This is a genomic window from Streptomyces sp. NPDC020379 (genome assembly GCF_044387105.1).
GTDB lineage: Bacteria > Actinomycetota > Actinomycetes > Streptomycetales > Streptomycetaceae > Streptomyces.
This window is the reverse complement of sequence record NZ_JBIRVR010000031.1, coordinates 1-55,045: the sequence shown is the minus strand read 5'-3', so window position 1 is coordinate 55,045 and position 55,045 is coordinate 1. Positions and strand designations below refer to the sequence as shown.

General features: G+C 70.3%; 56 protein-coding genes and 4 pseudogenes (1 of these 60 cut by a window edge). 35 read left to right on the top strand and 25 right to left on the bottom strand.

Annotation, left to right across the window (positions count from 1 at the left end):
• The 3 genes from ACH427_RS29700 to ACH427_RS29690 form a co-directional block, all read right to left on the bottom strand.
• On the bottom strand, positions 1–725 hold the 5' portion of the coding sequence (locus ACH427_RS29700) for a sensor histidine kinase (RefSeq protein WP_398874421.1). The gene continues 544 nt to the left of window position 1, outside the view; the window shows 725 of its 1,269 coding nt (coding positions 1–725); its start codon is at positions 723–725; its stop codon lies beyond the left edge, outside the window.
• A 180-nt stretch (positions 726–905) separates the two neighbouring features.
• Positions 906–1,376, bottom strand: coding sequence for a universal stress protein (locus ACH427_RS29695; protein ID WP_398874419.1), 471 nt, complete (start codon positions 1,374–1,376; stop codon positions 906–908).
• Between the two features lie 144 nt (positions 1,377–1,520).
• Complete coding sequence (locus tag ACH427_RS29690) at positions 1,521–2,774, bottom strand: MFS transporter (RefSeq protein WP_398874417.1); 1,254 nt, start codon at positions 2,772–2,774, stop codon at positions 1,521–1,523.
• A gap of 402 nt (positions 2,775–3,176) precedes the next feature.
• Here ACH427_RS29690 and ACH427_RS29685 point away from each other — a divergent pair, with 402 nt between their 5' ends.
• From ACH427_RS29685 to ACH427_RS29670, 4 genes are all read left to right on the top strand, one after another.
• Positions 3,177–3,740 carry a universal stress protein gene (locus tag ACH427_RS29685; RefSeq protein ID WP_398874414.1) on the top strand — a complete coding sequence of 188 codons (564 nt, stop codon included), beginning with the start codon at positions 3,177–3,179 and terminating at the stop codon, positions 3,738–3,740.
• Complete coding sequence (locus ACH427_RS29680; protein WP_398874412.1) at positions 3,740–4,393, top strand: class F sortase; 654 nt, start codon at positions 3,740–3,742, stop codon at positions 4,391–4,393. The genes ACH427_RS29685 and ACH427_RS29680 overlap by 1 nt, the downstream gene beginning before the upstream one ends.
• A 146-nt stretch (positions 4,394–4,539) precedes the next feature.
• Positions 4,540–5,169 (top strand): hypothetical protein, encoded by a 630-nt coding sequence (locus ACH427_RS29675; protein WP_398874409.1) that lies wholly within the window; start codon positions 4,540–4,542, stop codon positions 5,167–5,169.
• A gap of 132 nt (positions 5,170–5,301) precedes the next feature.
• Positions 5,302–7,524, top strand: coding sequence for an FUSC family protein (locus ACH427_RS29670; protein ID WP_398874407.1), 2,223 nt, complete (start codon positions 5,302–5,304; stop codon positions 7,522–7,524).
• Positions 7,525–7,534: 10 nt separating this feature from the next.
• Here the strand turns inward: ACH427_RS29670 and ACH427_RS29665 are convergent, their stop codons facing one another.
• Both ACH427_RS29665 and ACH427_RS29660 read right to left on the bottom strand, forming a co-directional pair.
• Entirely contained in the window at positions 7,535–8,722 is a 1,188-nt protein-coding gene (locus ACH427_RS29665; RefSeq protein WP_398874405.1) for a sensor histidine kinase, read from the bottom strand.
• 712 nt (positions 8,723–9,434) lie between these two features.
• Entirely contained in the window at positions 9,435–9,761 is a 327-nt protein-coding gene (locus ACH427_RS29660; RefSeq protein WP_398874403.1) for a TfoX/Sxy family protein, read from the bottom strand.
• A gap of 153 nt (positions 9,762–9,914) precedes the next feature.
• Between ACH427_RS29660 and ACH427_RS29655 the strand changes: the two genes are divergently transcribed.
• The 3 genes from ACH427_RS29655 (at position 9,915) to ACH427_RS29645 (ending at position 11,296) form a co-directional block, all read left to right on the top strand.
• Complete coding sequence (locus ACH427_RS29655; protein WP_398874401.1) at positions 9,915–10,316, top strand: VOC family protein; 402 nt, start codon at positions 9,915–9,917, stop codon at positions 10,314–10,316.
• 166 nt (positions 10,317–10,482) lie between these two features.
• Positions 10,483–10,890 carry a VOC family protein gene (locus tag ACH427_RS29650; RefSeq protein ID WP_398874399.1) on the top strand — a complete coding sequence of 136 codons (408 nt, stop codon included), beginning with the start codon at positions 10,483–10,485 and terminating at the stop codon, positions 10,888–10,890.
• A gap of 31 nt (positions 10,891–10,921) precedes the next feature.
• Complete coding sequence (locus ACH427_RS29645; protein ID WP_398874397.1) at positions 10,922–11,296, top strand: nuclear transport factor 2 family protein; 375 nt, start codon at positions 10,922–10,924, stop codon at positions 11,294–11,296.
• Positions 11,297–11,589: 293 nt separating this feature from the next.
• On the opposite strand, the gene ACH427_RS29640 is transcribed toward ACH427_RS29645, so the two are convergent.
• Both ACH427_RS29640 and ACH427_RS29635 read right to left on the bottom strand, forming a co-directional pair.
• On the bottom strand, positions 11,590–11,979 hold the full coding sequence (locus ACH427_RS29640; protein ID WP_398874395.1) for an MmcQ/YjbR family DNA-binding protein: 390 nt from the start codon (positions 11,977–11,979) through the stop codon (positions 11,590–11,592).
• A 123-nt stretch (positions 11,980–12,102) separates the two neighbouring features.
• Complete coding sequence (locus tag ACH427_RS29635; protein ID WP_398874393.1) at positions 12,103–13,047, bottom strand: SDR family oxidoreductase; 945 nt, start codon at positions 13,045–13,047, stop codon at positions 12,103–12,105.
• Positions 13,048–13,470: 423 nt separating this feature from the next.
• Here ACH427_RS29635 and ACH427_RS29630 point away from each other — a divergent pair.
• The 3 genes and pseudogenes from ACH427_RS29630 to ACH427_RS29620 form a co-directional block, all read left to right on the top strand.
• Positions 13,471–14,130, top strand: a pseudogene (locus tag ACH427_RS29630) (VTT domain-containing protein); the annotation flags it as partial.
• A gap of 66 nt (positions 14,131–14,196) precedes the next feature.
• A complete protein-coding gene (locus ACH427_RS29625) occupies positions 14,197–14,667 on the top strand; it encodes a winged helix-turn-helix domain-containing protein (RefSeq protein WP_398874464.1) in 471 nt (156 codons plus the stop codon).
• 342 nt (positions 14,668–15,009) lie between these two features.
• Positions 15,010–15,489: a flavodoxin family protein gene (locus tag ACH427_RS29620; RefSeq protein ID WP_398874462.1), complete on the top strand. Its 480-nt coding sequence runs from the start codon at positions 15,010–15,012 to the stop codon at positions 15,487–15,489.
• A gap of 504 nt (positions 15,490–15,993) precedes the next feature.
• Here the strand turns inward: ACH427_RS29620 and ACH427_RS29615 are convergent.
• The gene (locus ACH427_RS29615) at positions 15,994–16,623 is read right to left on the bottom strand and encodes a TetR/AcrR family transcriptional regulator (RefSeq protein WP_398874390.1); all 630 of its coding nucleotides are present in this window, start codon (positions 16,621–16,623) and stop codon (positions 15,994–15,996) included.
• Positions 16,624–16,727: 104 nt separating this feature from the next.
• On the opposite strand from ACH427_RS29615, the gene ACH427_RS29610 reads away from it, so the two are divergent.
• A complete protein-coding gene (locus ACH427_RS29610) occupies positions 16,728–17,780 on the top strand; it encodes an aldo/keto reductase (RefSeq protein ID WP_398874388.1) in 1,053 nt (350 codons plus the stop codon).
• A 114-nt stretch (positions 17,781–17,894) separates the two neighbouring features.
• On the top strand, positions 17,895–18,143 hold the full coding sequence (locus ACH427_RS29605; protein ID WP_398874386.1) for a hypothetical protein: 249 nt from the start codon (positions 17,895–17,897) through the stop codon (positions 18,141–18,143).
• 1,384 nt (positions 18,144–19,527) lie between these two features.
• Here the strand turns inward: ACH427_RS29605 and ACH427_RS29600 are convergent.
• Positions 19,528–20,697 carry a family 2 encapsulin nanocompartment cargo protein terpene cyclase gene (locus ACH427_RS29600; RefSeq protein ID WP_398874384.1) on the bottom strand — a complete coding sequence of 390 codons (1,170 nt, stop codon included), beginning with the start codon at positions 20,695–20,697 and terminating at the stop codon, positions 19,528–19,530.
• A gap of 526 nt (positions 20,698–21,223) precedes the next feature.
• Between ACH427_RS29600 and ACH427_RS29595 the strand changes: the two genes are divergently transcribed.
• Both ACH427_RS29595 and ACH427_RS29590 read left to right on the top strand, forming a co-directional pair.
• The gene (locus ACH427_RS29595; protein WP_398874382.1) at positions 21,224–22,654 is read left to right on the top strand and encodes a family 2B encapsulin nanocompartment shell protein; all 1,431 of its coding nucleotides are present in this window, start codon (positions 21,224–21,226) and stop codon (positions 22,652–22,654) included.
• A gap of 159 nt (positions 22,655–22,813) precedes the next feature.
• Complete coding sequence (locus ACH427_RS29590; protein WP_398874380.1) at positions 22,814–23,674, top strand: geranyl diphosphate 2-C-methyltransferase; 861 nt, start codon at positions 22,814–22,816, stop codon at positions 23,672–23,674.
• Between the two features lie 302 nt (positions 23,675–23,976).
• Here ACH427_RS29590 and ACH427_RS29585 read toward each other — a convergent pair whose 3' ends face one another.
• A complete protein-coding gene (locus ACH427_RS29585; RefSeq protein ID WP_398874378.1) occupies positions 23,977–24,348 on the bottom strand; it encodes a hypothetical protein in 372 nt (123 codons plus the stop codon).
• Between the two features lie 296 nt (positions 24,349–24,644).
• Between ACH427_RS29585 and ACH427_RS29580 the strand changes: the two genes are divergently transcribed.
• From ACH427_RS29580 to ACH427_RS29570, 3 genes and pseudogenes are all read left to right on the top strand, one after another.
• Positions 24,645–25,385, top strand: a complete 741-nt coding sequence (locus ACH427_RS29580) for a class I SAM-dependent methyltransferase (RefSeq protein ID WP_398874376.1) — start codon at positions 24,645–24,647, stop codon at positions 25,383–25,385.
• A gap of 702 nt (positions 25,386–26,087) precedes the next feature.
• Positions 26,088–26,756 (top strand): annotated as a pseudogene (locus tag ACH427_RS29575) (HEAT repeat domain-containing protein).
• A 6-nt stretch (positions 26,757–26,762) separates the two neighbouring features.
• Positions 26,763–27,842, top strand: a complete 1,080-nt coding sequence (locus tag ACH427_RS29570; protein ID WP_398874374.1) for a HEAT repeat domain-containing protein — start codon at positions 26,763–26,765, stop codon at positions 27,840–27,842.
• 198 nt (positions 27,843–28,040) lie between these two features.
• On the opposite strand, the gene ACH427_RS29565 is transcribed toward ACH427_RS29570, so the two are convergent.
• The 3 genes from ACH427_RS29565 to ACH427_RS29555 all read right to left on the bottom strand — a co-directional run bounded on the left by ACH427_RS29565 (position 28,041) and on the right by ACH427_RS29555 (position 30,362).
• Entirely contained in the window at positions 28,041–28,382 is a 342-nt protein-coding gene (locus ACH427_RS29565; protein ID WP_398874372.1) for a hypothetical protein, read from the bottom strand.
• Positions 28,376–29,131 carry an NDP-sugar synthase gene (locus ACH427_RS29560; protein ID WP_398874369.1) on the bottom strand — a complete coding sequence of 252 codons (756 nt, stop codon included), beginning with the start codon at positions 29,129–29,131 and terminating at the stop codon, positions 28,376–28,378. The genes ACH427_RS29565 and ACH427_RS29560 overlap by 7 nt, the downstream gene beginning before the upstream one ends.
• A 313-nt stretch (positions 29,132–29,444) precedes the next feature.
• The gene (locus tag ACH427_RS29555) at positions 29,445–30,362 is read right to left on the bottom strand and encodes a phytoene/squalene synthase family protein (RefSeq protein WP_398874367.1); all 918 of its coding nucleotides are present in this window, start codon (positions 30,360–30,362) and stop codon (positions 29,445–29,447) included.
• Positions 30,363–30,490: 128 nt separating this feature from the next.
• Between ACH427_RS29555 and ACH427_RS29550 the strand changes: the two genes are divergently transcribed.
• Positions 30,491–30,763 (top strand): hypothetical protein, encoded by a 273-nt coding sequence (locus tag ACH427_RS29550; protein ID WP_398874365.1) that lies wholly within the window; start codon positions 30,491–30,493, stop codon positions 30,761–30,763.
• 127 nt (positions 30,764–30,890) lie between these two features.
• Positions 30,891–31,358 (top strand): MarR family winged helix-turn-helix transcriptional regulator, encoded by a 468-nt coding sequence (locus ACH427_RS29545; protein WP_398874363.1) that lies wholly within the window; start codon positions 30,891–30,893, stop codon positions 31,356–31,358.
• A gap of 288 nt (positions 31,359–31,646) precedes the next feature.
• On the opposite strand, the gene ACH427_RS29540 is transcribed toward ACH427_RS29545, so the two are convergent.
• Positions 31,647–32,276, bottom strand: coding sequence for a methyltransferase family protein (locus ACH427_RS29540; protein WP_398874361.1), 630 nt, complete (start codon positions 32,274–32,276; stop codon positions 31,647–31,649).
• 265 nt (positions 32,277–32,541) lie between these two features.
• Between ACH427_RS29540 and ACH427_RS29535 the strand changes: the two genes are divergently transcribed.
• Entirely contained in the window at positions 32,542–32,745 is a 204-nt protein-coding gene (locus ACH427_RS29535) for a hypothetical protein (RefSeq protein ID WP_398874360.1), read from the top strand.
• 110 nt (positions 32,746–32,855) lie between these two features.
• Here ACH427_RS29535 and ACH427_RS29530 read toward each other — a convergent pair whose 3' ends face one another.
• Together ACH427_RS29530 and ACH427_RS29525 are read right to left on the bottom strand one after the other, a co-directional pair.
• Positions 32,856–33,239 carry a hypothetical protein gene (locus ACH427_RS29530; protein ID WP_398874358.1) on the bottom strand — a complete coding sequence of 128 codons (384 nt, stop codon included), beginning with the start codon at positions 33,237–33,239 and terminating at the stop codon, positions 32,856–32,858.
• A gap of 265 nt (positions 33,240–33,504) precedes the next feature.
• Positions 33,505–34,494: a phospholipase gene (locus ACH427_RS29525; protein ID WP_398874356.1), complete on the bottom strand. Its 990-nt coding sequence runs from the start codon at positions 34,492–34,494 to the stop codon at positions 33,505–33,507.
• 502 nt (positions 34,495–34,996) lie between these two features.
• Between ACH427_RS29525 and ACH427_RS29520 the strand changes: the two genes are divergently transcribed.
• Entirely contained in the window at positions 34,997–35,728 is a 732-nt protein-coding gene (locus ACH427_RS29520; protein WP_398874354.1) for a dienelactone hydrolase family protein, read from the top strand.
• A 217-nt stretch (positions 35,729–35,945) separates the two neighbouring features.
• Here ACH427_RS29520 and ACH427_RS29515 read toward each other — a convergent pair whose 3' ends face one another.
• Complete coding sequence (locus ACH427_RS29515; RefSeq protein ID WP_398874352.1) at positions 35,946–36,422, bottom strand: SRPBCC family protein; 477 nt, start codon at positions 36,420–36,422, stop codon at positions 35,946–35,948.
• 135 nt (positions 36,423–36,557) lie between these two features.
• Complete coding sequence (locus tag ACH427_RS29510; RefSeq protein WP_398874350.1) at positions 36,558–37,085, bottom strand: ferredoxin; 528 nt, start codon at positions 37,083–37,085, stop codon at positions 36,558–36,560.
• 272 nt (positions 37,086–37,357) lie between these two features.
• On the opposite strand from ACH427_RS29510, the gene ACH427_RS29505 reads away from it, so the two are divergent.
• From ACH427_RS29505 to ACH427_RS29485, 5 genes are all read left to right on the top strand, one after another.
• Positions 37,358–38,095: a helix-turn-helix domain-containing protein gene (locus ACH427_RS29505; RefSeq protein WP_398874348.1), complete on the top strand. Its 738-nt coding sequence runs from the start codon at positions 37,358–37,360 to the stop codon at positions 38,093–38,095.
• Positions 38,096–38,164: 69 nt separating this feature from the next.
• Complete coding sequence (locus tag ACH427_RS29500; RefSeq protein WP_398874346.1) at positions 38,165–39,610, top strand: CoA transferase; 1,446 nt, start codon at positions 38,165–38,167, stop codon at positions 39,608–39,610.
• A gap of 169 nt (positions 39,611–39,779) precedes the next feature.
• Positions 39,780–40,973, top strand: a complete 1,194-nt coding sequence (locus tag ACH427_RS29495; protein WP_398874344.1) for a CaiB/BaiF CoA transferase family protein — start codon at positions 39,780–39,782, stop codon at positions 40,971–40,973.
• 49 nt (positions 40,974–41,022) lie between these two features.
• Positions 41,023–42,192, top strand: a complete 1,170-nt coding sequence (locus ACH427_RS29490; protein WP_398874342.1) for an acyl-CoA dehydrogenase family protein — start codon at positions 41,023–41,025, stop codon at positions 42,190–42,192.
• Positions 42,192–43,259 carry an acyl-CoA dehydrogenase family protein gene (locus tag ACH427_RS29485; RefSeq protein ID WP_398874340.1) on the top strand — a complete coding sequence of 356 codons (1,068 nt, stop codon included), beginning with the start codon at positions 42,192–42,194 and terminating at the stop codon, positions 43,257–43,259. The genes ACH427_RS29490 and ACH427_RS29485 overlap by 1 nt, the downstream gene beginning before the upstream one ends.
• A 263-nt stretch (positions 43,260–43,522) precedes the next feature.
• Here the strand turns inward: ACH427_RS29485 and ACH427_RS29480 are convergent, their stop codons facing one another.
• A complete protein-coding gene (locus ACH427_RS29480; RefSeq protein WP_398874338.1) occupies positions 43,523–43,942 on the bottom strand; it encodes a MarR family winged helix-turn-helix transcriptional regulator in 420 nt (139 codons plus the stop codon).
• Between the two features lie 58 nt (positions 43,943–44,000).
• On the opposite strand from ACH427_RS29480, the gene ACH427_RS29475 reads away from it, so the two are divergent.
• Complete coding sequence (locus ACH427_RS29475) at positions 44,001–44,525, top strand: DUF6790 family protein (RefSeq protein ID WP_398874336.1); 525 nt, start codon at positions 44,001–44,003, stop codon at positions 44,523–44,525.
• Here ACH427_RS29475 and ACH427_RS29470 read toward each other — a convergent pair.
• Entirely contained in the window at positions 44,502–44,810 is a 309-nt protein-coding gene (locus tag ACH427_RS29470) for a TetR/AcrR family transcriptional regulator (RefSeq protein WP_398874334.1), read from the bottom strand. The genes ACH427_RS29475 and ACH427_RS29470 overlap by 24 nt on opposite strands.
• Positions 44,811–44,956: 146 nt before the next feature.
• Entirely contained in the window at positions 44,957–45,484 is a 528-nt protein-coding gene (locus ACH427_RS29465) for a hypothetical protein (protein WP_398874332.1), read from the bottom strand.
• A 339-nt stretch (positions 45,485–45,823) separates the two neighbouring features.
• Here ACH427_RS29465 and ACH427_RS29460 point away from each other — a divergent pair, with 339 nt between their 5' ends.
• Positions 45,824–46,273: an SRPBCC family protein gene (locus ACH427_RS29460; protein WP_398874330.1), complete on the top strand. Its 450-nt coding sequence runs from the start codon at positions 45,824–45,826 to the stop codon at positions 46,271–46,273.
• 30 nt (positions 46,274–46,303) lie between these two features.
• Positions 46,304–46,505 (top strand): annotated as a pseudogene (locus tag ACH427_RS29455) (NAD(P)-dependent dehydrogenase); the annotation flags it as partial.
• 36 nt (positions 46,506–46,541) lie between these two features.
• On the opposite strand, the gene ACH427_RS29450 reads toward ACH427_RS29455, so the two are convergent.
• Positions 46,542–47,162, bottom strand: a complete 621-nt coding sequence (locus tag ACH427_RS29450) for a carbonic anhydrase (protein ID WP_398874328.1) — start codon at positions 47,160–47,162, stop codon at positions 46,542–46,544.
• Between the two features lie 5 nt (positions 47,163–47,167).
• Here ACH427_RS29450 and ACH427_RS29445 point away from each other — a divergent pair, with 5 nt between their 5' ends.
• Together ACH427_RS29445 and ACH427_RS29440 are read left to right on the top strand one after the other, a co-directional pair.
• Positions 47,168–47,878, top strand: coding sequence for an AMP-binding protein (locus ACH427_RS29445; protein ID WP_398874326.1), 711 nt, complete (start codon positions 47,168–47,170; stop codon positions 47,876–47,878).
• Positions 47,875–48,687, top strand: a complete 813-nt coding sequence (locus tag ACH427_RS29440) for a TIGR03619 family F420-dependent LLM class oxidoreductase (RefSeq protein ID WP_398874324.1) — start codon at positions 47,875–47,877, stop codon at positions 48,685–48,687. The genes ACH427_RS29445 and ACH427_RS29440 overlap by 4 nt, the downstream gene beginning before the upstream one ends.
• A gap of 521 nt (positions 48,688–49,208) precedes the next feature.
• Here ACH427_RS29440 and ACH427_RS29435 read toward each other — a convergent pair.
• The gene (locus ACH427_RS29435) at positions 49,209–50,387 is read right to left on the bottom strand and encodes a methyltransferase domain-containing protein (RefSeq protein ID WP_398874322.1); all 1,179 of its coding nucleotides are present in this window, start codon (positions 50,385–50,387) and stop codon (positions 49,209–49,211) included.
• 393 nt (positions 50,388–50,780) lie between these two features.
• Between ACH427_RS29435 and ACH427_RS29430 the strand changes: the two genes are divergently transcribed.
• Genes ACH427_RS29430 through ACH427_RS29420 form a run of 3 tightly spaced genes read left to right on the top strand, consistent with a single transcriptional unit; the run spans position 50,781 to position 52,380 of the window.
• Complete coding sequence (locus ACH427_RS29430; protein ID WP_398874460.1) at positions 50,781–51,008, top strand: hypothetical protein; 228 nt, start codon at positions 50,781–50,783, stop codon at positions 51,006–51,008.
• Between the two features lie 43 nt (positions 51,009–51,051).
• Positions 51,052–51,510 carry a DUF6879 family protein gene (locus tag ACH427_RS29425; RefSeq protein ID WP_398874458.1) on the top strand — a complete coding sequence of 153 codons (459 nt, stop codon included), beginning with the start codon at positions 51,052–51,054 and terminating at the stop codon, positions 51,508–51,510.
• Positions 51,511–51,531: 21 nt separating this feature from the next.
• Positions 51,532–52,380 (top strand): helix-turn-helix domain-containing protein, encoded by an 849-nt coding sequence (locus tag ACH427_RS29420; RefSeq protein WP_398874320.1) that lies wholly within the window; start codon positions 51,532–51,534, stop codon positions 52,378–52,380.
• 98 nt (positions 52,381–52,478) lie between these two features.
• Here the strand turns inward: ACH427_RS29420 and ACH427_RS29415 are convergent, their stop codons facing one another.
• On the bottom strand, positions 52,479–52,637 hold the full coding sequence (locus tag ACH427_RS29415; RefSeq protein WP_398874317.1) for a hypothetical protein: 159 nt from the start codon (positions 52,635–52,637) through the stop codon (positions 52,479–52,481).
• Positions 52,638–52,722: 85 nt separating this feature from the next.
• On the opposite strand from ACH427_RS29415, the pseudogene ACH427_RS29410 reads away from it, so the two are divergent.
• Positions 52,723–52,976: pseudogene (locus tag ACH427_RS29410) on the top strand (TetR family transcriptional regulator); the annotation flags it as partial.
• A gap of 163 nt (positions 52,977–53,139) precedes the next feature.
• Here ACH427_RS29410 and ACH427_RS29405 read toward each other — a convergent pair.
• Positions 53,140–54,453, bottom strand: coding sequence for a phosphatase PAP2 family protein (locus tag ACH427_RS29405; RefSeq protein WP_398874315.1), 1,314 nt, complete (start codon positions 54,451–54,453; stop codon positions 53,140–53,142).
• Between the last annotated feature and the right edge of the window lie 592 nt (positions 54,454–55,045).

Here is a 55,045-nt window from a genome sequence, read left to right as displayed (position 1 = left end):
TGGCAGGCGGTGAGGAGAGTCTGCACAGCGCCGTCGTGCAGGGCGTCGGCCAGCTCGGCCCGTTCCCGTTCCTCGGCGGCGAGAGCGTCACCGAGGAGCGCGTCGCGGGTCGTGAGGAGTTGCCTGACCCGTTCGGCACGGCGGGCCAGCAGGCGACCGATCATCGTGCACACGGCGACGAGCCACAGCAGATAGGCCCCTTGGAGCCCGGCGTGCAGATCGGTCCCACCGGGCACGGACAACGGATCGGAGAGCAGGAGCAGTACGTAGACGACCGCGCACAGACCCCCGACGGCGGCGGTGATCCCCGGCCGTTGCCACAGGACGGTGGCCATCGGCAGGAGAAAGTACGCGAAGCGCACCGGGGAGGCGGAACCGCCGGAGAGCGCCGCGAGTCCGCCCAGCACCGCCAGGTCGACCAGGAGGATACCGAGCGCCCGCCGGAGCCCGCCCCGGCTGCCGAGGTGGGCCTCCAGCGCCAGGACGGCGCTCCATGCCGCGTATCCGGCGAGCAGCACGAAGAATGTGGCGCTGTCGTCGCGGGGCCCGGCGGTCAGTCCGGCGATCGTCAGGGGCACCAGCAGCGGGATACGCAACCATGCCGCGTAGCACCGGAGTTGCTGGTCGGCCCCGCCGGTGCGGTCACCCCCGCGCGTGTCGGCGACGCGGCGGCGGGAGAGCAGGGCGCGGACCCCGCACGGGGGCCCGCAGGGGTGAACGCCCATGGGGTACCTCCTCGACTCCTCTGCCGGTGCGGCGCGTTCGCGTCACGCGCCGCGCTGACGCCGCCGCTCCCGCGCGGACAGACGGTGTCCGGTCGACGGTGCGGACCGCGGAGAGGGCGGACCGGGTCCCTGGCACCTCACGAACGTTCAGACGCCGACGACCGGGAGGCGGACGGCCGTTCATACACCGTGGCTCCCGCTCCGGGCGTCCGAGGGGACGACCAGGACGGGGCACGGGGCGTGCGCGAGGCAGAAGCGGGTGACCGGGCCCAGCCGGTTCCGGTGACCGCGCCCGCGCGTGCCCGCGCCGACCACCAACAGGTCCTTGGAGCGGTCCAGCAGTGCGACCAGGGCTCCTCCGGCGGGACCGGGCACCACCAGCGGGCGGACGCGTATTTCCTCGGGACTGACGTCGAGAACGGTCTCGCAGATCTTCTGCAGACGGTCGCGGGCCGCCGCCGCCCAGAGGCCCTTCAGCGTGAGCGAGGACGGGTGGGTGGGGTCCGGCGGCTGCCGGTCGGGCGGGGTCCAGGTGATCACCGGACAGAGGTCGGCTCCCGCGTCCAGCGCCTCTCCGGCGCCTCGCAGCAGGACTTCCGCGCTGTCCGGCCCCCCGTCCACTCCGACGACGACGCGTGTCAATCCGGCCATGGGAGGCTCCTTCCGCTCACGCGGGTCCGGGTCGGACCCGCACTCCCCACGCTAGGAAGACCCGGCTCCCGCCCGGATCAGCCATCCGGTGGAGGAGCCGGACCGGGCCCGCACCCTCCGATCGGCGGCCGCGGGCCGTACGGCTCACGGTCCGGCCGCCGCGCCCCCGCTCAGCGCGGGCTCCCGGACCCGGCGGGGCTCCTCCTGGCGGACCGCCCCCAGCCGGCGCAGACCGCACAGCACGATAAGGACGGCGCAGCCGGCCCAGCCGACGGCCACCACGAACCCGGCATGCGTTCCGAGCCGGTCGACCGCCCACCCGGCCAGCAGGCTCCCGAGAGACATCCCGACGCTGAGGCCGGACAGCAGCCACGTCAGGCCCTCGTTGAGCCGTGCCTCCGGGACCAGCCGCTCCACCAGGCTGTTCGCGGTGATCATGCTGGGTGAGACGAAGACGCCCACCGTCATCAGCACGACGGCGAGTTCGAGCAGTCCATGGACGAACAGCAGCGGCACCGTGCTCAGCGCCAGCGCGCCCACGCCGGCCAGCATCCGCACCTGCAGGCGGGAGGTGAGCCGCAGGGCTCCGGTCACCAGTCCGGCCAGACAGCTGGTGGCGGCGAGGCAGGCGAGGGCGACGGACGCCTCGGCCTTGTGCCCGTGTTCGGCGGCGAAGGCCACGCAGGTGAGGTCGAAGCCGCCGAAGACGCAGCCCAGGGCGACGAAGGCGAGCGTCAGGGTCCGCAGTCCCGGGTTCCTGAGCACCGACGGCCCGCGAGCGGCGGCCCGCTCGGCCGGGGCCGGTTCGGTGCGGCGCTGCGCGGTGACGGCGACCGTTCCGACCAGGGCGAACGCCATCGCGCACAGCACACCCGCCTCGGGCAGCACGGCCGTGGCCAGGGTGAGGGCGAGGATCGGACCGATCACGAAGGTCACTTCGTCGGCCACCGACTCGACGGAGAACGCCGTGTGGAGCCTCGGGCCGCCCCGGTACATCGCGGTCCACCGCGCGCGGAGCATGCCGCCGACGTTGGGTATCGCCCCGGCGGCGATCACACACGGGAAGTCCGCCCACGGCGTGCTGCCCGTACCGCTGCACACCACGAGCCCGGTAAGCCCGAGCAGCGCCACCGCCAGTGCGGGATGCGCGGCGCGGCGCTGGCCATGGCGGTCGATGCACCGGGCCACCATCGGGCCGAGCACCGCGATGGACACCGAGAAGACGGCGCAGACGGCGCCGGCGAGCACATAGTCACCGGTCCGCTGCGAGATCATGCCCACGATGCCCAGGCCGATCATCGCCCGGGGCGCGCGGGCGAGCAGGCCGGCCGCGGCGAGCGGCTTGGCTCCGGGCGTGGCGAAGAGGTCGTGGTACGAGCCGAGCACGGAGAACTCCAAGGAATCGCAGGCATGGTGACGTGGCGTCAGCACATGTGAGGCCCAGGGCGAGGCACTGAGGACGTGCCGCTCGAGCCCGGGCGGCGGCGGGCGCGGCGGCGCCGACGGGTCCGATGACGCCGGCGCCGCTCACCCCATGCTGGCACCGGGGTTCCGGGAGTACCCGGGTCCGGACGGCCGAAGAGACGGACGACGCGCGGCCCACCGATCGGAGGAGGCGGACGTGGTCCGCCCGGCCGTGAAGGGGGTCACCGGCCGACCGGTGGAAGGAGCGTCCACCGCCGGGTGGACCGACCGAGGGATCAGCCGCGGACAGCCGCACGCCTAGCGTGGAAGACGTCGAACTCACCCGCTGCGGCGGGACCGTGCGGATCGGCACGGGCTCGGAAAGGAGAAGGAAAAATGCTGAACTCGGTACGGCGTGTCGTGGTCGGGGTCGACGGCTCGGCGGGAAGCATCGCCGCACTGCGGCAGGCCACGGGCGAAGCCCGCCGCCACCACGCCGAACTGCGCCCGGTCCTCGTCTACTCCTCTCCCCAGGGCGACTACATCGACATGATGTGGCCCCCGGACCCGGAGACGGCACGGGAACTGGCGCACAAGGCACACGACGACCTGATGGGCGCCTGCGAGCGCGCGGGCGGCCTCCCGGACGACGTGTCCTGCGACCCGGTGGTGGCCCGCGGACAGGCCGGCCCGCTGCTGGTGGAGGCCGCGACCGGCGACGGCGACCTGCTCGTGGTGGGCAGCAGCTCACACCACGCGGTCCACCGCTTCCTCATGGGCTCGGTGAGCCGCTACTGCCTGCGCCACGCTCCCGGGCCCGTGCTCGTCATACCGCCCGAGGACCCGGCCGCGCACGGCCCGGAGCAGACCGCGGACGCCGCCGAAGCGCCGGATGACGCGGCAGCCCGGCTGAAGCAGGTCCGGTCCGACCGCGCCCCGCGCAGCGTTCACCATCTGTGATGCGTACGTGGCGTCCGCGGCCGCCGCGGAGCGTGTGGGGCTGGAGCTGCCTGGCCCTCTTCCTGATCGGGGTCGGGCTGGTCCTGCTCGGCATGTGCGTGACGTCCTCCCCCTCCCCCTCTCCCCCCGGCCCCGGATCCTCGGCCTCGGCACCTTCCTCGCCCGGCCCGGCCGCGGCGCCCATGGGCCGCTCCGAGCCGGTGCGGCTGGCCATCCCCTCGCTCGGTGTCTCGGCGCCGGTCGTCCCGCTCGGCCTGGAGGCGGACGGCACCGTCGAGGTGCCGCCGATCGAGCGCGACGCCCCGGCCGGCTGGTACGACGGGTCGCCGACGCCCGGTGAGGCCGGCTCGTCGGTCATCCTCGGCCATTCCACCGTCGGCCAGTTCGGCAAAGGCGTGCTCTTCGCCGCCGGCCGCCTGGAGCCCGGCGCCCGCGTCGACGTGACCCGGGCAGATGGCAGCACGGCGGAGTTCACGGTGCGCGAGGTGCGCGAATACGCCAAGGCCGACTTCCCGGCCGACAAGGTCTACCAGGGCTCCGGAGCGCCGGAGCTGCGCCTGGTCACGTGTGGCGGCCCGCGCGACGCGGACCACGGCTACCGCGACAACATCGTCGTGTACACGGTCCTCACCGGTCACCGGGCCACCCGGTGACGGCGGACCACCGGTCGGGGGACAGCACGACACCTCGCCCGTCCTCCACCCGCCCGACATCGCCGCCGCACCTCCTCGACCAGGATGGGAGCGGAACAACAACTTCCCGACAGATCCCCGAAGTCGAACGAAGGATGTCGATCCCCATGCGCAACACTCTCCTCGTCGCCGGCCCCGCGCTCGTCCTGTGCGGCGCCGTGGCCGCGGGACCCGCCGCTTTCGCCGCCGCGCCCGACCCGGGCGGCCACCCCTCCCCCACACACAGCGCCGGCCCGGGACCCATCGTGGGCGCCGCCCGCATCAGCGTGAGCCCCAGTGAGGCGCGCACCGGGCAGACCGTGCAGCTCAGCGGCGCCTGCGCACCCTACCCGGGGGCGACCGTGCAGTCGGTCAGCTCGCAGGCGGGCACGGTGACACTGACCGACCGCAGCCCCCAGCACATCCGGGGTCAACTGCACATCACCGCGGGCGCGGGCACGTACCAGGTGAACCTGGTGTGCAGCAACGGCAAGGCGGCCGCAACGCTCAAGGTGGACGGCGCGCCGGCGCACCATCACCACCGCGGCGGCTCCTCGGCCGGCACCGGATCCCCCGCCACCCCGTCCTCCCACCACCAGGGCACGGTCCCGAAGGGAGCGCCCCGCACCGGTGAGTCCGGCGCGAGCAGCGTGAACGAGGACGTGGCCCTCGCGGGTATCGGCGCGGCCGGTGCCGCCGCCATGGCAGGCGCGATCCTCGTGACCGCCCGCCGTAACCGCGAGCACGACAACGGGTGAGCCCCCGTGTGAACGACGCTCACCCAGCCCCGCGCGGCACGCCCCGCGGGGCTTCGTGCTGCCTGGGTCCGGTTGCGACCACCCATGCTTCACTTAGGGTGATCCAGTGATCACCTTTCGGCCCTGCGAGGCGTGCCCTCCTCCCTGGATCCCGTGATGACGGCCGCCGGCTCGCTGAGCTGGCTGCTGCGGCAGCCCGACGGCGCGCAATACCTGCGGCGCGCGCTCTGGGGCGCCCTGTCAGGGCTCGGGGCCTTCTACACGCTGCGGTACGGACTCGGACAGCCGGACATGGCGCTGTACTCCCTGTTCGGCGCCCTCCCTCTGTCCTTGTTCTCACAGATCCCGGGCACCGCCCGGGAGCGCACCCGCACGCTCCTCGCGGTACTGCCGGTGGGCCTGGTCCTCGTCACGGCCGGAACCCTGCTCGCCGCACGCTCCTGGAGCGCCGCCTGCGGCATGTTCGTCGTGGCCTTCACGACCTCCTACCTCGGTGCCGGCGGCCCGGGCCTGGGCGGCCTGGCCACCTCCTTCCAGCTCTACTACCTGCTCCCCTGCTTCCCGCCCTACGCCCCCGAGACGCTCGGCCACCGGCTGACCGGACTGGCCACCGGAATCCTCCTCAGCGCCCTCGTCAACCGGCTGCTGTGGGCGGGCCCGGAACCGGCCCCCTACCGGCTCCTCCTCGCCGACGCGGTGGAGGCGATGGCCGACTACTGCGCCGCGGTGGGACGCCTCACCGCCGGAGAAGCCGCCGACACCTCGCACGTCCAGGAGCAGGTGGCGCGAACCATGCTCGCGACCCGGATGTCCCATGTGGCGCCACCCGAACGGCCCACCGCGGCGTCGCTGCGCGACCGCGCCCTCTTCGACACCCACTCCGCCCTGCGGCACGTCGGCAGCCAGCTGGACCGACTGGCCGCCCGGGCCCACATCCCCGATCCCGCCACCGCCCGGCTGCTGGACCGGACAGCGACAGCTCTGCGGCAGGCCGCACACACCCTGCGCACACAGGACCCGGCACCCGCCTCGGCCGACGCCCTGACCCGGGCACTGGACGGCTTCACCGCCGAGCGCACCCGGCTCGCCTCCGGCGCTTCGCCCCGGCAGCTGCGGCAGCACGCCATCACCTTCGGCACGGCCGAAGCCACCCAACTGATCACCGAAGGCACCCGGATCGCCTTCGGCGCGCCGCTCGACCACCGGTGGCGCCGCCCCGGCGGACCATTCGCGTACGCGATGATGAACCCTCCCGCCCGCTGGTGGCGCCGCCTGCGGCTCCACCTGACACCGCGCTCGGTGCTCCTGCAGAACGCCCTGCGCAGCGCCGTCGCCCTGGCCGCCGCCCGGCTGATCGTCGGCACCCTCGACCTGCCGCACGGTTTCTGGGCACTGCTCGCGACCCTGAGCCTGCTGCGCACCTCCGCCTCGGACACGCGGGGCGCGCTCCTGCCCGCCTTCCTCGGCACGGCGGCGGGCGCGGCGGTCGCGGCGGTGCTGGTCATGGCGGTCGGCGATGTTCCCGCCGTCTACATCGCGGTGGCCCCCGTGGTCTTCGTCGTCGGCTTCAGCGCGGGCCCCGTGCTCGGGCCCCCGTGGGTGCAGGGCGCGCTCACCATCACCCTCGTCGTGGTCTTCGCCCAGATCGAACCACCGGACCTGCAGATCCCCACCTGGCGGTTCCTGGACGTCGTGATCGGAGGTTCCCTCGGCGCGGCCGCGAGCCTGCTCGCCTGGCCCCGGGGTGCCCAGGGCGAACTGCGGCGCTCGGTCGCCGATTTCATGGACGCCGGCGCGCAGGCCGTCAAGGCCGTGACCGACCGGCTGGGCCACCGCGGCGACAGCGGAACCGCTGTGCTCGCCCCGACCCGGCGCCGGATGTGGCTGGCCCAGGCGGCCTACGCCCAGCACCGCACCGAGAAGGCCTCCCCGCGGACGCCCGAGCCGCCTTGGGAACTGGCGATGGCACCGGGCTACAGCACGCTCGGCGGCGGCGAACTCCTGCTCTCCGCCTACAGCCACGACACCACTCCCCTGCCCCCTGAGGCCGCGGCCCGACTGACCCTCCTGGCCGGGCACGTGGCGGACCAGTACCGGCGTTCCGCCGAGGCCCTCCGCCGTGCCGAAGCGCCTGATCCCGGGAATCCCGGACCCTGCCAAGCCGAGGAATCAGGGCCGTTGAGCGCCACCGCCCGGCTCACCACGGACACCCCGGCGTCCGCCGTGCTGCTCGTCGCCGACCTCGAAGCCTGGCTCACCGGCATCAGTTATGAAACGTCCGGGTTCGACCAGGCGTTCAGCGGCGGCCGTACGCGGGGAGCCACGGGTCGACCGGAGGGTCCCGCGCCCCCGTGACGGCGCGCTGTCACGGGGGCTCGGGGGCGTACGGCAGCCGTACCTCCACCGTGGTCGAGCGGCCCGGCGCGCTGTCCACCGAGAAACGGCCTCCGGCGCTCTCGACCCGTACGTAGTGGCTGGCCAGACCGATGTGTCCGGCGCGCAGCCGTTGCTGGATGACCTCCTTGTCGAAGCCCTTGCCGTCGTCGCACACGATCAGCACGGTGTCGCCCTCCTCACGCGCCAGGGACACCCAGACGTTCTTCGCCCCGGCGTGCTTGACCACGTTGTTCAGGAGCTCCCGCGCGGTCGAGTAGAGCAGCGCCTCACCGGGCACGCGTCCGGTCAGCCGCAGGTCGTAGTGGACGGTGAAGCCGCCCCGGCGGGCGAGGCGCGCGCCGACGGCCTCCAGCGCGGCCGCGAGCCCCGCCGCCTGGAGCACCTGGGGGTGGAGGTCGAAGGTGACCTCCCGGATCTCCCGCACCGTCCTGCGCACCTCGTTCTCGGCCCGGGTCAGAGCGGGCCCCGCGGTGCCCTCACCGACGTCCTCCAGGTCGTGCAGGGCGGCGAGGAGGTTCTGGATCGCGCTGTCGTGCAGGGCTTCGGCGAGCTCCGCCCGCTCCCGGCCCTCGGCGGCCAGGGCGTCGCGCAGGAGGAGCTCGCGGTTGTCCAGCAGGGCGGAGACCCGCTCGCTGCGTCTCCGCAACAGGTCGGCGATCAGGACGCAGGTCCCCACGTCCCACAGGAGGAACGCCACGTCGGCCACGACCTGCCAGAACCGGGGGGTGAGGTCGCCGTGAAGGTAGCCGAAGGAGTTGGCCGTGTAGGCGATGACGCAGAGGCCGCCCAGCGTCGCGGTCACCTTCGGCAGCTGCCAGAGGATGCTGGTCATCGGCAGCACGTAGAAGACATAGCGGGCCTGTGAGTCCGCTCCTCCCGAGAACACCGACAGCACGGCGACGGCCACCACGTCGACGACCGCGGCCATCATCGCGCCGTGCGCCCCGCCGAGCGCGTGCCGGTGGACGCTGACCAGGCGCGCCGCGGCCCAGGCCGCGTAGAGCGCGAGCACGGCGTAGTACTGGTGACCGGCGACCGGCGACTGGATACCGGTCAGCACCAGCAGGATCATCATCGGCAGCCGGAGCCAGGCCGCGAAGCGCGTCGTCAGCTCGGCCACGCCGCCCATCTGCTGCTCACGCCAGCGAGTCGCCATCGTGCACCGTCCGAACAAGCCTGCACGGAATCTGCCAAGGATTACAGAACGGATCAAACAGACCCTATCCGACCTTTCCGCCCGCCACCCGGGGGAGCCCCCGGGCCCGGTGACCACGGAGCCGGGCGGCTCGACGGCGCCCGCGGCGCGCGGCGGCGCGGCGCCGAAACGGTGCACAACCAGCGGCTTCGGCCAGCCTCGCCGGTGCAGGCGTCGGAGAGGCGTCGCTGAGCGAAGCGGGCGTGAAGCGCAAGGACAGGCTCCCGCACCGCCACCCCTCAGGTGCGCCACCAGGGCCGGCTCGCGCCCGGATGCACGGCCACGACGCCCGACGGCAAGAAGGCGCGCCTCGCCGGATCGGTCACCGACACCGACGACGAGGGCAGGGGCAGAGGCGATTTCACCGGGACCGTCGACGGGCACGAAGTCCTCCGCACCCACCGCCTCGGACCCTGCCCCGAGCACTCGCGGCGAACCGTACACGGCGCCGCGGTTCAACGGTCGAGAGCGCGCGCATCCGTCCCCGGGGAGGGGCGCGCAGACGCAGGTGAGGGCATACGAGAGAGGCTTCGCACCACCGGCCACCGTCAACAACAGCCGCCCACCATTGACCAATTCCGGAGCCACACGGACAGATCGCGCCCTGGTTGGACGAACCAGCCTGCCCGTTACAGACCGTCATCGATCAAACGAATGGCGCAGCTTCTGCATATCACTTCGGCGGAAGCGCGGTGGCGGCCTTGCGGCCCAGGTGCAGCCAGTCGTCCAGGACGTCGTCGTCGAGGACCTCTCCCGCCACCAGGATCCAGCCCTTCGAGACACGGCCGCGGAATTCGTAGGGGCGTGCGCCGGGCTCGGTGAGGGCCTGTGGGGTGTCGTCCGCGGTGACGCGCACCAGCAGGTCGTCGCCGACCACGCCGACCGCCGTGTTGCCCCGCACGGTGAAGACGAGCCCGCCGAACATCTTCTTCGCGACGACCGCGTCGGTCTCCTCCAGCAGCTCCCGGACCCGTTCCGCCAGCACCTCGTCATACGCCATGGCCCTCACGCTACCCACGCGTCACGACACCCGCCCGCGCAACCCCCACCACGAGCCGTATAGGACATTCCTCGCCCTACATGCCCGTTACGGTCGGTTTCAGAGGGCGGAAACCGCCCCAGCCGACCCCCACCCCATCTGAGGAGAAGAGCCATGGCCGACACACACGCCGACAACAGTGCCCTGACCGGCAAGGTCCTGTCGCACGCGATCTGGGCCGAGGACGGAGGCGAGCTCGCGGAGTTCTACGCCGCCGCCCTCGGCGCGCAGGTTTCCGAGCCGTATCGCGACGAGGACGGCAACCCTGCGGCCTTCCCCGTCTGGGTCGGCGACATGATGTACGTCTTCTGGTCCGCCGCGACGTTCAAGGCCCCCACCTGGCCCCAGGACGAACTCCCCTTCCACATGGACATCAGGTTCGACGACGTCGAGGCAGCCGAGAAGCAGCTCCTGGAACTGGGCGCCACCAAGCCCGCCCACCAGCCGGGCGGGGACCACTGGACCGTCCTGCTCGACCCCTCCGGCCAGCCCTTCTGCATCAGCGGCACCCACTGACACAGCCACCAGCCGCTCGCAGCGGCTGCTTTCACCAAGACGGCGGTCCCCGGAGTGCACGCCCGCCCCAACCGGCGGAGAAAGAAACCGCGGGGTTCCCGGCCCATGCCGGCCCTCCTCGTGCTCGCACCCTGGTGAAGGCCGCACCCCCGACCATGGAGGACCCATGCCGTTCGCCCCCTGCCTGAGTGTCAAGGACACCGCGGCCAGCATCACGTTCTACAAGCAGCTCGGCTTCGACGTCGATTCCAGTACCGCCCGCCCGGGCGACGACATCCACATGCTGCTCTACCAGGGCAGATTCTGCGCCATGCTCTACAGCAACGCCGACCTGAAGAACTGGCTGCCCGTCCTGGCCGACACCCCCATCGGCTTCGCCGGCATGTTCTACCTCGGCGTGGACGACTTCGACGGCGCCCACGACCGCATCTCCCAGCACGCCGAGATCGTCAAGGACACCGAAACCGACCACACCGGCCAGCGCATGTTCTACTTCCGCGACCCGGACGGCTACGTCGTCGGCATCAACGACCAAGCCGCCTTCCAGGCCAGCGACCTCGGCAAATACGCCTGACCCGGGCTCCGGACAACGAAAGACAACAGCCATGAACAGCGCCACGTTCGTCCACGAGTGGGCGAACGCCTACAACGACCACGACTTCCACCGATTCGGTGAGCTGTACACCGACGACACCACCTACGAATGCGGGCCCTTCGGACTCGCCTTCACCGGCCGGGACCCCTTCATGCACCACCTGCGGGAGTACGCCGGTGCCGTTCCCGACCGCAAGTTCACCATCCGGCGCATCATCGCCGACGGGGACACCATCGCCATCGAATACGGCTTCGCGGGAACCAGCTCCGGGGCACACCCCGGCCTGCCCCCGGCGGGAGAGCCGGTCACCGCCCGCTTCTGCTCGGTCCTTCAGCTGCGCGAGGGCCGGATCGCCTCACAGACCGACTACCTCGGCGGGCAGTGACCTCCCCCTGGAGGTACAGAAGCGGTTCCGGGGGCCGCCGCCCCCTGCGGCCCCGGTCCTTCCTCACCGCGGTCGCCTGCCGGTATGCCGGCCGTGGCCGGGCGCCTTCCGGCGCGGTCCGGCGGCCCCGTCCGGGGGTTTCGCCCGGGGGCGCGCTCGGCCGCATCCCGGCGGCGACCTGCCCGTTCACCACTCCCGCGCCACGAAGGACAGCACCGAATGAACCCCGGTGATGTCGCGGCGACACAGGCCAGGCATCCTCCGGTCACATGGGTGCTGAGAAAACTCGACGATCACCCGGCCTTTCGGGACCGGGCCGCGGAACTCCGGTGCAGCCGGTCGCGCGTGGCGGATGGCAGCCCGGCCACCACGCACTCCCAGGCGTGAGCGACCATGTCGGTGAGCTCCTCGGCGGGCACCGTGCCGTCGAGGGGGACGGTGATCCAGTGCCAGCGGCGTCCCTCGTACCAGGAGCGGATCCCCTCGTACTGCTCGCGCAGGTGCAGGGCGAGACCGGGTTCGCACTTGAGGGTCACCTGCTCGGAGTGGTCCTTGGTCGCCGCCGCGAGCATGGCGAAGATACTGCCGCCGACTTTGAACACCGGCCGACGAGGGCCGTACGGCTCCTCCTCCACCGCCTCCGGCAACGCGAGCGCGAGCACCGCGACTTCTTCAAGGGGCATGGTTCCGTCCTTCGTACAAGTGGTGGCCGGGGGGGCGGCTCATAGCGGGGGTGTGCGCCGCCGCCCGGAACCCGGGCGGCGGCGCGTAGGAGCGCGTCGTGACAGTGCCGGGCTCCCTTGCGTTCAGCGGTAGTCGTCGGCGTTCGGCGCCTGTCCGGTGCGCATGAATTCCTGGAAGTAGCGGACGGAGTCGGGGGCCGAGCCGTCGGCGTCGGTGAAGCCGTACTCCTTGGCGAGGGTGCCGACGGACAGGGAGTTGCCGTTGTGGCGGGTGACGTCCGGGTCGGTGGCGAGCGCCGTGACGGCACGGGCGGTGAAAGCGGGGGTCTCGGAGATCGCGAACGTGGGGTCCGCCTTGCAGCCCTCGTGCCAATTCTCCTCGGTGATGCGGAACGCGTCGAGCATCGCCTCGGTGCGCATCCAGCCCGGGGCGAGGCCCAGCGCTGTGCAGCCGTACTCCTTCAGTTCCTCGGCCAGTGCCCACGTCATCCGGAAAGGCGCGAACTTGGCGAGGTCGAAGAAGAAGGGGGCTCGGTAGTTGGCACGGTTGAACTCCTCGGTACCGTCCGTGAGTTCCACGGCCAGCCCGCCTGGGCGGCGGATCAGCAGGGGCAGCATGCAGTGACTGGTGACGTAGTACGTCTCGACACCGAGCCGCAGCAAGCGCCGGCCCTGGTCCAGGTCGCATTCCCACATCTTCCTTCCGCGCTCGACGAGGTGCTCCCCGCCCCAGATGGCGTTCACGAGAATGTCCAGCCGCCCCTGCTCCCGGTCGATGCGCTCGGCCAGCGCCCGCACCTGGTCGGCCTCAAGGTGATCGACCACCGCGGCGATCCCCTCGCCGCCGGCAGCGGTCACCAGCTCGGCGGTCTGCTCGACGGTCTCCGCCGGCCGGCCCGTCTCACTGGCCTTACCCCGGCCCGTACGGCCGGTCACGTAGACGGTGGCACCGGCCCGGCCGAGCTCGACGGCAACCGCCCGCGCCCCGCCGCGGCTCGCCCCGGTGACCAGCGCCACCTTCCCGGCCAGCGCCTTCTCCCCACCCTCGGTGCTTCCAGTCCCGTTCATGGCGATAACCCCTTTTCATGCAGAAAAGCTGCACGGAAAGCATGAAGGGGATATAGGACGGTTGGTGTCCTACACCCCCTCTAGTCTTCGCATCGGCGACCGGACGACGAAGGTGCTCCTGATACCGCGGCAGGACGCACGTACTGATGTTTCGGAGGAGGGGAAGCCGCATCCGCGCACTGAGTCTCCCCGCCTCCGCCACCCCCGTGAGGGTGGTTTCGCTCGCCCGCTGTGGACGGTCGCCGACTGGGCTCTGAGCCCGGCCTTCGCCCCGGCCCACACGGAAACAAGCGTAAAGCCCTCCTCGGTCCGCCACGACCGGGGCGGCCAGAGGGGCGAGCGCCAGCAGGACACCCGGGACCGTGCCCGGGCATGCGCGGCCGCGCGTCCTACGCCATCACCGAATGAGGAGAACCTCCAGTCTTGTCCACGCTCGCACTCGGCCTCGGGCCCTCCCCGGACCACCTCATCACGCAGTTCGGTCTGATCGGCATCCTCGTGGTCGTCTTCGCCGAATCCGGGCTCTTCGCCTTCCTGCCCGGCGACTCGCTCCTGTTCACCGCGGGCCTGCTGGTCGCGGACGGTACCCGCATCACCCAGCCCCTGTGGCTGGTGTGCGTCCTGATCGCGGCCGCCGCGATCGCCGGCGACCAGGCCGGCTACACGATCGGCAAGCTCTTCGGGCCGAAGCTCTTCAACCGGCCCGGATCCCGCCTCTTCAAACGCGAGAACCTCGACAGCGCCCACGCGTTCATGGCCAAGCACGGGCCGAAGGCCATCGTGCTCGCCCGCTTCACACCCATCATCCGGACGTTCGCGCCGATGGTCGCGGGCGCCGGCGCGATGACCTACCGCACCTTCCTGACCTGCAACATCATCGGCGGCGCGGCCTGGGGCGCCGGAATCACGACCGCCGGCTACTGGCTCGGCCGGATCGCCTTCGTCAAAGAACACCTCGAAGCCATCCTGGTCGGCCTCGTGTTGCTCTCCGTCGTCCCGGTGGCCATCGAGGCGCTCAGGGCCCGCACGTCATCCAAGGCCGCCGCCCGGGTCCCTGCCCAGGCCGATGACGGCCCACCGGCCCGGCGCGGCCGCCACGCCAAGCGATAGCAACCCGGCCCGGTCGGCAGAGCAGAGAAATCCGCGTCGATCGCCCAGGCGCACGGGTTCGAGGCTGGCCTGTGGACCCTGGAGCGGGTGGGAGTGGTGGTTGAGCAGGTAACGGGGGTGGCGCCGGCGCGGGCGTCGGTGTGGCGGTTGCTGACCGGGCGGCTGGGGTGGAGCCTGCAGCGCCCCAGGTGTCAGGCCGTCGAGCGGGACGACTCGGAGATCGCCCGATGGGTCGCCCAGGAGTGGCCATGCATCAAAAAGGGCGGTGAAGAAACGTGCCTGGACCGTGTTCTTCGACGAATCGGGGGTGCCGCTGCCGCCCCAGGTGCGCCGCACGTACGCGCCTCGCGGCCGCACGCCCACGCTGCGGCACCGGCTGAACGGGAAACGCGCCGGTATGGCCGCCGCGCTGGGCTACCACGCTGCCGGGGCATGCGCGCCTGGGCGGCGGACCAGAACTGGCTCACCCTGGAGCGGCTGCCCGCCTACGCGTCCAGCGTTCGCCGTTGACGGTGCCGCGGCAGGGCAAACGGCGGTGTTCATCGACGTCGGTCCTCGGGGTCCCGCCGGTATCGCTCCAGGATTGATTCCCCATGGGGTTGCCAAACTGGTTGATCACGATCTGGGGCGTTCCCAGGTCACCGTGGCTGCACTCGGAGGCGGGCTGACCTGGCAGGTCCGGCCGTCCCGGATGAGTGCCCGCAAGATGTTCAGGCGGCGCCGGGCCAGGGCGGAGCTGGCGTTGCCGACGACGTCACGCTCTCCGGTGTGGCCGCCGTCACACCCAGGTGGTGTCACATGTGACGCCGCTGCGGTGTCCTCATGACGGAAGCGAGAGAAGGGACAGTGAAGATGAAGGCCGTCATCGTGTGCGTCTCCGTGTCGCACGGCAATACGCGTCGTGTCGCCGACAGCATGGCCCAGGTACTGGGCGCGAAGGTGGTCTCCCCCGAGGAGGCCGACTTGGCGGAGCTGTCCCGTGCCGGGCTCGTGGGATTCGGCTCGGGCGTCTTCCACCACAGGCTCCACCCCCGCCTGACCGACTTCGTCAGGGCACTTCCCGCCGGACAGGGCCGGGCGTTCGTGTTCGCCACCAGCGGGCTCCCCGAGATACCGCCAGCGCCTTTCACCCGCCCCATGATCCGGCTCCTTGAAGGCAAGGGCTTCGAGGTGGACGGCAGCTTCTCGTGCCGGGCGTTCGACACCTGGGCGCCCTTCAAGCTCGTCGGCGGTATCAACAGGCAGCGGCCGAACGCCGGAGACCTGGCCGCCGCCCGGGCGTTCGCCCAGCGGCTGCGAGACGGCCGAAAGTCCGCGTCAGCAGCTGCCTGACACCCGCCTCGCCAACACGGCGCAAAATACGCCCAGTTCGCGCACCCGGCAGGGTTCCCGGTCCGGCCGGCGCGGCGGCGAACGCGGGCGCCGAAGGGACAAGACCAGCGGCTCCCGCACGGCGGCCGACGCCTTCGGAACGGCTACCGGCAGACGCCGTCCTCCAGGCCGTGCGCGTCCTCACCGCTGTGGGCTCACTGGTCCGCCATGGCCTGGGCCGGTACGACGATCGGGAGTTTCCCCGGCCGCAGGGCCGGACAGCCCATGACCCCGGAAGCCATGGCACCCCGGCTCCGCCGACTGGGCTTCCCGACCCGGCCAGGACGCACAGCGGCGATCCGCCAACTCGTGCCCCAAGCCCCGGCCTCAGTGATCGCCGGGATGCTCGGCTACAACGACGACCACACCACCCGTCTCGCCGAAGAGGCAGGAGAACCTGCAAACGCTATGCGCCCGGAGATCACGCAAGGTGACCCGCGCTCGGCAACGGATGCGGGAAGCCGGTCACGCACGACCTTCGTCGCCCCGCAGGTACGCTCCCGCACACGCTGCGGCCGCGGCGGCCTCGGCGGCCCGGTCCGCGGCGGCTTCGTCGAGGCGGTCGCTGCTGGTCAGCAGGCGGTAATAGAGGGGGGCGGAGACGGCACGGATGACCTCGTGGACATCGGTGCCCTCAGGCACCTCGCCCCGGTCGATGGCTTGCTGGACGCAGGGCGCCCACTCCTTGACGCGGATGTCGTAGAAGCGGTGCAGGGCCTCGGCTGTCTTCGCCTCACAGGTGGCGGCGGCGACCACCGCCTTGAACAGCGCTCCTTGCCGCGGGTCGGCCAACGTGCGCTGCACGAGCCGGGCGTTGGCCTTGAGGTCACCGAGCAGCGAGCCGGTCTCGGTACGCGGCAGTGACTGTTCGGCCATGTCCAGCAGCAAATCGGCAACCAGGCTGGTCACCGTTCCCCAGCGACGGTAGACGGTGGTCTTGCCCACCTCGGCCCGGCGCGCGATGTCAGCGAGGTCCAGACGGGCAAAGCCATGCTCCGCCAAGGCGTCCCCAGCCGCTCGCAGCACCGACGCACGCACCCGCGCCGTGCGCCCTCCAGGACGGACGGTCCCCGGATCCGCACCCTCAAACCCCATAACGGGACTCCAGTTTCGTTAATCGCTTACATCTGCTACGTTGACGCACACACTAACGGAACCACAAGCCCATTAGCCAGGTGGGCGACACGAGAGGAACAGCCATGGAATACAGGCGGCTGGGCACATCCGGCCTCAAGGTCCCCGCACTGAGCTTCGGCGCCGGCACCTTCGGCGGCCAAGGACCACTGTTCGGTGCCTGGGGCAACACCGACGCGCACGAAGCACGCCGACTCGTGGACATCTGCCTCGACGCGGGGATCACGATGTTCGACACCGCCGACGTCTATTCCAGCGGCGCCTCCGAGGAGGTACTGGGCGAAGCGATCAAAGGCCGCAGGGACCAGGTGATCGTGTCCACCAAGACCAGCCTGCCAATGGGCGACGGCCCAGGCGATGCGGGCTCCTCCCGTTCGCGCCTGATCACCGCATGCGAGGACGCCCTGCGCCGGCTCGGCACCGACTACATCGATCTGTTCCAGCTACACGCCTTTGACGCCGGCACGCCGATCGAGGAAGTCCTGTCCACACTCGACGATCTCGTACGAGCAGGGAAGGTCCGCTACCTCGGCATCTCCAACTTCTCCGGCTGGCAGGCGATGAAGTCCCTCTCGATCGCGGAGAGATACGGCCACCCGCGCTATATCGCCCATCAGGTCTACTACTCCCTCATCGGCCGCGACTACGAATGGGAGCTGATGCCCCTCGGGCTCGATCAGGGCCTCGGAGCGCTCGTCTGGAGCCCGCTCGGCTGGGGACGGCTCACCGGCAAAGTCCGCCGCGGCCAGCCGCTACCGGCCAACAGCCGACTGCACCACACCGCGGACTACGGCCCGCCGGTCGAGGACGAACACCTCTACCGCGTGGTCGACGCCCTCGACGAGATCGCACAGGAAACCGGAAAGAGCATTCCGCAGATCGCCATCAACTGGCTGCTGCAGCGACCGACCGTCTCCTCCGTCATCATCGGCGCCCGCGACGAGGGCCAGCTTCGCCAGAACCTCGGTGCCATCGGCTGGACGCTCACGCCCGACCAGATAGCGAAGCTCGATGCGGCGAGCGGCAAGACAGCGCCCTACCCGTACTTCCCTTACCAGCGTCAGGAAGGCTTCGCTCGCCTCAACCCACCAGTTATCGCGCCTTCGCCTGCCGCATGACATCGGCGTCAAGTAACTGGAGCGTATGACCGCGACATCCCAGACCCGGACTGGGAAATGTCGCCTCACCCCATGCCTGCCCGGGGCCTGGCCAGCCGCGGTGACAGCCTTCCCTTGTCCGCCAACTTGTCGGCACGACCGCAGACGGTCACCACGGACCTCACGCGCAGAGGAATACGCGACAGCCAAATACGCGAGGTCACCAGTGTCACGCCCCCGCTTCTCCTCGCAGCGCGGGCAGTCCTGCCCGGAGTCGAGCAGCACGCGGTCGTCGCACCGGACGTCGCCGCACCGCTGCCGCTGGGGCAGGGCCAGGCCGATCAGGCAGCCCACGGGGTCCTTGACCGGCCCGGCCAGCCGTAGTTGGTCGGCCAGGCGCCGGGTGAGGCGGTCGGCGAGGACGCGCGGGGCGTCCGTACGGCCGACGAGGCCGACCACCCGGGCCGGCTCGCTACGGGCTGCGGCCTCCACCAGCTTCCGGGCGGCCGGACGCTCCGGGCGCGCTCACACCAGGTCGACCGGAGCGAGGACGGCCCGCAGGTCTTCCGGTGGCAGAGGCATCCTCCCCCGCTGCCGCCTGCCCCGACCTCCGCCGTCCACGACCCGCACCGGAGCCCCGGCCACCGGCTCGCGGCCGCCCTTCACGCCTTCGACAACCGGGGACTTCTCCTGCTGTTCCCCGCGCAGTGGGCCGCCGTCCTCGCGTACACACACGCGGTCCGGCAGACCACCGTCCCCACCTTTGCTGGCCCTTGGCGTACGGGGCACGTGAGGGTTCAGCGGTCGTTGAGGCCGAGCGTCTCCCAGGCGCCGCTCCCCCTGCCAGGAGGGGGCATCCTCAAGGCGCACCGGCGGGCGTGCCGGGGTTCCGCTGTGAAGGATCTTGCAGCGAGGGATGGCCCGGGCGCGCACGCCGTACATGCTTCGGCGATGACCCACACTCTGCCGAGCAGATCGGGGATGAGGACAGATCGGGGATGAGGAGCAGAGCCGTCGTCGTCGAACAGCTCACCGGTGTGCGGGCATGACCGGGTTTGTGCCGGGTACATCTTCGCTCCGGCAGCGGCAGCCGGTTCCGGGGGCGACCTCGATACGGCCCACGTGCTCGCGCACATGGCGAAGGGCAGCGGTCCGGGCCAGCACCGGGTCGCGGTAGCGCACGCCGTCGGGCGGACACGTCGGGTCGGCGCAGTCCACCACGCACACCCCGGCAGCAGGGCGCCCGTAAGGGACGAGCCGTACCGTCCAACGCCGACCAGGCCGCACCCGCACATCCCTTTGCTCACGTACGAAGGCCACCGCTCCGCTTTCAGTGCGGCCGTACCCCAGTGACCTCGACAACGACCCGGGCGAGACAACAAGCACGCACGTTCATGCAAAGGGGGTACAGCAGACGGAACAGGCCCCTGCTCCGAGGAGAGTGAGTCCGAGAGGGAGGAGGAGTGTCCACCTCATCGCGGAGACGAATCCCTTGTTGAACACGTCAGTGCTCAGCTGCTGGAGGTGCCCGCTCATGCCCCCGATGCGCCGGCGGTCTTCGGCGCCCGGGTGAAGGCTCCGCCCTCCGCCGCGCGGGAGAAGCTGTCGACGAATCCGCGGCGGTAGGCAAGCAAGGGGGAGGTCTTTGCCACGGTGAACGGAACACTCATACACTCCGCCCCCTTGCGCCTTGGAGCAGTCCCGCAGCAGGAGCCGGCACAGGTGCGCCCCGGGCGGCAGACCTGACACGCCGCCGCAATCACGAGCCTCAGGGAGAGGTCGCATAGCGGGTGCCGACGTTTCCGGCGTGCCATTCGTGGTTGCCGGTCATCCAGTTCGACAGCCCGGCCATGAAGCGGGCGACGAGCGGATTCGTGGCGGCGAGGGCGGCGGCCTGTTCCTCGAAGAGGTGGACGATCTCGTTGTGGACCTCGATCGCCTTCTGGAAGGCGTCGTTGATGGAGCATTCCTCCTCGGCCGCGATCACGGTGGGCAGGCTGTAGTGGAAGCGCTCGCCGGCCTGCTCCTTGCGCAGCGAGTAGAGGTCGTTGCAAATGGTCGAGGCGTTGGAGGCCAGGGCGACGGCACGCTGCACCGCGGGCTCCGCGAAGACATGAGCGGGCAGCTCGTAGCCACCGACGGAGTCGGTGAGGGTCAGGCAAGGTCGGAAGTTGTTGAACTGCCGCTGCACCAGGTATTCCCACACCGGAGGGGTGCGGTGGCGGCTGATGCAGTCACCCTCGGCGTTGTACCCGAGGTAGAGGTTGGCGATGTCGTGCCGGAAGCGATGCGCCTGCGCCGGTGTGGCCAGCGCGTAGAAGTAGTCCATGGCCGACCGCATGGAGCGCAGGGCCGGGTGGGAACCGATCCCTGTGCGCCAGTCGGCCTCGTAGCGCGGGGTGTTGTGCGAGGGGTCGATCGCGGACTGGGCAACGGCCAGTGCCGCGCCGCGGCGGTCCGCGCTGCCGCCGTACTCCGCTTCGCAGAAGTAGTCGTCGACGGCGTTCTCGCCGATCAGGAGACGGGCGGCGACCATGAGGTGGTCGATGTCGGGGGCATCCGGGTGGCACAGGACCACCGACCGCCCCGCGTCAAAGGCGAGGAGCGCCTCTCGGAGATCGGTTTCCGGGTAGAGGCCCACTTCCTTCTCGGCCCACTCGACGAGCCGGCCGTTGACCTCATCGGCCAGCCCGCGGTCGTCCCGTACGGCCGGCGGGCAGTAGAGACCTTCGATCCGTTGCGACGACGGCTGCGACTCCGCCGGTGAGGTGGGGGCGTCCGGCAGCGCCTCCGTGGCCGCGGCCGGCTCCAGGCTCGCCGCGAGGCGCAGGGAGTTCGTTCCGATACCGGTAGGCCCGGACAGCAGTTTGGCCAGGAGTTGGGAAGAGCCGACAGCGGCCTCGGACTCATCGGCCGCGTTGGGCGTTGGCAAGGGCATCCACAACTCCGTTCACAAGCACTTGACTTGGCTTTTTCGTCGCCGAAGGGATAGCACGAGGCGCGGAGCGGCAACAAGGGGTCTCCCTCTCCCCCAGGGGCCTGACGTGCACCTCTGACGCGTGCCCAACAATGTTGCTCACTCGTCCGAGTGAGGCGGTCGCGTCTGTCCGCTCATGGATGCCCTGGCGTTGACCGGCGGTCCGATGCGGCCAGACAGCAGGTGGCTCAATGACGCCCTTCACAGCCTGGGCCCGTTCGACCATCCGGACGACACGGGACATCAGTTCGTGCAGATCAGGTCATCCTCGGCAGCAGTGAATTCCGCTCCCGCAAGGCGCAGTTGCCCGTCAAGAGCGGCTTCCGCGCGGCATCCGGTGGCGCAAACTCACAGTGCACGTTTCGCCACTCTCGACCAACATCCTTTCCCGCTGCTTCACTTGCGGCGCGCATCTGCGGAAGCAGGCCCGGCCCACCGCAGGAGCCGCGCGCGCCCTGCGCCCCCACCACTGTCGGAAGGGACCGGAATGACGAGTGCAGTGACGCCGGATCAATCGGAACAGCGCGAAGGGGCCCAAGCGAGCGCGCAGTTGAGCCTCGGTGTCGACGCCGCCCGGAATCTGGCGACCACCACCAAGACCGTTCCGCAGATGCAGAACATCAGCTCGCGCTGGCTGCTGCGGATGCTGCCCTGGGTGGAGGTCAGCGGCGGTACGTACCGGGTCAACCGGCGTCTGGCCTACGCGGTCGGCGACGGGCGGGTGACCTTCGTCCAGGAAGGGGCGGACGTCAGGGTCGTACCGGCGGAGCTGGGCGAACTGCCGCTGCTGCGCGGGTTCGACGATCCGGAGGTGCTGCGGTCCCTGGCCGGGCAGTTCGAGCAGCGCGAGTACGAGCCGGGCGAGGTCCTGGCGCAGGCCGGGCAGCCGGCGGACCGGGTGGTCCTGATCGCGCACGGCAAGGTGGAGAAGACCGGCGCCGGGAAGTACGAGGCCGATTCGCGGCTGGGGGTGCTCGCCGACGGCGGGTTCTTCGGTGGGCAAGCGGTGTCGGACGAGCCCGGTGCGTGGGAGTTCACGGCGCGGGCGCTGACGGCGTGCACGGTGCTGGTGCTGCCCCGGCGGGCGTACGAGGAGGTGGCCGGGCGGAGCGAGCCGCTGCGTGAGCACGTACGGCGCCGCCAGGCCGAACGGGCACGCCCGCAGAACAAGCGCGGCGAAGCCGATATCGCGCTGGCCGCCGGCCATGCCGGGGAGCCGGTCCTGCCTGGCACGTTCGCCGACTACGAACTCGCTCCGCGTGAATACGAGTTGAGTGTGGCCCAGACGGTCCTGAGGGTGCACACACGGGTCGCCGACCTCTACAACGACCCGATGAACCAGCTGGAGCAGCAGCTGCGGCTGACGATCGAGGCGCTGCGCGAGCGTCAGGAGTACGAGCTGGTCAACAACCGCGCTTTCGGGCTGCTGCACAATGCCGACCACGGACAGCGGATCTCCACCCACTCCGGTCCGCCCACTCCGGACGACTTCGACGAGCTGCTGAGCATGCGCCGCCAGACCAAGGCGTTCTTCGCGCACCCCAAGGCGATCGCCGCCCTCGGCCGCGAGTGCAACAAGCGCGGCGTCTACTTCGGCGACGCCGACGTCAACGGGCACCGCGTCCCCGCCTGGCGCGGTGTGCCGATCCTCCCCCTTGGCAAGCTGCCGGTCTCCGCGCAAGGCACCACCTCGGTCCTGGCGATGCGCACCGGCGAGGAAGCCTCGGGTGTGGTCGGGCTGCGGCAGACCGGGCTGCCGGAGGAGCGCGAGCCCGGCCTGAACGTACGGTTCATGGGCATCAACGACCAGGCCCTCATCTCCTACCTGGTCAGCACGTACTACTCGGCCGCGGTCCTGGTGCCCGACGCGCTCGGCGTGCTGGAGAACGTCGAGGTCGGCCGCCCCTCCGGCGCCTGAGTCCCACCCGCCACGGGTCGCGCCGGAGGAGAGGCTGCGCTCCGGCCCCATGCGGCCGCTCTCCGCCCCGTCACCACGTCAGTGCCTGCCGCGCAGCGCACTGCACCCGCACCACCTGAACGTCCTGCAGTCAACGGCACGTTGTAAGGAGTCTCCACCATGACCACCACCCCGGAAGCCCCCGCCTCCGTCCTGCGTACGGCGTACCAGCAGGCTGTCGCCGACTACTGGAACAACGAGAAGGATCCGGTGAACCTGCGGCTGGGCGAGGTCGACGACCTCTACCACCACCACTACGGGCTGGGCGACTACGACCCCTCCGTGCTGGAAGGCCCGGAGGAGACCCGGGACGCGCGCATCATCGAGGAGCTCCACCGCCTGGAGTCGGCCCAGGCCGACGTCCTCCTGGACCACCTCGGTCCCGTCACCCCCGAGCAGCGGCTGCTCGACGCGGGCTGCGGCCGCGGCGGCACCAGCATCATGGCCAACGCCCGCTTCGGCTGCCGGGTCGACGGCGTCTCGATCTCCGAGACGCAGGTCGACTTCGCCAACGCGGAGGCCCGCAGGCGCGGCGTGGACGACAAGGTGCGCTACCACTTCCGCAACATGCTGGACACCGGCTTCCCGACCGGGGACTTCCAGGGCATCTGGAACAACGAGTCCACCATGTATGTGGACCTCAACGAGCTTTTCGCCGAGCACGCCCGGCAGCTCGCGCGCGGCGGTCGCTACGTCGTCATCACCGGCTGCTCCAACGACGTGACGGGCGGCCGCTCCAAGGCGGTCAGCGCCATCGACGAGCACTACACGTGCAACATCCACCCACGCAGTGCGTACTTCAAGGCCATGGTCGCGAACGGCCTCGTGCCGATGCACGTCGTGGACCTCACGCCCACAGCGATCCCGTACTGGGAGCTCCGGGCCAAGTCGTCGGTGGCCACGGGGGTCGAGGACCCCTTCCTCACGGCCTACCGCGAAGGCAGCTTCCACTACCTGCTCATCGCCGCCGACCGCATCTGAACCGGCTCAAGAACGCAACGCTCCGTCTGTACCAGGGCCGCGGATGAGATGTGCGGTGCCGTGGCGATGAGAGCGAAGACCCGGTCGATCCGTTCGGCCGGGTCCGCGCGTATGCCGGCGCCTGCGGCGGATGAGGTCGGGGAGCCTGCTGTGCCGCCGGCGGCCGGTTTGAGCGCCACCGAAGAAGGCACGAGCGGGGTGGAGATGTACCGGCACCAGGAGACTTGGCGATACAACACCTGTGTCGTCACCAGGCCGTGACGCTTCGGAGAATTCCCTGTTCTCGCTGACCGGGTGCGGGATTACCGGACGGCGCAGTCGGCGAAATTCGGGGTTCCGCCTTCTTGGATGTAACAGGGTGTGGTGCCGTGGAAGTAGGAGCCGTTGTGCTTGCCCTGGTATTCGACCTTGACGTAGGTGCCTTTCTTCCACCACCAGTTGTTGATGCGCGTCCAGGGGTTCGGGGTGTTACGCCAGTCGGTGCTGACCCAGGCGCCGTACTGGTTGGTGCCGTGCACGTTGATGGCGTCGGACTGACCGGTATGGACGGTGACCTGCAGGCAGCACCCCTTCAACGACGGGGCCGCGGTGGCTGCTTGCGGGGCCGCGAGCCCCGCGGTGCTCAGACCCACGATGGCCAGGCCGAGAAGCGTGCCTTTGACGATGCGAGACATGGTGCCCCTTTCATTGAAGAGGTCCTCGCCGGCCTGCGCTGGCGCAGGCCGCCATGCAGCGCTTCCCAGCGTCTCCGCCGCGGCAGCTCGGCGCAATCCTTTTCAGCGACGGCTGAACCCCCTTGCGTACCGCCGCTCCCGTACAGGAGCCGGGGCGATGCCCGCATCTTTGTGGCTTCCGCCAGTACGCCGGTCTGCCGGAATGTCGGGAGACTGCCTGCCAGAGGCTCCGGCGCGCCCCCGGATCCGGGCTCCGAGGCCAAAGCCATGACGAAAGCGCACGGGAGGACAGCGCGATGAGCGTGCGGCAGTATGACGCGATCGGTGAGGCGTTCGAGGGCTTCAAGTCCCTTCCGCTGGCCCAGTACGGGGAGGTGCCTAGCTTCCTGGCCATGGTCGGGGACGTGCGCGGCAAGTCGGTCCTCGACCTGGCCTCCGGCACCGGCTTCTACAGCAGGGAGTTCAAGCGGCGTGGTGCCGCGGAGGTTCTCGGCATCGACATCTCCGGTGGAATGGTCGCCGCGGCAAGGGCGTTCGAGGAGCGTGAACCGCTGGGTGTGCGCTACGAGGTGGGCGATGTGTCCGCAATGCGGCCCCTTGAGCGGCCCTTCGACATCGCCACGGGGGTTCAGCTGCTCAACTACGCCGAGGACATCGCCGCCATGGAGCGGATGTGCCGCAACGTGCACCGGAGCCTGAAGCCCGGCGCCGAGTTCTTCGTGCTCGCCCAGACACCGGACTTCCGTTTCGACGGGCCGTCCTTGGCCAAGTACGGCTTTCTCTGCGAGCCGACCGGCGAGGAGATCGAGACCGGACCGCAGGTGCGGATCACCGCGCTGCTCGACCCACCGATCTCCTTCGTCGGCGCCTGTCCGCGCCGTGAGGTCTACGAACAGTGCCTGCGGGCAGCCGGATTCAAGGAGGTGGCCTGGGTCCCGCTGGAGGTGTCCGACGCCGGCGTGCGCGAGTTCGGCGCGGACTTCTGGGCGGACCTCCTGGCCAATCCCCCACTGGAGATGCTGCGCTGCCGAGCCTGACGGGCGACCGAAGACGGCCAGGACCAGGCACCGGATCCCGGCTTCGCACGGGCGGCGGTGCGGCAGGTGACCGCCGCGTGGTGGCGGATCGAAGCATGGCCGCGCGCGTCGTGGACATGGCACGATGTCTCCCCGCGGTCGTCGCGTGGTCGCTGACGTGCGACTCGGATCGCAATCGAGACCCCGGTGCTGCTCCACGCAGGACAGGCCCGCGGCTGCTTGGACGCTGCCGCGCCTTCCGACCAGCTCGCGGCATGGCGTCGCCGCTCTGCGTGGCGGTACGGTGCTGTGCTCCGGTCGGCACCATCCCGTAGGCCCCGGTCAGCGAGATCGTCGGCGTCGGCACCCTGCCGAGCGCACGACGGCGCGGTCTCGCCCTCGTAGTCACCGCAGCGCCGGTGACGGCCGCCCGGAAACGCCAGAGCGCGGAGACCGGCTTCCTCTCGGCAGGCGACGACGACGTGGCTCGCGGCGACAGCCGGACAGGCTGCCGTCCTGTCGCCACCGCACCGATCGTCGAACCGGCCCACCACACCTGACACCGGTGCCGGAGGCCATGAAGCCGGAACGGCACGGATGCCGCAGGCAAGGCGGATGACGTCGCCGTCTGCGTCGACGGCGATGTCCGGGGCGACGTGCCGTGACCCCGCTTGACCTTGACACAGTGACAAGGCATTCACTGCGGCCAAGGAGGTGGTCGCGATGACCATGCCGAAGCAGCGCGCGGGCACAATGCCCGCTCTTCAGCGCCTGGAGAACGGCAGCCCCTCGGTGCGGCTGCAGGCAGCGCTGGCGGTCGGTACGGCCCCTGACCCACGGTTCATCGACAAGCTCATCGAACGATGCGCGATCTAGCCCGAGTTCTACGTTCGGGAAATGCTCACGTGGGCGCTCACCCGACACCCGTCATCCATAGCCGTCCCCAAACTCATCGATGTACTCCGCTCGGAGCGTGCGCAGGCGCGAAGCCAGGCGTTGCACACGCTGTCGAAGATCGGGGATCGGCGAGCGTGGCCGGCAATCACCCGGTCCCTTCTGACCGACGCCGACGACGAGGTGGCGCGGAGCGCTTGGCGGGCAGCGGTCGTGCTCGTGCCCGACGGTGGAGGGCCCGAATTGGCCCGCGTGTTGGCGGGACAGCTCGGGCGCGGCGAGCGTGAGACGCATGTGAGCCTCAGCCGGGCGCTGATCGCGCTCGGTGAGGCGATCATGCCGACGCTGCGTGCGGCGATGACGGATTCCGACCCGTGCGTGCGCCGGCACGCGATCGCTACGGAGAGACTGTTACACAACCCGGATGCCGGCTTCGAGTTCGCGATCGAGGAGGCGAAGCGGATCATGGCTCTCGATACGACCGGCCAGGAGGGGTGAAAACCAGTGTTGATCGGTGAGGTGGCACGACGGTCCGGGGTCAGCGCCCGCATGCTCAGGCATTACGACTCGCTCGGCCTGGTACGGCCGACGGGCCGTACCGAGGGCGGCTATCGCCAATACTCCACCGAGGACATCCGGCGGATCTTCCATGTCGAGAGCCTGCGGTCAATGGGACTGTCGCTGCGTGAAGTCGGGTCCGCGCTGAATGATCCCGGCTTCACGCCGTCGGAGCTCGTCGACGACCTCATCCGCCAGACGCGGGAACGCATTGCGAGTGAGACTGCGCTGCTCACACGGCTTTGTCGGATCGGCGCCGTGGAGCCCGCCGACTGGGAGGACGCCCTCCATATCATTACGCTCCTCCAGGCATTGGGGGCGGACAGCGCCGACAGGCGCCAGCGCGCGGCACTGTCTTCAGTCGAAAGGACTCCGGTGCCTGTGGAAGCCCTGGTAGAGGCAGCGCTGAGCGAGACGGACCCGAACGTCGCCGGAGCTATTCGATGGGCTCTGGCACAATCGGGCGACGGCGGATTGGCACTGCTGGCCCAGGGCCTTGGTTCACCGGTGGCCGAGGTGCGGAAACGTGCCGTTCAGACCATCGCCGAGATTCCGGACGGTGAAGCGACCGCATTGCTGCGGGACGCCGTCACGCACCCCGACCATGCGGTCCGCAAGGGTGCGGCCCTGGCACTCGGGGCAGGTGGAGTAGCCGACGGGATACCGACCCTGATTGACATGATCGTCGAGGAGACGAACGACGTTGCCGCGGCCGATGCCCTGAGCGCGCTGGCGAACGATCCCGTGCTGGCGGTTCAGATCGCCGCCAAGCTCGTCGAATGCCTTGCCCACGGCACCGTCGAATCGTCCGCGCGTCGACGGCTGACACAGGCGCTCGCGGATATCCCGGGAATCACGGCGTCGCGCGCTCTCGCAGCTCTGTCCCATGACGAAGACCGTGCCGTTGCGCTTACGGCGACATACGTTCTCACGCTACGCGATACACGATCCGATGCCGCCGTCCGAGGACGGGACGATCGTGCGGCCGCGGGCCTGGCTGATCAGGTGCTTGCCTGCGATGGGTAACTGATGGGAGCGGCCACGGATTTCGGGTCCTGGGCCGAGCGGCGAATTGCCGGTGGGCCACTCCGTCAAAACGCCTCCGCCTCGATCGACTCGATGAGTCGGTAGCACCCCTCCAGCACGGAACCTGACCGCATGACTCCCCCTCGGGTCGGACACCGGGATGACGGGCGGTGCTGCCCCGCACATACCGGCAGTCGGTCAGCCGGGCGGGAGGTGGAGCAGTTCACGGACACGGCCGATCAAGGTGAGGAATCCCAGGGCGACAACGAGGCCGTCGGGCCCGACGAGTTCGGTGGCGTGGCGGGCGGCGTCAGCGGTCTCCTCCCGTACGTACAGTTCTCGACGTGCCGACAGGATGGCGCGCATGTCGGCCGGGGCGGCTTCGTGGGGGTGACCGACCCGGGTCAGCACTATCGGCCAATCGGGTGGCAGCGGCCCGAGCATGGTTGCCACGTTCCTGTACCGGAGGGTGCCGAAGACGAGGGCGGTGCGCTCAGCGGCGCGGGACTGCTTCAGGATCTCCGGGGCCACGGTCACCACGCCTTGGTTGTTGTGGGCAACATCGAGCAGCAGGCGGCCGGTCCAGGGGCCGAGGCGGGCTGGTGCCAGCAGTTCGAGGCGACCGGGCCAGTGGGTCGCGGCAAGGCCACGTCCGCCGGAGTGTTCACCGCCTGCCAGGGCGCGTCGACCGCGTAACCCGCCAGCTGGCGGGCGCCAACCAGACGGGGCAGTGTGCTGTCGGCGTGGTCTCCCTCCGCGGGGAGGAGGGAGAGGACCTGCCAGGCGAACAGATACACACCGGCGTTCACCCGGCCCGGCCCCGGGACGGTCGGGGCGAGGTCCGTCACCCGGCCCAGCTCGTCATAGGCCACCGCCCTGCCGGGCAGGCCACGACCGGCGAGCGCCACGGTCGCGGCGATACCACCGCCCAGGTGATGGGCGCGCATGCCGCACAGGCAGAAGCACGTCCAGATGTCCCCGTAGACGGCGAACCACGGCTCACCCGGATATGGCAGGGCACGCGCGGCCCGGCGAAGCCCACCGCCACGCCCCAACGGGCGCTTCTCGACCACCGCTTCGGTCCGTGGCGGCGATGGACGGGAGTCGAGATACGAGACGATCACCTCGGCCAGCTGCCCCGCCGACACGACGACGTGCGCGACTCCGCAACCGGCGAGCCAGTCGAGTTGGTGCCGCAGGATCGGCACCCCGTGGACCTCCACCATCGCCTTCGGCCGCTCATGGGTCAGCGGCAGGAGCCGGCTGCCCCTGCCTCCCGCCAGGATCACCGCCTGTCGGCCGGCCAGAGGGCCGCCTCGCCCGCAGAAGAGAGGGGACGTCTCCGCTGTAGCGGGCCCTCCGGGCCTGTGCGCGCACACGCGAGCGGCGGACGACGGGCCGGATCTGAACATGCCTGGGTAGTACCCCGGTCCCGCCGGGGCGAAAGCAGACGTAAACCGGCCTGCGCGCGCCCTGTCCACCGGGCCGCGGTCCGGCGCGGTCGCTACCGGCGCGGAAGAGGACCGGACCGGCTTCCCGCCGTGGAGACAGCGGCCCCACACCGGCCCTGACGGCTACGCCGTCGAACTCGTGGCGAGCTGGCTATACCGGAGTCCCTCGGAGGCGTCGGCGGTATTCGCGGGTGAGGGCGCGGAGGGCGGCGGGTACGGAGGGGCGTGCGGAGCCGTGCAGGATATCGGCGCCTTTTCTCGCGGCGGCCTGGGCGGTGAGGATCTCCAGTGTCACCATCGCTCGCACGAAGAAGCGGTTGGCCGGTGCGGTGAGACCTGCCAGGCGGCGGCTGGCCACGAGGTCGTGCTGTGCCTGCTGCAACTGGCTTCGCAGCAGCGCACGCAGGCCGGGGGTGTCTCGGGCGTTCTCCAGGTCGTCACGGGTGACGTCGTGCTGTTTCAGGGCGTCATAGGGAAGGCCGAGGCGTCCGTCGCGAAGGTCCTCGGCGAGGTCGTTGACGAAGTCCAGGCGCTGGCTGCCGTCGATGTAGCCGCGGCACGCGGCGCGGTAGTCGGCCGGGGCCGCTTCGGGGGCGAGCAGGCCGGCGACGAGCATGAACGCGGGGAGCGAGTACGCATCGATGTAGTGCTGGTAGTCCGCTTCTGTGGCGAACCCGCAGAAGTCGAGGTCGGCGGCTGCCCCGGCCAGGAACTCCCCGGCCTGGCCGGCCAGGCCGGGGTGGACGGTGACGGTGTGGAGCAGCGGCCGGATCACCGGGTGGTCGCTGTGTCCGGTGGCCAGGGCTGTGCGTACCTCGTTCTCCCATGACCGGTAGGCGGAGACGCGTCCGGGCAGGGGTCCTTGGTCGAGGAGGTTGTCCGTGTGGTGCATGAACGCCGTCGTGGCGATCACGTGCGGGACCACGGGGCGGGGCAGGAGCAGCCGGACGGCGGCGTAAGCATGAGGCTTGTACCGGGCGACCGCTGCTCGCTGCCGGGTGTAGTCGTGGCGCAGCCGCGGGGCGCGGATGTCGGCGGAGTCGAGGATCCGGTTCCATGCGCTGGTCATGCATTGTCTTTCTCGAGAGGGAGGGCCGAGGCCCACCCCTGCCCAGCCGAGTCTGATCCTGGTCGCCATCTCTTCCCCGGAGACCGCGGCGAACCGGCAGCCTGGAGCCCCGGCCTCGCAAGGATGCCATGCCCTGCAACTCCACGACACACACCGCTCAGCGATCGGTGGAGGGCGGCTCCGCCGAGGCGTGCGGCAGCGGGTCGCGCAGTGCCATGGCGGTGTCCGACGGCTCGGTGGGGATGAGGCTCACCTGGTCGGCGGTGGTCGAATGCCGGTCGAATGCCCTGTCGGGCACCGGCCCGGCCAACGGCGCACAGGTGATCCACGGCGTACTGCCGGTGCGGGCGGGCCGTCCGAGGAAGTTCGTCACCGACCTCACCGACGCCCCGGGCGCATGACTCCACGTGCGGAGTGACATGCCGCGTGGCGGCAGCGCCACGACACTGGCGGCCGGACCGCCGCAGCGTTGACGAACCGAAGAGAACCTTTGACCTCAACCACACTTGAGGTCCTAGCTTTGCGATCATGACGACCGTAAGCACCCCGCGGAACGGCACCACCGCACCCGACCAGCAGCCGATCGCCCTGGTCGCCTGGGAGGCCACCGAGGCGATTCTGAGGCATTCGCAGGCCACCCTGGCGCGCATCGACATGACCCAGCCCCAGTGGTGGGTGCTCAACAACATCGTCCGGGCCGAGCGCGGCCTCACCAGGGAGGAGATCCACGCCCTGGCCGTGCCCTACGGCATGGGCACTCACGTGATGGTCCACGCCACCGACGCCCTCGTGTATCGGGGCTGGCTCGACACCGGCACGGACGGCCGGCTGACCCTCACGGAACAGGGCCGTCAGGGTATGGCGACGGCGAAGGAACACATGGCCCCGGTGCGCGCGGAGATCCTCGGCGACATCACGAAGGAGGAGTACGCGACCGCGCTCTCCGTGCTCCAGCGCGTCACCGACAACCTCGCCTGGACAAGCCGTCGATCCTAGCTGGAGCTGTGGCATGACTGTGGACCCATGCGGCGTGCAGCACCGCGTACGTGAGGACCACGGCAGCGTAGGCGTCAGCCCCAGCGGCCCGCCCGGCCCGGCGGGCCACGAAGTCAGTCGCATGCGTGGAGCGTGCCCCGGGCCGGCCTCCTTCGGGCCGGCGCTCGATACGTGCGGCGTCAGCGGTGGAACCGCCCGCCCTCCCGGACAGGCCCCTTCGGCAGGGCGGGCACGCACGGTCTCGGCGCCCGCCGCGACGGCCCCGATCGTACGGACACCCTTCAGTCTTCAGCGGAGACGGCTTTCCGTCGCCGGAGCCCGCGCGCGGCGGCGCAGGCGCGGGATCAGCCGGGGGACGCGCCGCTTGTATTCCTCGTACGTGCCGGGGAACGCCTCGGTCATCAGCTTCTCCTCGACGCCGATCTTCCACTGCACGAGGACGACGGCCAGCAGCACCGCCACCACCCAGCCGCCGAACAGCATCAGCACCGCGGTGCCGATGAACATGCCGAGGATTCCGGTGTAGATGGGGTGGCGGACGATCGCGTAAGGGCCGTCGGTACGCAGTTCGTGGTCCTGCCGCTCCACGGGGGCGGAGGTCCACATGAGGCCGAGGCGGACGCGCGCCCAGATCGTGAAGGCGGTCGCGGCGATCAGCACGACGGCGCCCACGGCACGCAGCCACTGGACGTGCACGGTGATCGGGTCCCATGTGCCGTGCGGCAGCAGCGCGTTCACCGTCACCGCCACGATGATCCCGGCGACGATGCTCCACCGCTGGAGCGGCTGTCCGCGCCTGCGCACGGACGGGGACCGGCGGGCGTTGTAGAGCGCGCCGAGAGCCCATACGGTCAGGAACGTCAGCCAGCAGGCGATATCGATCCCTGTCGCGACGTGGCGCCACTGCGAGTCGGTCATGGTTCGCTTCGCCCCCTTCAGGCGGACGGCCGTTCCTCCTGATGAGACGCGACAGCCCACGGGCAGGTTTCCACCGAGGCGGCGCTCCGGCAGCACGGGAAGCGGCGCGCGGGCGCGGCGCGGCGCACGGCCGGCCGGGCCCGCACGCCTCCTCGGCGGACGGCAGGACCAGGATCCAGCCCCGTCACCGTACGCGGTGGCATCCGCCAGCCTCCCGGGCCATCCCCGTCGGCTGCAACGGGTCCCACGCCCCCAGTTCTGGCGTGTGCAGCCGAACAGCGACAACACCTTCCGGCTCCGCAACGACCAGCCCGGCCTCGGCACCGATGTCTGCCTGGACGTGGACCCGTTGTCCACCGCCACCGGTTGGGACATCGCCAACGGCACCAAGTACGGAACCAAGGATTCCCAGCACTGGTTCTTCGCACCCTCCGACCCGTCCACCGGACCCGACGAGGCGGGCGACTGACGTCCTGTCCGATCGACGATGCCCGGCGGCCTCACGGCCGCCGGGCACACGTCGCTCAGCGGCTTGACGGCTTCATGGATGGCATGAGCACCGCAGCGGGAACGGTCGAGTCACCCGTCCTCGATGTCCGAGATGAGCTTGGTGCTCAGGTCGCTCTGCACGGCCAGCCGGGTGTGGCCGGCGTCCGGGCCCGTACCCCACGTGAGCGTGACGGTGGTGAACAGATGCCCGGCACCGGAATCGTGGTAGCGCACGTCCCAGTGGGTGGGCACGTCCTGGGCGCGCAGCACTCCGTCGGCGTGGTTGGCCTCCTCCCAGGCGGCCAAGCGCTGACGGAGGTCCTCTGTGAGGTAGTGGGCGCGAAGCTCCGCACCCAGGTCATCGGTTCCGTCGTCGACGGCATCGATGTAGGCACCGTAGAAGTCGGCCACCCGATCGACCGCGGAGTCCGGACTTCCCCCGCGGACTGCTTCACCCGACTGATCTCCCGGCATGAATTCCCCCTCTGGAACACCGTTGTTCAGCAACGCCCTTGGCAACAAGCTGCCCACGCCCTACCGGAAGTAGTCTTTTCAGGCGATATGAGGCTGAACGTGACGCTCTGGCCATCGCCCGTTCCAGCCTGCCGCGCGCGTTCAGGCCGTTGCCTTTGCAAGCCGTTGCCTTTGCAAGGGAAAACCGTCGGCCGGGATCCCGGCCGACGGTGTGCGGGGGCGCTTGGGGCATGGGGTGGTACGGATCCCGGGCCGGGGCTGTCCGCTACTTGAAGAGGTGGTCGCCGGCGGTGGCCATGCGGTGGGTGTTGCCGTGCTTACTCACCCAGTCGCGGATGAGCTTGATGGCGTTGGCACACTTCCAGTCGTTGTCGTACTCGCGTACGCCGGTGAAGGCGCCGTAGCCGGCGATGATGCCGTCGACGCGGGCGTCGCCGAGGAGTTTGTCGACGTACCACGGGTCGTTGTAGGTGGTGGTCCAGGACAGGGTGGCCCCGAGCTGCCGGGCTGCCCGGTCCGCGGCGCCCTTCTTCAGCTCCGCGCAGGTGTTGCGGGCCGGTTCGGTGCAGTTGCCGAAGCCCTTGGTGATGTCGGTGTCGCCGTAGTCCATGGCGCGGTGGCCGGCCGGGAATCCGGCACCGGAGCGGGCGAAGGCGTCGCGCACCTGGTCACGGGTCCCCGTCGTCGTGATGCCTTCGAGCGTCCCGAGCTTGCCTTCCAGACTCTTCCAGCCCCTGCCCCCGACGTCGGGGGTGCTGCCGCCGTGGTACTCGTAGAACCCGTACAGCACCTGGATCCCCGCGGCCGTCAGCCGCTGCGCCTTGTCCCGCAGCCCGGCGACACTGCACCCGCGGTTGGGCGCTTCACCGCAGTAGTTCGGGTCCTTGATGTCCAGCCAGACCAGCCCCAGCTTGCGGCCCGCCTTGGCGTGGGAGACGATGCGGTCGATCATGCTGTCGAAGCTGGGGCCCCGCCGGCTGTCACCGGCGGAGGAGCAGTCGTGGTAGGCGCGCCATTCGTTGGGGTTCCACCAGGCGCACACGTCGATCTCGATGCCGTTCGCACCGTGGCTGATCGCGGCGTCGACGCCATCGAGGGTGTCGACGCGGTGCGCGATGGCGTAGATCGCCTGCCGCTGGTCGGCCGCTGCCGCCGGCGTCGTGCCGAGCACGGAGGCACCGACGATCCCGCACAGTGCTGCCATCAGCGCCAGTAACGCCCGCGGGCGGGCGCCCCGCCTGAGGTGAGTGGTCAAGAAAGGTACTCCTTAAATCCGACGGCAGACGTCAGTGCCGCGGCCTGCGGCGACGGTGCCGATGGGCGCTTGGAGTTAAGAGGGTGGTCCTTTTCGACCCAGGATTGCACTAGTGTTTCACGCTGCTGGCGGGAATGAGCCAGGACCGGACAGCCCACACGACCCTTTACCAGAAGGACAGTTGGGGCTGGTGAGGCGAACCCCCGCGCCCCTGGTTCGCCGGAACGGGGCTTACCTGGGCAGCCACGCCCCTGCCGCCGTCGAAGTCGAAGTCGAAGAAGGCAACCGGGTCGGCAGGTCAGGTGAGGGTGGTGTCACTGGGCCTCGCAAAAACCCGTTGGGGGAGCGCGGCGACCGCTGCTAGCCTTCCGGAGGCCGTGCGAGAGAACAAGGAGGTGGTACCCGTGAACGTATTGACATGGGTGCTCCCCTCCGGGGTCACGGTCGGGCGATAGGTCGTCGTCCGGGAGCGCCATTCAAGAGCACTCCGAAAGGCACGACCATGCGATTCACTTCTGAACGACATCTCGACGACGGCGTCCTCGAACGCGAATTCACCCTCGGCGAGATCCCCGGCACCCTGTGGACGCCCGGATCCGCGTCCGCGTCCGCACCGGCCCCGCTGATCCTGATGGCCCACAACAACGGCCTGCCCAAGGGGGAACCCCGGCTCGTGGCCCGCGCCCGGCTCACCGCGGCGTCCGGCTACGCGGTGGCCACCATCGACGCCGCGGGGTGCGGTGACCGGCCCCGTTCCGCCGCCGCCGAGCAGGCCCGTGCCGACCTCCGCCGGGCGATGCAGGCCGGCGAGCCGGTCGACGAGATCTTCGAGGCCCTCGTCGGCCCGCTCGTCGAAACCGCGGTCCCGGATTGGCGGACCACCCTGGACGCCCTCCTCGCGCTGCCCGGGATCGGCGGCCCGGTCGGGTATTCGGGGTGGACCGCCCTCGGCATCCGGCTGGCGGTGGCCGAGCCGCGCATCAGGGCCGCCGGTCTCTTCGCCGGGGGCTATGTGCCCCGCGCCCAGCGCGAGGAGGCCCGGCAGGTCACCATTCCTCTGCTGCTCCTGCTGCAGTGGGACGACGAAGGGAACCCCCGGCAGCGGGCCCTGGACCTGTTCGACGCCTTCGGCACCAAGGAAAAGACGCTGCACGCCAATATGGGCGGGCACCTCGGCACCCCGTGGTTCGAGCGGGAGGACGGGGACCGGTTCTTCGGCCGGCACCTGAAGTGAGGCCGGACCGCCAGGCCGGCGGCAGTCGGTAGGCGGTGCCGGCCGACGCCGCTCATCGAGGACAGGTCCCGGCCCTCCTCGATGGCGGTGGCCGGCGATGCGCGACCGCCCCGATCGCGGCAGTGCCGGCCATCAGCGGTACTGGCCGGTCGGGGCGGCGGTGTTCTCCTTGGTCTTCAGCCCGTGCGCGGTCCGCAGAACCTCGCTGTGGATGACCTCACCTGCCGGAGACGATCTCGGCCAGGTGACGCAGCGAGTTGATGAGATGCTCCGGGCCGAAGGGCGGGAACCGGATGTACTCCCGCACAGACCGCGGCACCGCCGACCAGTCGTAGGTGAGCGTGACTTCGGTCCCGGACGGGCCGAGCGGCGCGAGGTCGTAACGCCAGGTCCAGCCGCCGAACTCCAGGTGACCGTCGTCCTTCTCCGTCCCCGTCCGCCAGCCGATGGCGCGTGGCGGATCGAGCACCTGGACCTGGTTGGCCACCCGGTAGTCACCGTTCGGATGGTCGGGGTGATACATGTCCATCCGGAAGATCTGCCCCACCGCGGTCAGCGGCGCCGGGTCCGCAGCTTCCTGAATCCAGCCGGTGCCGTCGATCGCCGAATGGGCCGTCGGGTCCGCCAGCACCGCGAACACCCTCGCGGCGGGCACGGCGACCGTAAGAGTGGCGCTCACGTTCTCCTGGTCCACGGTGTGCACGCTCCTTGTGATCTCGTCTCGGTCTTCCGCAGGCGCGGAAGGGGACGTTCCCCAGCATGCGAACGACGCGGCGAGGCGGAACTCATCGGTTGTGTGTGTACCGACTGACGTGAATCTCCCGGCGGGCTACAGCTCCGGCAGTCGGTCCGTCGGCTCCGGAGGACGCCGTCGCTCGAGCCAGAAGAGGTAGATCCGCAGGTGCCCGGCCAGCTCACCATCGAGGTACGCGGCGTAGTCGCGAGCAGCAGCAGCTGACCCCTGCCCGGACCTCTCGTCGTCGGCCTCCCACGCGCCGAGCCGACCGGTGAGGTGCTGCCGGACTCGGCCCCTGTCACGCCACCACTCCCGGACAGCGGCCGGCGTCCAGCGGTCGTCGCCGTCGCAGCCATAGCCGGAGAAGGGGTCCTGCTGTGCGGCTTCGACCAGCTGCCGGAGCTGCTCCGGCGTCCGCGGCTGCCGGTAGACGAACTCGGTGAAGTGCTCACCCTCATAGAGGACGAGGGCTGGGGCGTGCAGGCGGCCGGTGCCGCAGTTGTCCGTGTCGGCCCCGTAGAACGGCCCGGGCACGTTGAGCCACTTCCGCTCGCTCCACCGCCCCTGGAAGGACTCGCGTGTGTCGCCGAGCAGAGGCACCGGATCGAAATAGAGCTCCACATCCGGAAGAGTACTCGGAGACAGCGCCGGCCGCCGGACCGGGATCTCCTGAGGAATCGAGCGCCAAGGACCCCCTCCCCCACAGGGTTTTCGCAGGTCAGCTGCCCTTCACGGTAAGGTGCTCGGGCTCTGCCCTCCCTCGGTCGAGGAGCAATGGTGTGCGGCCTCCGCGTGTGAGGGGCCAGGGCTGGGACCGTCATCGCTGTCGGATCGCTGGTCCGTGTCAGTGCGGGTGACCGGCGACGCACAAGAAGGACAAGGTGGGGCGCGGAATGAGGGAGCACGGCCGACGGCAGCGTCACCGTACGGTGGACCGGGTCGCGTGGATCCTGGAGGCCGCCGCGCGGGCGCCGGGCGGGGTGACCGTGGCCGATCTGGCGCGGACGCTCGGGGCGCCGGCGAGTTCGGTGCAGGATCTGGTCAACGGCCTTGTCGCGACCGGCTTTCTGCTGGAACAGCGCCGGCGCTTCCGGCTCGGTCCCGCCCCGCACGTCCTCAACCTCATCTCCGGCCGGGTCGTCCCGCGGATCAGTCAGGCCGAGCTCGGCGAACTGAGCCGCGTCGCGGGTACCCCGGTGCTGCTCACGGTGCGGGTCGGACTCGATGCCGTCTATCTCGCGCGCGGCGGCGAGGACCACATTCCCCGCCTCGTGCCGCTCGCCGACCAGCACGTCGCCCGGCCGCTGCTGCGCACCGCCGCGGGCCGTCTGCTGCTGGCCTTCACCGATGAGGCGGAGCGCCGTGATCTGCTCGACGAGCTCGCCCGCCACGACCCCGAGGCGGTCGCCGAGTTCCGCACCGCTCTTCCGGCGATCCGCGCGTCGCGGGTCAGCCGCAGCGAGGGCCTGGCCGACCCCGAGGTCAGCGCGCTCGCGATCCCCGTCACCGAAGGTCGCGTCGTCACGGGAGCCCTCGCTCTGATGCACCGGCGTCGCGGCAATTCGGAGCGCTTGCTCCTGGACCGGGCGGCGGCCCGGCTCCTCGCACACATCCAGGAGAGGCAGACCTGAGGTCCGCATCGATTCACGGATATCCGTGAATCCGGGCGTTCGTGCGACGCCGGGAACGAATATCCCGGCATGACCTCGAACACGCCGGCCACGACCAAGCCGACGCCGCCGCCGTCCACCGGCGAGATCGTCTCCCGGCTGCTGCACACCCTCGGCGACCCCGATCCTGCCCGGGGGACGGCGGACATCACCGTCGTCGGGGCCGATCCCCTGGTGCCCTCGGTGCACCGCCTCGCCGATGCCATGTCCGCCGCGATCGGTGTCTTCGGGCAGCAGATGGCGGCGCTCGGCGAACAGCGCGGCCATTCGCACCAGAGGGTGGAGGTGCGGGCCGGGGCCGCGATCGACCAGCTCATGGCGACGTATCACACGACGCTCTCGGGGCGCCCGCTCGGTGCTCTCCTCGACGATCCGACACTGCTGGGCAACAACGACTTCTACCGGGCGCGCGACGGCCGGTGGATCTTCATCATCACCGCCTATCCGCATCTGCGGGACGCCGTCGCCTCCGTGCTGCGGTGCGGGCTCGACAAGGTGGGGATCGCGCAGGCCGCGGCCGGCTGGGATGCCTTCACGCTGGAGGAGGCCATCTGCGCGCGGGGCGGCGTCGCCTGCGTGGTGCGCAGCCGGGACGAGTGGCTCGCGGACCCCGCGGGGCGGCATGTGGCACAGCGCCCGGTCGTCGGGATCGAACGCGTCGGTGACGGGCCGGTCCACCCGCCGCAGCCGATCGGCGAGGCCGATCAGGCGCTCGCGGGCGTCCGGGTGCTCGATCTCACCCATGTCATCGCGGGTCCCGTCGCGGCCCGGCTCCTCGCCCAGTTCGGCGCCGACGTGCTGCACCTGTCGCGTCCCGACCGCCCCGACCCGATCCCGATGATCGCGATGACCGGCGGCGGCAAGCGCAACGCCTACTGCGACCTGCGCGACGACAACGACCGTGCGGCCTTCCACGAAGCGCTCCAGGACGCGGACGTCTTCGTGCACGCCTACCGGGGACTCGCCCGGCACGGGGCCTCGACCGAGGAACTCGTCCGCCGCCGCCCGGGACTCATCACCCTCGAATACCACGCCTGGGGCGCCGACGGCCCCTGGGGCGAACGCGGCGGGTTCGACCAACTCGCCTGCTCGGCAACGGGATTCGCCGTCGAGGAGTGGACGGACCGGCCGTCGCTGCCGCCGACGTACCTGCTCAACGACTACCTCGCCGCCTACCTCGGGGCCGCCGCCGTCGCAACGGTCCTGCGCCGACGTGCGGTGGAGGGCGGCTCATGGCGGATCCGCGTGACGTTGGCCGGGGTGTGTCACTGGGTGCAGGAACTCGGGCTGCTGGCGCGGGAGGACGTACTCGGTCTGCCCCAGCCCGGGCGCGCGCCGTTCGCCGCGCTGTCGACCACCGGGACCGACTTCGGCCCGCTCACCGAACCGGCGACGCCGTTCGCGTACAGCGGGCGCACGGTCCCCCAGCCCGGCCGGCGTTCCCCGCTCGGGTCCGCCGAGCTCCGGTGGCGCTGAGCCACTTCTCGCGGCTCACGACGGGGATCACCGCCACCGTCTTCCTGGCCGGACTCCCCCCGCGCCGCCGCCCTCCCCGAGTCAACGGCCCGGGCACGGCACCACGTGCCCGCCGCCTTCACCGCACCGCTGTTCCTCGTCCCACCCGATACCCCAGGAGGCACCGAAGATGTCCGAGAAGCCGAGCGGCCCGTCCGGCCGCGGACTCCTCGCCGGAGTCCGCGTCATCGAACTGGCCAGCGTCATCATGGCTCCCTACGCCGCTCAGCAACTCGGTGACCTGGGCGCCGACGTGGTCAAGGTCGAGCCGCCCGACGGTGACATGACGCGCCACTACCCACCGCGGCGCCACCCCGGCATGGGCGGCACGGCACTGAACCTCAACCGCAACAAGCGCAGCGCCGTCATCGACCTCAAGGCCCCGCACGGCCGCGATGCCCTGCTCGCCCTGCTGCGCACCGCCGACGTCTTCATCACCAACCTGCGCCCGCAGGCTCTGGAGAAGCTCCGCCTCGGTTACGACGACGTGGCGGCCGTCAACCCCGGCCTGATCTACGCAGGCGCCCAGGGTTTCCGCAGCGACAGCCGCTACGGCACCCACGCCGCCTACGACGACGTCATCCAGGCGGCCAGCGGCCTGGTCTGGCTCAACCACAAGGTCTCCGGCCAACCGCACTACGTTCCCACCGTGCTGGCCGACAAGATCTGCGGCATGCAGATCGCCCAGTCGGTACTGGCCGCGCTGCACTACCGGGAGCACGGCGGCACCGGACAGCGCATCGAGGTCCCGATGGCGGACACCATGCTCGCCTTCAACCTGGTCGAGCACCTGGGCGCGGCCACCCTGGAGACCGACGGGGAGTTCGGCTCGGCCCGCTCGCTCAGCCCGCAGCGCCGCGCCCAGCGCACCGCCGACGGCTGGATGTGCGTCCTGCCGCACAGCGACCGCAACTGGCGGGACTTCACCGCCTTCGTCGGCCGCCCCGACCTGGCCGACGACCCGCGCTTCGCCACCGGACCCGACCGGGCCCGCAACGCCGACGTGTTCTATCCGCTGCTCGCGGAGCTGACACCGCGGCACACCAGCGCCGAGTGGCAGGAGTTCTGCGACCGGGCAGGCATCGCCGCCGCCCCGGTACTCGACCTGGAGTCCGCCGCCACCACCGCCTATGCCCGGGAGGGCGGCCTGCTCCGCGATGCCGAGCACCCGACCGAGGGCACCTATCGGGTGATCGGCCGGCCGGTCCGCTACTCGGCCGACCCGGAGCCGGAGCTGCGGCCCTGCCCGGGCATCGGCCAGCACACCGACGAGGTGCTCCGTGAAGCCGGCTTCGACCCTTCCTTGCTGGAACCCATGGGCTGATCGATTTCCGTAACGAAAAGAAATTCACTGATCCTGGAGCGAACAAGTCATGTCTCATTCAGCGCTTTCATCGATCGCGTTCCCCGATGTCGCCCTGCCCGAGTCGGCCCGTCTCCTGCGCGCCGAGGTCCGCGCCTTCCTCGACGAGGAGCGCGCTCGCGGGACCGTGCTCGGCCGTCCCGACTCCTGGCTCGCCGGCTGGGACCCCGCCTTCAGCCGCCGTCTCGCCGAGCGCGGCTGGGTCGGCATGGCCCTGCCCGCCGAGTACGGCGGAGCGGGCCGCGGTTTCCTGGAACGCTATGTGGTGATCGAGGAACTGCTCGCCGCGGGCGCCCCGGTCAGCGCCCACTGGGTCTCCGACCGGCAGGCCGGCCCGTCCGTCCTCGAGCACGGTACCGAGGAGCAGCGTCGTTTCTTCCTGCCGAGGATCGCCGCCGGGCAGTGCTTCTTCTCCATCGGCATGAGCGAGAAGAGCAGCGGCTCCGACCTTGCCTCGGTACGTACACGCGCCGAACGCACCGCCGACGGCTGGCGGTTGACCGGCACCAAGATGTGGACCGGTGGCGCCCATGTCAACGACTACGCCATCGTGCTGGCCCGTACCGACGACGCCGAGGACAAGCACGCCGGCCTCAGCCAGTTCATCGTCGACCTGCGCGCCCCGGGCGTACGGGTCGAGCCGATCCACCTGATGAGCGGCGAGCATCGCTTCAACGCCTTCCACCTCGAAGGCGTCGACGTTCCCGACGGCATGCTGCTCGGGCGGCGGGGTGACGGCTGGAAGCAGGTCACCGGCGAACTCGCCTTCGAACGCAGCGGCCCGGAGCGCTACCTGTCCACCTTCCCCCTGCTGGTCTCCCTGCTCCGGGAGCTCGAACAGCGCTCAGCGACGGCCGAACAGCTCACCCAGGTCGGCATCCTGACGGCGCGTCTGCACAGCATCCGCCGGCTCTCCCTCGGCGTGGCCGCCGCACTGGCCGCCGGAGCCTCGCCCGACCTTCAGGCCGCCCTGGTCAAGGACCTCGGCACCCGCCTGGAAGGCACGCTGATCGACACCGTCCGCAGCGTCCTGCCGACCCCGGCCGACCCGCACGCCACTCCCGGCAGCCACCCCGAACTGCTCGCCTTCGCCCTGCTGCACAGCCCCGGCTACACCCTGCGCGGCGGCACCAACGAAATCCTTCGCGGCATCATCACTCGCGGTCTGGAGCAGCACTGATGAACACCCACACGATCGACACCAGCACCCCTGTCATCTCCGCCGACGCCTATGACGCCACCGCCTTCTTCGCCGACCCCGGTGCCATCGCCGTCGTCACCGGCACCACCGCCCCGGACGCCGTGGCCCTGCCGTCCCCGGACGCCTCGACCGCCGAACTCGTCGCCGCAGCCCAGGAGGCCGGACTCCGTGCCGTCCCCGCCCCGTTCGCCGAGACCGCTCTGGTCGCCCGCCCGCTGCTGCGCCGCGCCGGCCTCCCCGTACCCGAGGGCCCGCTCAGCTACGCCATCGCCCCCGAGCTGACGATCCGCTACGCCCACCCGGCCACCTCGGCCGTCGGCTCGGCGGGCTGCCTGGGCGAGAACGACACCCTGCTCGTCACCGGCACCCTGCACCGCGTTCCCTGGGCTCGGGCCGCCACCGCGGTGGTCGTCCTGGCCGCGGCCCCCTCCGGGCCCGTCCTGTTCACCTTCACCCCCAGCCAAGCCGTTCTCACCCCTGGCGGCAACCTCGCCGAGGAACCCCGCGACGACCTGCATCTGGCCACCGTTGAGATCCCCGCCTCTCAGGTCCGCCGGATCGCCCCCGAACTACTCGACGAGGCCCGGCTTCGCGCGGCCCTGGCTCGCTCCGCCCTGATCGCCGGAGCGGCCGAACGCTGCGTCGGCCTGACGGTCGCCCACACCGCGGCCCGCATCCAGTTCGGCCGTCCGCTCAGCCGCTTCCAGGCCGTCAAGCAGGAGGAAGCACGACTGGTCGAGGAGGCCGCCTTGGTCCGTGCCGCCGTCCAGGCCGCCGCCGCACCGCTGGACACCGGCGGCCCCGGGGCTCACTTCGCCGTCGCCGCCGCCAAGACCCAGGCATCCGCCTCGGCCGCCGAGATCGCCCGCATCGCCCACCAACTGCACGGCGCCATCGGCATCACCCGGCTCAGCCCGCTCCGCCTCGCCACCACCCGCCTGTGGTCCTGGCGCGACGAGGACGGCGACGAAACCTACTGGGCACGCCGCCTGGCCCGGCCCCTCACCGCCACCTCCCTGTGGCCCGCGCTGACCACCATGCCCTGACCCCCCTCACTCTTCCTCGCCGCCGACCGGCACCGGCCCGGTCGGCGGCTCACCGGACCCGCGCCGGAGCCTCGCGGTTGTGTCCGCGCCGGGTGCGAACTCCCTGTTCATTCCGGCCAGTTGCCGCGAGTCGGGGCAGGTCCGGCACAGGAAGCATCGGGGTCGACCAGGCGGCGTAGCAGCAGCCCCCATCACTGTCCGAGGCTGGGCGGGGCCGTGCCCCGGACGCCCGCAGTGCTGTCGTGGAACGCGTGGGGGCGATCTCAGTCGGACGCGAGGAACTCGGCCAAGCGATGGGTGTCTTCGAGATACCGCTCGTAGGGGAAACCAGCCGCTACGAGCCCGGCGCGAAGCTCGTCACCGAGCGGCTTTCCGGCGACGTGGAAGGCTTTCCGGCCGGCCTCGGTGAGGCGGACCAGCCTCCGCCGCGCGTGTTCGGGGTCAACGGTGATCTGCACCAGATCGTCCTCCTGGAGTGTCCGCAGCGCCCGGCTGATCGCCGGGTCGGACACCGACAGCGCCTGCGCGAGCCCGTGCTGCGTCACCGGCTCGATCTCCTCCAGCGTGCCCAGCAGGCGTATCTGGCTGTAGGTCAAGCCGCCGAGGTCGTCGGTGCGCCGCCGGGCCGCCTCGCCCAGCTGCATGACCACGCGGTGCAGCAGATCTCCGAGTCCATCGTCCATAGGTGCCACTATACCCAACCCTTGACGAGTTAATATTAACCGGTTAAGAATGAGACCCATGGACAGCTACTCCTACGTCGCGCAATCCGCCTTCCCGCTGGTCTGGATCCTGGTACCGGCCGCCGGAGCCTTCGCGCGCACCCGCCACACCCGCTCACCTCAGCGGGCCCTGGATATCTGGCAGCGCTGGTGGGCCATCGGCGCCTTCGGCTGCGGCAGTCTGTGGATGACGGTCGCCTTCCTCGCCTTCCCGGACACCATGGCCACGGCGATCGGCTTCGACCGGACGCCCTTCATGTTCGAGATCGCCTTCGCCAACCTCGGACTGGCCGTCATGGGCTTCCGGGCCGCCTCGGCATCCGCGCGGGAGCGCATCACCATCGGGCTCGGCGGGGGGATGTTCCTCTGGGGAGCCGCGGCCGGTCACCTCTACCAGTGGTTCGCCAACGGTGACCACGCCCCCGGCAACACGGGAGGAGTGCTCGTCAACGACCTCCTGATCCCAGCGGTCATGATCATCCTGGCCGTGCGATCCCGGCAGCTGGCGGTTACACCCCGGTCAACCATGAAGACCGGCACCTGAGACGCGGCAGCCGGTCCACACCGCCACCTCCGGTGTCACCCCCCTGGCAGGCTCCCCGTGTTGGTGATTCGCGGCTTGCAGGTGACCCGAGGCCCGCACGAACAAGCCCTCCTCCGAGCCGAAGTAACGGTTGATCATCATCGCCGTCACACCCGCCCGCTCGGCGATCTGACGCACCCCGGCCCCGGCGTACCCGTGCTCGGTGAACTCCACGACCCCGGCGGCGAGAATCGCCTCGCGTGTCGCGGCGCCGTCACGCCTGCGGGCAGGATATGCAGTGCCCATGGCCAGGAGCATACGGCGCGTTGGCGCGGATTCCGTCAGCCGCTCCCCCACCTGGTCGACGCTTCCGTTCCGCGTACCGCCCTGCGAGCTCCGTCTCGAAGCGCAACCCTGTCGAGCGGGCTCATACGTTTCCGGGCCACCGCTTCCTAGCCCACCCACCCTCGCAACAGTTCCTCCCGCTCCGCCCGCCGAGGTGACCCGCCCTCCCACGCCCGGCCCCACTCCGACATCGCCGCCAGCGTCGTCTCCATCGTCGCGGCGCCTTCCGTGAGGCGGGCCAGGAGGGCGTGGGAGAGGTCGATCTCGGTCTGCGGGTAGCCGACGGCCGCGGCGACATAGGCCGCCAACTCGTCTTCGCCGTCAGATGTTTCCACGCGCACCGTCATCAGCGCCGGAGCCTCGTCCACCAGGCCGTGGCCCATGGGCAGGGCCAGCTCCTTCACCGTGCCCAGAGCCAGATCCTTGACCACGCCGGCCTGCCGCTTCAGGGACTTCACAGGAACGTCCGCCACCGTCAGGGCGTGCACGTCCTCCCACAGGTGAAGGCCGGCCTGTCCGTCGCCGAGGGCCACGACACCCTCGGGGGTCAGACGGACCCCCGGAGCCGGACCGGACGGCTTCGCGCCCACGTAGACGTCGCCCTCGACGATCCAGAACAGGCCCACCATGGCCATGAGTTACTCACTTCTCCCGACGACGACGCCGTGTCACATGTCGAACGAGCAGGTCGTCCTCCGCAACGTGTCAACGAGCCGGGAAGTTCCCGCTTCCCGGCGCACAAGGCGTACGTCGAGGCACATGGCGCCGATGACGGTTCCGGGCACCACGTCATGGGCGGCAGCGCGCGGGTGATCGCGGGTGCCTCAGTTCATCGAGTCGATTCCGCTGTCCGAACTCCGGCCGGCGAACTATCGCTGGACCTGAACGGCCGGACGGGTGTGTGGCAGCGTGACGGTCGGGTAGCCGCCGAGGTAGGGACCCGGAACACAAAAAGCCACGAGAACGGAGTGCGCATGTCGAAGATCGAGGAATCCGTCGAGGTCGATGTGCCTCTGACCACCGTCTACGACCAGTGGACGCAGTTCGAGGAGTTTCCGCGGTTCATGGAGGGCGTCGAACGGATCGAACAGCGCACCCCGACCCTCACCCACTGGGTGACCGAGGTCGGCGGGGTCCGTCGTGAGTTCGACGCCGAGATCACCGAGCAGCGCCCCGACGAGCGGATCGCGTGGACGACGGTGCAGGGCGAAGTGCGGCAGGCAGGCGTGGTGACCTTCCACCGGCTGGACGACACCCGTACCAAGGTGATGCTCCAGCTGGACCACGACCCGTCCGGGATCGCCGACACCGTCGGCGACAAGCTCGGCTTCGTCCGGCACCGGGCGAAGGGCGACCTGAAGCGGTTCAAGGCATTCATCGAGAGCCGTGGCAGTGCCACCGGCGCGTGGCACGGCACGGTGTGAGCTGCTGCCGACGGGTGGGGGTGCCGCCGCGCGGCGGCACCCCCACCGGGGCACGCTGGAGCCCTGACTCCGCTGATCCCCGCGACGGTGCCCGACACCACCGAGTTCGGCAAACAGCCCCCTCGACCGCCCGGCGCGGCCCGCCGAGATGGCCCCCGCCTACGTCTTCCTCGCCGCATGTCCAACCTCCGCGCGTGCGCGTGAGTGTGGCCACAGGAAAGGAAGCGGTCCTGACCGCCCTTTCCGGGACCGGCGGCGTATCCGGCAGTCAGGACGTGGCCGGGACTGCCGCATCGAGTCCGTGGGCTGCAACCAGTTGGGCGCTGCCATCGGCCAGGCGGTAGCACAGACCCACGACGGCGGTCTGTCCGGCAGCGACCTTCTCGGCGAGGACACGGGAGCGGTCCAGCAGCAGCTCGACGGTGTGCTTGACGTGCTCGGCGAGAATCTCCTGCGGCTCGGTGCGCCCGGCTGCCCGGGCCGCCAGCACGCTCGGGGTCACCCGCTCGACGACATCGCGGACGTAGCCGGCCGGTGCCACGCCGTCCTCCAGCGCGGCGCATGCCGCGCCGACCGCGCCGCAGGAGTCATGGCCGAGCACCACTACCAGCGGGCAGTCCAGTATGTCGACCCCGTACTCGATGCTCCCGAGCACCTCCGAGCCCACCACGTGCCCGGCGGTGCGTACGACGAACAAGTCGCCCAGGCCACGGTCGAAGATGATCTCGGCAGCCAGCCGGGAATCGGAACACCCGAACAGCACGGCGAAGGGCTGCTGTCCCGGCGCGATCTCGGCACGGCGGGCAGCGTCCTGGTTCGGGTGCTCAGGGGCTCCGGCGACGAAGCGCCGGTTACCGGCCAGCAGAAGCTCGAAGGCGTCGGAGGGCATGGACCGTGCCGGGGAAGGCGAGTCCGCCGCCGCTCTGCGCCCGCCAGTTGCTGACCGACCCCGTCCTCATGCCGAGCGGCCTGCGGGCGCTGGCGGTGGGCGGCGACAAGGTCACGTCCGCGGAGGTGGCGGGCCTGCTCGCCGCACGGCCGTCCGGCGAGCTGTACGTGACCTACGGGCTGACCGAGGCCGGACCCCGCGTGTCGACGCTGGCCGCGCACGCCGAACCCGCGCACCGCTACGGCTCGGTCGGCCGCCCCCTGCCGGGGGTCGTCGCCTCGCTGCGTGAAACGCACGACGGAGTGGGCGAACTGCTGGTCGAGTCGGACACCGTCCTGCTGCGGCGGGTCGGGCAGCGCAGCAGGCGGGTCCTGCTGGGACCGCGGACCGTCGCCACCGGGGACGCCTTCTCGATCGACGACGGCTTTCTGACCTTCCACGGACGCCTGTCCGACTTCGTGGTGCTGCGGGGCGAGAAGGTCTCGCTGAACACGGTCCGTCAAGCCGCGCACGCCATCCCGGGGGTGGTGCACTGCGTGCCCAAGGTGGTGAACGACGGTGGTACGCAGGTGCTCGACGTGCACCTGTCGGTCACCGCCCCCGTGCCCGGCGGGGAGAAAGCGGTGCGGCACATCCTCAACTCCCAGCTCCTGCCCGCCGAACGCCCGCGCGCGGTCTTCATCTCCGCCGCCGACCCCGAGGCCTTCCGTAAATGACCCTCCGCCTCGGCTGGACCGTCCCGACGTCCCTCACGCCCGCCGCGCTCCGCGAGTTCGCGGTGACCGCGGAGGGCCTGGGGTACGACCACCTGTCCGTCCCGGAACACCTGGTGTCCACCGATCCCGCCTACGAGAGCCTGACGCTGGTGGCGTTCCTGGCCGCGGTGACGACCCGGATCGAGCTGGCCACCGCGATGACGATCCTGCCGCACCGCCCCGTGGTGCTCGCCGCCAAGCGGGCCGCGCAACTGGCCTTCCTCAGCGGGGACCGGCTGCGGCTGGGCGTCGCCGTCGGGTCCGACCCCGCGGAGTCCGCCGCCCTCGGCGTCACCCGGGAGAGCCGCGGAGCCCTGTTCGAGGAGCAGGTCCGCGCGCTGCGCCTGCTGTGGACGCAACCGGACGCGTGCTTCGAGGGCGAGCACGTCGCGTTCTCCGGCGTCACCCTCACCCCGCGGCCGCGCGCCGTCCCGCTCTGGATGGGCGGCGGCACCCTGCACACCGGCGGCAGACCTCGTCAGCTGCGCCGGATCGCCGCCCTCGCCGACGGCTTCACCATGTCCGGCCTGCTCGCCAACCGGGTCAACCGCGCCGCCGGCATCGTCGCCGACCTGCGGACAGCGGTCACCGAAGCGGGCCGCGACCAAGGCGCCTTCGGCATCGAGGCCCGCCTTCGCCCCGACCCCGCACGGCCGGACTCCTGGCGCTCCCTCGCCGACGCCTGGCGGTCCGCCGGTGCCACCCACCTCACCATCACGACGGACGACATCTCCCTGCTGGCTCCCGTGCACGCGGCACTGACCACGTGAAGACACCCTGCCGGGCGAGCCACTCCTCAAGCGGGCTCAGCACTCCGGTCACCGCCTGGTCGAACGGCTCCGCGGACTGCGCGGCGCGGGCCAGGACGCAGCCGCCCTGGAGGACGGCGACCACGGCCGCGGCGGTGTCCCGCGCGTCCAGACCCTCGTCCGGCTCCCCGCGCGCGTCCCTCGTCGGGGACGTCCGCGAGGCGTTCACGCAGCCGGTCGAGGGCTCGCCCGACGGGTGCCCGCCGGGTGAGGTCGGCCATCACGCCCGGGTCCTGGGTGAGCCGGCCGACGGACCAGGCACGCGTAGGCGGCCGACAGGGGAGCCAGGAACTTCCCGCCACGCCTGAGCGGCGGCATCAGCCCACGGCGCAGCAGGCAGCCATCCCTTGGGGTTCGTCTCATTCGCTGTGGAGGAAAGGGCATGGCACGCAGCATCGAGGACGACGTCTTTGACAGGCACGGGCCAGGTCGATGGTACGTGCACGCTCACGTGCCTCCCCGGTAGCCGGCTTCTCGGGTCTTCAGGTGGTGACGTTGTCCGGGGTATCCAGCCATACCCGCTGCCCGTCACGGGTGACGGTGAGGCCGAACCGCTCAGGCCCCGGTCTGCCGTGGTCTGCGTACCAGGCCCAGGTGGATTCGATTTCGTCCCACAGTCGGCGGGGGCCGTGCTGCCACGCGGTGAAGCGGTCCTTCTGCCGGCCGTCGCAGTCGATGGCCGCCCAGGAACGTGCGTCGGTCGTGGCCACCCACAGACGGGTGGTGACTCCCTCGACGTCCGGGTCCTCGTGCCAGGCGTACCACAGGTCGGGGCGGTGCAGGCCGATGGCGAACTGGGCGTCCCAGTCGTCACCGGCCACGGTCCAGGGTGCGAGACCTGTGGTGGTCTCGGTGGGCTGGTGGTTGTCCTGGACGACGTCCCGGAAGAGCCGTATGTCCTGGCGCTGTCCGCGGGCGAGCATGAACGCGGAGTGTGGCGAGAACCGGCCTTGGGCGATGTGGTCGGACTGCACGGTGAGGTGGAGGAGGCCGTAGTCGCACCATGGGCTGTTCCACGGGGTGAGGATGGTGCCACCGGGCCGGGTCTGTTCAACCCATGCCGGAGGGATGTGGTGGACGGCGCAGGTGGCGACGGTGTGGTGATAGGGGGCCGAGGCCGGCCACCCCAGTTCTCCGTCCCCGGTGATGATCCGAGGCTTCAACAAGACGCTACTGAGGGCTGCGGCCGCGTGCTGAGCCACACTGGGGTCGATCTCAATGCTGGTGACGTTCTCCGCGCCGATGGTGTGTGCGAGAAGGGCGGTGTTCCAGCCGGTTCCGGTGCCGATCTCCAGGATCTTCTGCCCGGGCCGCGGGTCGAGCATGGTGAGCATACGCACCACGATCGCCGGGTCGGAGGCCGAGGAGGAAGGGAGGACGGGGTCGTTGCTCCCGACGGGGCGGCCATCGTTGACTTGGGTGACCACCGGCTGGTTGGCGTAGGCGAGGTTGAACCACTTCTCCGGTTCGGCGTCCGCGTCCAGCTGGATGTACTCCCCGTCCTCGTTCTGCGGCCAGACGAGGCGGGGCAGGAACTGACGGCGGTGGATGATGCGGAGCGCGCTTTCCCAGTGCGGGTCGAGGGAGCCGTTCGCTGTGCGGATCGCGTCGAGCAGGCCGTGGAGGGCGGCCTGCTCGCGCTCGCGGGAGACGACGCCCATTTACTCTTTGTCCTTCTTCTTATGCTTCGGTTCCGGGTCCGGTTTCGCCCCGTCCTTCGAGGGTTTGACGGCTCCGAAGTCCTTCTTGCCCGAGTGCCTGCCGTTGTCGCCTTCACTGCCTTTGCCTGGGCCCCAGCCCATGCTCATGACCTCCTCAGGTCATCCGATCGCTGTGAGTGGCGGCCCATCGCCGCGAAGATGGGCCGGGCTGTCGTGCGGGCCAGAACCTACCGGTACGGCAGACGCCCCGCCAAAGGGCGCGTGCTGTGATGTGGACAGGTGGGCGTCCCGGGGCGTGGGCGGCTGTGTGCAAGTTCGTGCAAGTTCTGTGCGTTCTCCCTGTGAAGGGTGCAAAGCTTCCTTCTGGAGATCGTCACCGAGCAAGGGGGCACGATGGCTCTGCGCATGCTTGGCAAGGACCCGGAGAGCAAAGTCGGGGATTCGCCGACGAATTACCTGGACGAGGACAAGGGCACGTACGTGGTCCAGGGCTGGAAGGTCGAAGAGCCGGAGCGGCTGGGGCAGCTCGACATCCCCGGACACGAGACGGTGGTGGAGATCCCACGGCGGATGGTCCAGTTCTTCCTGGAGATGCAGGGCGGGGCGCGTGCCGACGTATGAGGAACTGCTGGCCTCCGCCCGGCACTCGGCCGTCCACCTGGAGATGCGCGATGGGTACATGCCCTCCGACCCCGCGTTCGCCGCGTGGAAGGAGGGCCGGCTTTCGGACCCGGTGGGCGACGACCGCGACTTCCAGCAGTGGCTGAGCTGGGTGTCGGAAGCCACCGGGCGGGGGGTGAAGTTCCGGCGGGCCCGCGTGGTGTCGGTGCCGGAGTCGGACTACATCCGCTTCGAGCATCACGTATCGCACGTCAACGTGGCGGCCGGCGAGAACATCCGCTGGCTACCGCGCCGCCAGGCCACGGCCCTCGCTCTCCCGGGCAACGACTTCTGGGTCTTCGACAATGAACTCGCCCTCGTACTGCACTTCACCGGAGACGGTGAACTGGCCCCGGACGGCCGCGAACTCACCCGCGACGAGCAGGTCCTCGGCCTGTGTACGAGGGCGTTCGAGGCCGTGTGGGAGCGCGCCATCCCGCACGAGGACTACCGGCTCTCCTGAGCGGGGCAGGCGCAGCAGACCATGGAATCAGCCCCGTCATCTGCCCTCCAGGAAGCCCGTGTTGCTCTTGGCGGGCGGTTGCGGGAGATCCGGAGAGCGGGCGGCTTCAAGACAGCACGGGCCTTCGCGACCCGTGCCGGCTGGAGCGAGTCGAAAGCGTCCCGCATCGAGAACGGCATCACCCAGCCGTCCGAGAATGACCTGCGGCAGTACGCCGACCTGTGCCAGGTCCCCGACATGTACAGCGACCTGGCCGCCACGGCGCACAACATCGACGAGATGTACGTGGAGTGGCGGCTGCACCGTGACGGGCTGCGCCCGGTCCAGGAATCCCACGTGCCGCTGTACGACCGCACCCGTCACTTCCGCATCTACGAGCCGGGCGTCATCCCCGGTCTGCTGCAGACTCCCGCGTACGCCCGGTCGATCATGAGCCGCATCATCGGCTTCTGGGGCATCCCCGACGACACCGAGGACGCGGTCGCCGTCCGCATGAGCCGCCAGCAGGTGCTGCGCGATGCCCACCGGCGGTTCGGCATCCTGATGGAGGAGACGGCGCTACGCTCCAGATTCGGGGACGCGGAGGTCATGGCCACCCAACTCGGCCACTTCTTGGCCGTCTCCGTACTCCAGCAGGTCAGCCTGGGCATCGTGCCGATGACAGCCGACCGCACGATGTGGCCGCTGGAAGGCTTCTGGATCTACGACGACAATCAGGTGGTCATCGAGCTGGCCACGGCTCAGGTTACTGTGAAACAGCCCAGCGAGATCGCCACCTACACGCGGATGTTCTCCGAGCTGACGCAAATAGCCGTCTTCGGCAAATCCGCGAGAGCGTTGATCACGGAGGCGGTCAACGTCCTGGAGTAGATCTCCGCAAACACGTGCAAGTTTCTTGAGCCGAATCAGATTGCTCGCGGACACTGTCCCGGGGCCCGGGCCGTTTCCGACCGGGGCTCGCCGGAGGATCACGGGGCTGTGCTGCGCCATTCGTGGTCGAGGATGGCGTGGACGATCGAGTCACGCCACTGCCCGTTCTTCCGGATGTGCTCGCGGATGAGGGCAAGGTTGCACCGAGCGCCGGTCAGACCTCCGAAGGCCCAGTCGGGGGATTCGGGGTCGCTCAATCCTTGGGCGGCCTCCTCGGCGAGTGCTGCTATTTCGGGCGTTGCCGTTGCCGAGCAGGACTTCGGACTCGGCCGTGTAGTAGAGGTGCTTGCTCTCGGGGAAGGTGAGCAGTCCGCCGAGGCCGTCCTGCGGGCGGCCGGGGACACCTTGGCGGAACGGGGGTTCGCGGCCCTCGACCTCGCGGACGTCGCGCGCCGCGCCGAGGTGGGCAAAAACGAGGGTCCACCGCCGCTGGGGAACGGTCACCGGCCTCGTCGCGGACCTGCTGGCGGACATGACCGAGACGTCACTGCCACGGACCGAGAACGGCTCACTGCTCGGCGACCTCCGTACTGGCTCCGCGGATCCAAAGCAGTTCACCTGGGGAAACCAGCTGCGAGGCGCACAGATGCGAGGAGCCTGCCGGCCACCTCGGACGAAGGCGAGGCCACCCACGGCGGCCGGTCGCTTACGGGTGGGGCGGCCCCGTCGTCGGTGCCGCCCCACCTGACGCAACACGCATCAGACCAGTTCGAGTTGCGGTTCCGGTTGCCGAGCCGACGGAATCCTCGGCTTCTCGGACTCCCACAGCTTGGTGGTCCGGACATAGCCGTAGATCACGGATGCCATCGCCAGAATGAGAAGCGGTCCGAACACCCACGGGTATTCGGCCATCTCCATCGGCAGATAGCGGTACGACAGCAAGAACGCGGTGAAGACCGCCGCGCCATAAGCGACCAGCTGGGTCCCCGACCGGTCCCAGCCACGTTCGAGCGAGCGCAGAGCCGCCTCGATCGTGAGCGTGAACACCACGCCGGCGATGATGTCCGTGCCGTAGTGGTAGCCGAATCCCAGCGTCGCACCGAGCGTGGCGATCAGCCAGAACGTGCCCGCGTAGCGCAGAATTCGCGGGCCCTTGCGGGAATGGATGAAGATCGCGGTGGCCCACGCCGTGTGCAGGCTGGGCATGCAGTTGCGTGGGGTGATCTCGTCGAACGGCATATGCTGCGGCGCGCTGAGCACCGGCGCCGTGTTCGGCCACAGGTCGGCCACCGCCCAGTGGCTGCCGTCGGCGCCGTAGGCGAAGATCGGCCCGACCACCGGGAAAATCATGTAGATGCCCGGGCCGAGGAGTCCGATCACCAGAAAGGTGCGCACCAGATGATGGCGCGGGAAGCGGCGCTCGCTTGCCACATTGCGCAGCTGGTACAGGGCGACGACGACCGCGGCCACCGCGAGCTGGATGTAGACGTAGTCGAGAATGTGGTCGCCGACCGGACCGGTGGCCTTGACGATCCGGCCCACCACCCACGACGGATTTCCCAGGGCGTGATCGGCGATCGCCACGTACTGGTCGAGCACCGTCGGACGGGTCTTCGACGTGATGAGCAGCCAGGTGTCACCGGTCTTGCGGCCGGCCACCAGAAGCAGGCCCAGGCCGACGCCCTTCAGCAGCAGGACGCGTTCCCGGCCGGTGCGGCGTGTGACGGCGATGACGGCACAGCCCAGGATCACCCACAACGCACCGTTGCCGAACATCATCTTGGCGTCGACGGCCCACCGGACGAGCCAGAAGACGACGTCGATACCGACCGCGACACCAGCGGCGATGAACCGCTGCCGCCAGGTGAGCACCACCATCATCAGCGCCATACTGCCGTACAGCAGCGGCCCCGATTTGGGAGCGAAAATCACCTCTTTCGCCTGATTGGTGATCGGTCCCGGCATGCCGTAGTGACGCGCGGCGATCTCCAGCATGACGAAGAATGCGAGAGCCACCACACCCGCCGTGGCCCACAGGATCGTCCGTGGTTCACGCCATGCGGCGAACGTCATTCTGGAATTTATTCGCGAAAACAACCTTGATACTACAGATATCAATTGCTCGGCCAATTTGTCGGGTGTCAGCTAAATACGTCACTCTTTGTGCTGGGCAGCACGGATTTCCGGTGAAGAGCGGGCGGTCGGGGTGATCGCCACGAGACCGAACATGCTATCGGAGCGGTGCGGGAGGGCCGCGCTGGTCACGCGTGGCACCAAGGCAAGGCGGTCCGGCGCTCGATGGGACGGTGTCTCGCGGATGACCATGAATCCCTCAACGCGCGGCGCGCACCGCTCGTTGCGGTGCCCGGGCGGGCGTCCGCCCTGCGGCGAGGAGATCCGCTGGACCTGCCGGTCCGCGCATCATGCGGCGGAGGCCGCGCGGCGCACGGAGGAGTCCCTCCCGGCCCGCGCCGGTGCCCGGACGCTGTTGGTTAATCCGGGCCGTGCTGCTTCGCCCCGCCGACCTGTTCGGCGGGGCGAAGTGCTGCGAAGTGGCTGGTGCGGGTGCGGGTGCGGGTGCGGGCTCGGGGTGTTTTGGTGAGGTGGGCGTCGATGCGGGCGAGGTTGATCGCGGCACCCGTGAGCTGGTGCTGGAGACTGGTCT

Excerpts from the sequence above, each read along its gene's own strand:
- ACH427_RS29695 (WP_398874419.1), bottom strand. The coding sequence starts at position 1,376 with ATGGCCGGATTGACACGCGTCGTCGTCGGAGTGGACGGGGGGCCGGAC.
- ACH427_RS29685 (WP_398874414.1), top strand. The coding sequence starts at position 3,177 with ATGCTGAACTCGGTACGGCGTGTCGTGGTCGGGGTCGACGGCTCGGCG.
- ACH427_RS29680 (WP_398874412.1), top strand. The coding sequence starts at position 3,740 with ATGCGTACGTGGCGTCCGCGGCCGCCGCGGAGCGTGTGGGGCTGGAGC.
- ACH427_RS29675 (WP_398874409.1), top strand. The coding sequence starts at position 4,540 with ATGCGCAACACTCTCCTCGTCGCCGGCCCCGCGCTCGTCCTGTGCGGC.
- ACH427_RS29665 (WP_398874405.1), bottom strand. The coding sequence starts at position 8,722 with ATGGCGACTCGCTGGCGTGAGCAGCAGATGGGCGGCGTGGCCGAGCTG.
- ACH427_RS29660 (WP_398874403.1), bottom strand. The coding sequence starts at position 9,761 with ATGGCGTATGACGAGGTGCTGGCGGAACGGGTCCGGGAGCTGCTGGAG.
- ACH427_RS29655 (WP_398874401.1), top strand. The coding sequence starts at position 9,915 with ATGGCCGACACACACGCCGACAACAGTGCCCTGACCGGCAAGGTCCTG.
- ACH427_RS29650 (WP_398874399.1), top strand. The coding sequence starts at position 10,483 with ATGCCGTTCGCCCCCTGCCTGAGTGTCAAGGACACCGCGGCCAGCATC.
- ACH427_RS29645 (WP_398874397.1), top strand. The coding sequence starts at position 10,922 with ATGAACAGCGCCACGTTCGTCCACGAGTGGGCGAACGCCTACAACGAC.
- ACH427_RS29640 (WP_398874395.1), bottom strand. The coding sequence starts at position 11,979 with ATGCCCCTTGAAGAAGTCGCGGTGCTCGCGCTCGCGTTGCCGGAGGCG.
- ACH427_RS29635 (WP_398874393.1), bottom strand. The coding sequence starts at position 13,047 with ATGAACGGGACTGGAAGCACCGAGGGTGGGGAGAAGGCGCTGGCCGGG.
- ACH427_RS29620 (WP_398874462.1), top strand. The coding sequence starts at position 15,010 with ATGAAGGCCGTCATCGTGTGCGTCTCCGTGTCGCACGGCAATACGCGT.
- ACH427_RS29615 (WP_398874390.1), bottom strand. The coding sequence starts at position 16,623 with ATGGGGTTTGAGGGTGCGGATCCGGGGACCGTCCGTCCTGGAGGGCGC.
- ACH427_RS29610 (WP_398874388.1), top strand. The coding sequence starts at position 16,728 with ATGGAATACAGGCGGCTGGGCACATCCGGCCTCAAGGTCCCCGCACTG.
- ACH427_RS29600 (WP_398874384.1), bottom strand. The coding sequence starts at position 20,697 with ATGCCCTTGCCAACGCCCAACGCGGCCGATGAGTCCGAGGCCGCTGTC.
- ACH427_RS29595 (WP_398874382.1), top strand. The coding sequence starts at position 21,224 with ATGACGAGTGCAGTGACGCCGGATCAATCGGAACAGCGCGAAGGGGCC.
- ACH427_RS29590 (WP_398874380.1), top strand. The coding sequence starts at position 22,814 with ATGACCACCACCCCGGAAGCCCCCGCCTCCGTCCTGCGTACGGCGTAC.
- ACH427_RS29585 (WP_398874378.1), bottom strand. The coding sequence starts at position 24,348 with ATGTCTCGCATCGTCAAAGGCACGCTTCTCGGCCTGGCCATCGTGGGT.
- ACH427_RS29580 (WP_398874376.1), top strand. The coding sequence starts at position 24,645 with ATGAGCGTGCGGCAGTATGACGCGATCGGTGAGGCGTTCGAGGGCTTC.
- ACH427_RS29555 (WP_398874367.1), bottom strand. The coding sequence starts at position 30,362 with ATGACCAGCGCATGGAACCGGATCCTCGACTCCGCCGACATCCGCGCC.
- ACH427_RS29550 (WP_398874365.1), top strand. The coding sequence starts at position 30,491 with ATGCCCTGCAACTCCACGACACACACCGCTCAGCGATCGGTGGAGGGC.
- ACH427_RS29545 (WP_398874363.1), top strand. The coding sequence starts at position 30,891 with ATGACGACCGTAAGCACCCCGCGGAACGGCACCACCGCACCCGACCAG.
- ACH427_RS29540 (WP_398874361.1), bottom strand. The coding sequence starts at position 32,276 with ATGACCGACTCGCAGTGGCGCCACGTCGCGACAGGGATCGATATCGCC.
- ACH427_RS29530 (WP_398874358.1), bottom strand. The coding sequence starts at position 33,239 with ATGCCGGGAGATCAGTCGGGTGAAGCAGTCCGCGGGGGAAGTCCGGAC.
- ACH427_RS29520 (WP_398874354.1), top strand. The coding sequence starts at position 34,997 with ATGCGATTCACTTCTGAACGACATCTCGACGACGGCGTCCTCGAACGC.
- ACH427_RS29505 (WP_398874348.1), top strand. The coding sequence starts at position 37,358 with ATGAGGGAGCACGGCCGACGGCAGCGTCACCGTACGGTGGACCGGGTC.
- ACH427_RS29500 (WP_398874346.1), top strand. The coding sequence starts at position 38,165 with ATGACCTCGAACACGCCGGCCACGACCAAGCCGACGCCGCCGCCGTCC.
- ACH427_RS29495 (WP_398874344.1), top strand. The coding sequence starts at position 39,780 with ATGTCCGAGAAGCCGAGCGGCCCGTCCGGCCGCGGACTCCTCGCCGGA.
- ACH427_RS29490 (WP_398874342.1), top strand. The coding sequence starts at position 41,023 with ATGTCTCATTCAGCGCTTTCATCGATCGCGTTCCCCGATGTCGCCCTG.
- ACH427_RS29485 (WP_398874340.1), top strand. The coding sequence starts at position 42,192 with ATGAACACCCACACGATCGACACCAGCACCCCTGTCATCTCCGCCGAC.
- ACH427_RS29480 (WP_398874338.1), bottom strand. The coding sequence starts at position 43,942 with ATGGACGATGGACTCGGAGATCTGCTGCACCGCGTGGTCATGCAGCTG.
- ACH427_RS29475 (WP_398874336.1), top strand. The coding sequence starts at position 44,001 with ATGGACAGCTACTCCTACGTCGCGCAATCCGCCTTCCCGCTGGTCTGG.
- ACH427_RS29470 (WP_398874334.1), bottom strand. The coding sequence starts at position 44,810 with ATGGGCACTGCATATCCTGCCCGCAGGCGTGACGGCGCCGCGACACGC.
- ACH427_RS29465 (WP_398874332.1), bottom strand. The coding sequence starts at position 45,484 with ATGGCCATGGTGGGCCTGTTCTGGATCGTCGAGGGCGACGTCTACGTG.
- ACH427_RS29460 (WP_398874330.1), top strand. The coding sequence starts at position 45,824 with ATGTCGAAGATCGAGGAATCCGTCGAGGTCGATGTGCCTCTGACCACC.
- ACH427_RS29450 (WP_398874328.1), bottom strand. The coding sequence starts at position 47,162 with ATGCCCTCCGACGCCTTCGAGCTTCTGCTGGCCGGTAACCGGCGCTTC.
- ACH427_RS29440 (WP_398874324.1), top strand. The coding sequence starts at position 47,875 with ATGACCCTCCGCCTCGGCTGGACCGTCCCGACGTCCCTCACGCCCGCC.
- ACH427_RS29435 (WP_398874322.1), bottom strand. The coding sequence starts at position 50,387 with ATGGGCGTCGTCTCCCGCGAGCGCGAGCAGGCCGCCCTCCACGGCCTG.
- ACH427_RS29430 (WP_398874460.1), top strand. The coding sequence starts at position 50,781 with ATGGCTCTGCGCATGCTTGGCAAGGACCCGGAGAGCAAAGTCGGGGAT.
- ACH427_RS29425 (WP_398874458.1), top strand. The coding sequence starts at position 51,052 with ATGCGCGATGGGTACATGCCCTCCGACCCCGCGTTCGCCGCGTGGAAG.
- ACH427_RS29420 (WP_398874320.1), top strand. The coding sequence starts at position 51,532 with ATGGAATCAGCCCCGTCATCTGCCCTCCAGGAAGCCCGTGTTGCTCTT.
- ACH427_RS29405 (WP_398874315.1), bottom strand. The coding sequence starts at position 54,453 with ATGACGTTCGCCGCATGGCGTGAACCACGGACGATCCTGTGGGCCACG.